Source organism: Butyrivibrio sp. AE2005 (assembly GCF_000686965.1).
Lineage (GTDB): Bacteria > Bacillota > Clostridia > Lachnospirales > Lachnospiraceae > Butyrivibrio > Butyrivibrio hungatei_A.
Genome location: NZ_JMMD01000001.1, coordinates 230,687 through 288,357, shown reverse-complemented (window position 1 = coordinate 288,357; position 57,671 = coordinate 230,687). Strand labels below are relative to the sequence as shown.

General features: G+C 41.2%; 51 protein-coding genes (2 of these 51 running past the window's edge). 5 read left to right on the top strand and 46 right to left on the bottom strand.

What is annotated here, in order from left to right; genetic code table 11:
- The 14 genes from gpmI to DL92_RS0101270 all read right to left on the bottom strand — a co-directional run.
- Nucleotides 1–931 carry the 5' portion of a 2,3-bisphosphoglycerate-independent phosphoglycerate mutase gene (gpmI, locus tag DL92_RS0101335; RefSeq protein ID WP_026655059.1) on the bottom strand. 617 nt of this gene lie to the left of the window's left edge, so 931 of the gene's 1,548 nt are visible here — the first part of the coding sequence; it begins with the start codon at nucleotides 929–931; its stop codon lies off the left edge, out of view.
- 104 nt (nucleotides 932–1,035) lie between these two features.
- Nucleotides 1,036–2,760, bottom strand: coding sequence for a DUF4153 domain-containing protein (locus DL92_RS0101330; protein ID WP_026666674.1), 1,725 nt, complete (start codon nucleotides 2,758–2,760; stop codon nucleotides 1,036–1,038).
- A gap of 19 nt (nucleotides 2,761–2,779) precedes the next feature.
- Complete coding sequence (locus DL92_RS0101325; protein WP_026666673.1) at nucleotides 2,780–3,952, bottom strand: cation diffusion facilitator family transporter; 1,173 nt, start codon at nucleotides 3,950–3,952, stop codon at nucleotides 2,780–2,782.
- 27 nt (nucleotides 3,953–3,979) lie between these two features.
- The gene (locus DL92_RS17915; protein WP_051625198.1) at nucleotides 3,980–4,669 is read right to left on the bottom strand and encodes a thiamine diphosphokinase; all 690 of its coding nucleotides are present in this window, start codon (nucleotides 4,667–4,669) and stop codon (nucleotides 3,980–3,982) included.
- A 387-nt stretch (nucleotides 4,670–5,056) separates the two neighbouring features.
- A complete protein-coding gene (locus DL92_RS0101315; protein WP_034461991.1) occupies nucleotides 5,057–5,899 on the bottom strand; it encodes an HAD-IIA family hydrolase in 843 nt (280 codons plus the stop codon).
- A gap of 18 nt (nucleotides 5,900–5,917) precedes the next feature.
- On the bottom strand, nucleotides 5,918–7,135 hold the full coding sequence (locus tag DL92_RS17910) for an ion transporter (RefSeq protein WP_242845819.1): 1,218 nt from the start codon (nucleotides 7,133–7,135) through the stop codon (nucleotides 5,918–5,920).
- A 33-nt stretch (nucleotides 7,136–7,168) separates the two neighbouring features.
- Nucleotides 7,169–9,031 (bottom strand): DEAD/DEAH box helicase, encoded by a 1,863-nt coding sequence (locus tag DL92_RS17905; protein WP_051198941.1) that lies wholly within the window; start codon nucleotides 9,029–9,031, stop codon nucleotides 7,169–7,171.
- Entirely contained in the window at nucleotides 9,018–9,560 is a 543-nt protein-coding gene (gene pgsA, locus DL92_RS0101300; protein ID WP_026655065.1) for a CDP-diacylglycerol--glycerol-3-phosphate 3-phosphatidyltransferase, read from the bottom strand. The genes DL92_RS17905 and pgsA overlap by 14 nt, the downstream gene beginning before the upstream one ends.
- Nucleotides 9,557–10,912, bottom strand: a complete 1,356-nt coding sequence (gene rimO, locus DL92_RS0101295) for a 30S ribosomal protein S12 methylthiotransferase RimO (protein ID WP_026666672.1) — start codon at nucleotides 10,910–10,912, stop codon at nucleotides 9,557–9,559. The genes pgsA and rimO overlap by 4 nt, the downstream gene beginning before the upstream one ends.
- 1 nt (nucleotide 10,913) lies before the next feature.
- Nucleotides 10,914–11,207 carry a DNA-directed RNA polymerase subunit omega gene (gene rpoZ, locus DL92_RS17900; RefSeq protein WP_026655068.1) on the bottom strand — a complete coding sequence of 98 codons (294 nt, stop codon included), beginning with the start codon at nucleotides 11,205–11,207 and terminating at the stop codon, nucleotides 10,914–10,916.
- A gap of 48 nt (nucleotides 11,208–11,255) precedes the next feature.
- A complete protein-coding gene (gmk, locus tag DL92_RS0101285) occupies nucleotides 11,256–11,876 on the bottom strand; it encodes a guanylate kinase (RefSeq protein WP_026655069.1) in 621 nt (206 codons plus the stop codon).
- Nucleotides 11,866–12,129 (bottom strand): DUF370 domain-containing protein, encoded by a 264-nt coding sequence (locus tag DL92_RS0101280; RefSeq protein WP_026655070.1) that lies wholly within the window; start codon nucleotides 12,127–12,129, stop codon nucleotides 11,866–11,868. The genes gmk and DL92_RS0101280 overlap by 11 nt, the downstream gene beginning before the upstream one ends.
- Entirely contained in the window at nucleotides 12,122–13,009 is an 888-nt protein-coding gene (locus DL92_RS0101275) for a YicC/YloC family endoribonuclease (protein ID WP_026655071.1), read from the bottom strand. The genes DL92_RS0101280 and DL92_RS0101275 overlap by 8 nt, the downstream gene beginning before the upstream one ends.
- 77 nt (nucleotides 13,010–13,086) lie before the next feature.
- A complete protein-coding gene (locus DL92_RS0101270) occupies nucleotides 13,087–14,586 on the bottom strand; it encodes a tagaturonate reductase (protein ID WP_026655072.1) in 1,500 nt (499 codons plus the stop codon).
- A 255-nt stretch (nucleotides 14,587–14,841) separates the two neighbouring features.
- Between DL92_RS0101270 and DL92_RS0101265 the strand changes: the two genes are divergently transcribed.
- Nucleotides 14,842–15,792: an SGNH/GDSL hydrolase family protein gene (locus DL92_RS0101265; RefSeq protein WP_026666671.1), complete on the top strand. Its 951-nt coding sequence runs from the start codon at nucleotides 14,842–14,844 to the stop codon at nucleotides 15,790–15,792.
- Nucleotides 15,793–15,849: 57 nt separating this feature from the next.
- On the opposite strand, the gene DL92_RS0101260 is transcribed toward DL92_RS0101265, so the two are convergent.
- Entirely contained in the window at nucleotides 15,850–16,053 is a 204-nt protein-coding gene (locus DL92_RS0101260) for a PspC domain-containing protein (RefSeq protein WP_026655074.1), read from the bottom strand.
- Between the two features lie 20 nt (nucleotides 16,054–16,073).
- Entirely contained in the window at nucleotides 16,074–16,898 is an 825-nt protein-coding gene (locus tag DL92_RS19965) for a CPBP family intramembrane glutamic endopeptidase (protein ID WP_026666670.1), read from the bottom strand.
- A 206-nt stretch (nucleotides 16,899–17,104) separates the two neighbouring features.
- Here DL92_RS19965 and DL92_RS0101250 point away from each other — a divergent pair, with 206 nt between their 5' ends.
- The gene (locus DL92_RS0101250) at nucleotides 17,105–18,880 is read left to right on the top strand and encodes an Rqc2 family fibronectin-binding protein (protein ID WP_026666669.1); all 1,776 of its coding nucleotides are present in this window, start codon (nucleotides 17,105–17,107) and stop codon (nucleotides 18,878–18,880) included.
- 80 nt (nucleotides 18,881–18,960) lie between these two features.
- On the opposite strand, the gene DL92_RS17890 is transcribed toward DL92_RS0101250, so the two are convergent.
- From DL92_RS17890 to DL92_RS19960, 10 genes are all read right to left on the bottom strand, one after another.
- Complete coding sequence (locus DL92_RS17890) at nucleotides 18,961–20,397, bottom strand: radical SAM/SPASM domain-containing protein (protein WP_081816803.1); 1,437 nt, start codon at nucleotides 20,395–20,397, stop codon at nucleotides 18,961–18,963.
- Between the two features lie 51 nt (nucleotides 20,398–20,448).
- Nucleotides 20,449–21,396, bottom strand: a complete 948-nt coding sequence (locus DL92_RS0101240; RefSeq protein ID WP_026666668.1) for a hypothetical protein — start codon at nucleotides 21,394–21,396, stop codon at nucleotides 20,449–20,451.
- Between the two features lie 184 nt (nucleotides 21,397–21,580).
- Nucleotides 21,581–22,129 carry a 3'-5' exonuclease family protein gene (locus DL92_RS17885; RefSeq protein WP_034468249.1) on the bottom strand — a complete coding sequence of 183 codons (549 nt, stop codon included), beginning with the start codon at nucleotides 22,127–22,129 and terminating at the stop codon, nucleotides 21,581–21,583.
- A 75-nt stretch (nucleotides 22,130–22,204) separates the two neighbouring features.
- Complete coding sequence (locus DL92_RS0101230) at nucleotides 22,205–23,884, bottom strand: putative polysaccharide biosynthesis protein (protein WP_026666667.1); 1,680 nt, start codon at nucleotides 23,882–23,884, stop codon at nucleotides 22,205–22,207.
- A 9-nt stretch (nucleotides 23,885–23,893) separates the two neighbouring features.
- A complete protein-coding gene (gene glgA, locus DL92_RS0101225) occupies nucleotides 23,894–25,339 on the bottom strand; it encodes a glycogen synthase GlgA (RefSeq protein WP_026655082.1) in 1,446 nt (481 codons plus the stop codon).
- A complete protein-coding gene (trpS, locus tag DL92_RS0101220; RefSeq protein ID WP_026655083.1) occupies nucleotides 25,339–26,433 on the bottom strand; it encodes a tryptophan--tRNA ligase in 1,095 nt (364 codons plus the stop codon). The genes glgA and trpS overlap by 1 nt, the downstream gene beginning before the upstream one ends.
- 52 nt (nucleotides 26,434–26,485) lie before the next feature.
- Nucleotides 26,486–27,688 (bottom strand): cobalt-precorrin-5B (C(1))-methyltransferase, encoded by a 1,203-nt coding sequence (locus DL92_RS0101215; protein ID WP_026666666.1) that lies wholly within the window; start codon nucleotides 27,686–27,688, stop codon nucleotides 26,486–26,488.
- A gap of 394 nt (nucleotides 27,689–28,082) precedes the next feature.
- Nucleotides 28,083–28,367, bottom strand: a complete 285-nt coding sequence (locus DL92_RS0101205; RefSeq protein ID WP_155833750.1) for a hypothetical protein — start codon at nucleotides 28,365–28,367, stop codon at nucleotides 28,083–28,085.
- 84 nt (nucleotides 28,368–28,451) lie between these two features.
- Nucleotides 28,452–30,290 carry a C1 family peptidase gene (locus DL92_RS0101200; RefSeq protein WP_026666664.1) on the bottom strand — a complete coding sequence of 613 codons (1,839 nt, stop codon included), beginning with the start codon at nucleotides 30,288–30,290 and terminating at the stop codon, nucleotides 28,452–28,454.
- A gap of 18 nt (nucleotides 30,291–30,308) precedes the next feature.
- Entirely contained in the window at nucleotides 30,309–30,944 is a 636-nt protein-coding gene (locus tag DL92_RS19960) for a C39 family peptidase (RefSeq protein ID WP_051594094.1), read from the bottom strand.
- Nucleotides 30,945–31,276: 332 nt separating this feature from the next.
- On the opposite strand from DL92_RS19960, the gene DL92_RS17875 reads away from it, so the two are divergent.
- The gene (locus tag DL92_RS17875; RefSeq protein WP_051198932.1) at nucleotides 31,277–32,620 is read left to right on the top strand and encodes a putative bifunctional diguanylate cyclase/phosphodiesterase; all 1,344 of its coding nucleotides are present in this window, start codon (nucleotides 31,277–31,279) and stop codon (nucleotides 32,618–32,620) included.
- A gap of 98 nt (nucleotides 32,621–32,718) precedes the next feature.
- On the opposite strand, the gene DL92_RS0101185 is transcribed toward DL92_RS17875, so the two are convergent.
- From DL92_RS0101185 to DL92_RS0101120, 11 genes are all read right to left on the bottom strand, one after another.
- Complete coding sequence (locus DL92_RS0101185; protein WP_026655087.1) at nucleotides 32,719–33,714, bottom strand: DUF4003 family protein; 996 nt, start codon at nucleotides 33,712–33,714, stop codon at nucleotides 32,719–32,721.
- 155 nt (nucleotides 33,715–33,869) lie between these two features.
- A complete protein-coding gene (locus DL92_RS0101180) occupies nucleotides 33,870–34,766 on the bottom strand; it encodes a DUF4097 family beta strand repeat-containing protein (RefSeq protein ID WP_026666663.1) in 897 nt (298 codons plus the stop codon).
- Between the two features lie 99 nt (nucleotides 34,767–34,865).
- Entirely contained in the window at nucleotides 34,866–35,417 is a 552-nt protein-coding gene (locus tag DL92_RS0101170; RefSeq protein WP_026666662.1) for a DUF1700 domain-containing protein, read from the bottom strand.
- Nucleotides 35,417–35,764 carry a PadR family transcriptional regulator gene (locus tag DL92_RS0101165; RefSeq protein WP_026666661.1) on the bottom strand — a complete coding sequence of 116 codons (348 nt, stop codon included), beginning with the start codon at nucleotides 35,762–35,764 and terminating at the stop codon, nucleotides 35,417–35,419. The genes DL92_RS0101170 and DL92_RS0101165 overlap by 1 nt, the downstream gene beginning before the upstream one ends.
- Before the next feature lie 212 nt (nucleotides 35,765–35,976).
- Nucleotides 35,977–36,735, bottom strand: coding sequence for an SDR family NAD(P)-dependent oxidoreductase (locus tag DL92_RS0101160; RefSeq protein ID WP_026666660.1), 759 nt, complete (start codon nucleotides 36,733–36,735; stop codon nucleotides 35,977–35,979).
- A gap of 57 nt (nucleotides 36,736–36,792) precedes the next feature.
- Nucleotides 36,793–37,938 carry a PP-loop family protein gene (locus tag DL92_RS0101155; protein WP_026666659.1) on the bottom strand — a complete coding sequence of 382 codons (1,146 nt, stop codon included), beginning with the start codon at nucleotides 37,936–37,938 and terminating at the stop codon, nucleotides 36,793–36,795.
- Nucleotides 37,939–38,048: 110 nt separating this feature from the next.
- On the bottom strand, nucleotides 38,049–38,336 hold the full coding sequence (locus DL92_RS0101150) for a hypothetical protein (RefSeq protein ID WP_026655094.1): 288 nt from the start codon (nucleotides 38,334–38,336) through the stop codon (nucleotides 38,049–38,051).
- Between the two features lie 87 nt (nucleotides 38,337–38,423).
- A complete protein-coding gene (locus DL92_RS0101140) occupies nucleotides 38,424–39,926 on the bottom strand; it encodes a hypothetical protein (protein WP_026666658.1) in 1,503 nt (500 codons plus the stop codon).
- A gap of 1,200 nt (nucleotides 39,927–41,126) precedes the next feature.
- Nucleotides 41,127–41,360, bottom strand: a complete 234-nt coding sequence (locus DL92_RS0101130) for a hypothetical protein (RefSeq protein ID WP_026655096.1) — start codon at nucleotides 41,358–41,360, stop codon at nucleotides 41,127–41,129.
- 85 nt (nucleotides 41,361–41,445) lie between these two features.
- Nucleotides 41,446–42,438 (bottom strand): serine hydrolase domain-containing protein, encoded by a 993-nt coding sequence (locus DL92_RS0101125; protein ID WP_026666657.1) that lies wholly within the window; start codon nucleotides 42,436–42,438, stop codon nucleotides 41,446–41,448.
- Nucleotides 42,439–42,538: 100 nt separating this feature from the next.
- Nucleotides 42,539–43,534 carry an alpha/beta hydrolase gene (locus DL92_RS0101120; protein ID WP_026655097.1) on the bottom strand — a complete coding sequence of 332 codons (996 nt, stop codon included), beginning with the start codon at nucleotides 43,532–43,534 and terminating at the stop codon, nucleotides 42,539–42,541.
- Between the two features lie 301 nt (nucleotides 43,535–43,835).
- Between DL92_RS0101120 and DL92_RS0101115 the strand changes: the two genes are divergently transcribed.
- On the top strand, nucleotides 43,836–44,708 hold the full coding sequence (locus DL92_RS0101115; protein ID WP_026666656.1) for a LysR family transcriptional regulator: 873 nt from the start codon (nucleotides 43,836–43,838) through the stop codon (nucleotides 44,706–44,708).
- A gap of 77 nt (nucleotides 44,709–44,785) precedes the next feature.
- On the opposite strand, the gene DL92_RS17870 is transcribed toward DL92_RS0101115, so the two are convergent.
- The 4 genes from DL92_RS17870 to DL92_RS19950 form a co-directional block, all read right to left on the bottom strand.
- Nucleotides 44,786–45,109, bottom strand: coding sequence for a peptide deformylase (locus DL92_RS17870; RefSeq protein ID WP_242845818.1), 324 nt, complete (start codon nucleotides 45,107–45,109; stop codon nucleotides 44,786–44,788).
- On the bottom strand, nucleotides 45,084–45,689 hold the full coding sequence (locus tag DL92_RS0101105; protein WP_026655098.1) for an L-2-amino-thiazoline-4-carboxylic acid hydrolase: 606 nt from the start codon (nucleotides 45,687–45,689) through the stop codon (nucleotides 45,084–45,086). Before DL92_RS0101105 ends, DL92_RS17870 begins: the two co-directional genes overlap by 26 nt.
- A gap of 707 nt (nucleotides 45,690–46,396) precedes the next feature.
- Nucleotides 46,397–47,428, bottom strand: a complete 1,032-nt coding sequence (locus DL92_RS19955) for a hypothetical protein (protein WP_051625196.1) — start codon at nucleotides 47,426–47,428, stop codon at nucleotides 46,397–46,399.
- 21 nt (nucleotides 47,429–47,449) lie between these two features.
- Nucleotides 47,450–47,878 (bottom strand): hypothetical protein, encoded by a 429-nt coding sequence (locus DL92_RS19950; protein WP_051625195.1) that lies wholly within the window; start codon nucleotides 47,876–47,878, stop codon nucleotides 47,450–47,452.
- Between the two features lie 88 nt (nucleotides 47,879–47,966).
- Here DL92_RS19950 and DL92_RS0101080 point away from each other — a divergent pair, with 88 nt between their 5' ends.
- Nucleotides 47,967–48,842 carry a YitT family protein gene (locus DL92_RS0101080; protein ID WP_034461998.1) on the top strand — a complete coding sequence of 292 codons (876 nt, stop codon included), beginning with the start codon at nucleotides 47,967–47,969 and terminating at the stop codon, nucleotides 48,840–48,842.
- A gap of 373 nt (nucleotides 48,843–49,215) precedes the next feature.
- Here DL92_RS0101080 and DL92_RS21715 read toward each other — a convergent pair whose 3' ends face one another.
- The 5 genes from DL92_RS21715 to DL92_RS0101055 all read right to left on the bottom strand — a co-directional run.
- The gene (locus DL92_RS21715) at nucleotides 49,216–51,249 is read right to left on the bottom strand and encodes a glycoside hydrolase family 11 protein (protein WP_026666655.1); all 2,034 of its coding nucleotides are present in this window, start codon (nucleotides 51,247–51,249) and stop codon (nucleotides 49,216–49,218) included.
- Between the two features lie 180 nt (nucleotides 51,250–51,429).
- A complete protein-coding gene (locus DL92_RS0101070) occupies nucleotides 51,430–52,170 on the bottom strand; it encodes an LppM family (lipo)protein (RefSeq protein WP_155840968.1) in 741 nt (246 codons plus the stop codon).
- A gap of 82 nt (nucleotides 52,171–52,252) precedes the next feature.
- Nucleotides 52,253–53,644, bottom strand: coding sequence for an ElyC/SanA/YdcF family protein (locus DL92_RS21710; protein WP_081811845.1), 1,392 nt, complete (start codon nucleotides 53,642–53,644; stop codon nucleotides 52,253–52,255).
- A gap of 41 nt (nucleotides 53,645–53,685) precedes the next feature.
- Complete coding sequence (locus tag DL92_RS0101060) at nucleotides 53,686–55,731, bottom strand: ABC transporter substrate-binding protein (protein ID WP_026655103.1); 2,046 nt, start codon at nucleotides 55,729–55,731, stop codon at nucleotides 53,686–53,688.
- 38 nt (nucleotides 55,732–55,769) lie between these two features.
- Nucleotides 55,770–57,671 carry the 3' portion of a methyl-accepting chemotaxis protein gene (locus DL92_RS0101055; protein WP_026666654.1) on the bottom strand. It continues 174 nt past the right edge of the window, so only the last 1,902 of its 2,076 coding nucleotides appear in the window; its start codon lies beyond the right edge, outside the window; it ends in the stop codon at nucleotides 55,770–55,772.

Genomic DNA, 57,671 nt, shown 5'->3' with positions numbered 1-57,671 from the left:
GAACCTTCTTAAATGCAACTTCCTTATTAGGAATAAGAGGATCGTAATCTGTGAAGCAAACATAAGTAACGTCGGGTCTCTTACCTCTGTTAAACTTATCAAACTCATCATCACAGAAGCAGTGTGTGATCTCTCTTGCTCTGTCAGGACGGAAGTTAAAGAAGATGATTGAATCCTTATCCTTAACTGTAGCAACAGGCTCGCCGTTCTTCATGATAACTGTAGGAATAACGAACTCATCTGTCTTGCCATCCTTATATGTCTGAACCATGCACTCGTGTGCGCTGTCTGCCTTATTACCCTCGCCCTTTGTAAGCGCATTGTATGCAAACTCAACACGGTCATAGTTATTATCTCTGTCCATAGCATAGTAACGGCCGGAAATAGAAGCAATCTGACCTACGCCAAGTTCCTTCATCTTATCTTCAAGCTGCTGAACGAAATCAATTCCGCTCTCCGGAGGAGTATCTCTTCCGTCAAGGAAGCAATGTACATATACTTTGCTGAGACCGTTCTTCTTAGCAAGCTCAAGAAGTCCGTAAATATGTGTAATATGGCTGTGTACACCACCATCTGAAACAAGTCCGTACATGTGAAGTGCAGAATCATTTGCCTTACAATTATTAATTGCAACCATAAGCCCTTCATTTGTGAAGAAATCACCATCCTCGATAGACTTTGTGATTCTTGTGAGCTCCTGATACACAATTCTGCCGGCACCCATATTCATGTGTCCAACCTCTGAATTACCCATCTGTCCGTCAGGAAGACCTACCGCAAGTCCGCTGGCATTTCCCTGTACAAAAGGATATTCCTTCATAAGTGAATCCATCACAGGAGTCTTTGCCATTGCAATAGCATTTCCCTCAGGATTAGGGTTGATTCCGTATCCGTCAAGAATCAAAAGAACTGTTGGCTTTGAACCTTTCATTTATATATTCCTCCATATCTACGCTTAATGCGATTAAAATACTAATAAATTAATTTTTTCCTTGGATAGTATATCTCAAACAGTACCAAAATGACAAGATAAGTTTATTTTAGTACATAACCGTTTGAATCTACTCTTTTGACACGGCCGTCTTCCTCATTACAATCTATACTGATATAAGAAATAATAAGTTTTCCGCCGTCGTTAAGCGCAACAGGCTCCTCAATGACAGAATTAAGTTTCTCACTGCCTGCTCCCGCTTTTTCCAGATTAACAAGTTTTTTTATCAAATCTTCAAGATTGACAACACCTACCTTCTCTTCTCCGCAGGTAACGTCATACTCATAACGGCCTGAATCCCCATCCTCAGAACCGGAATATGCAATATCGACAATATATAGCTTCTCATATCCGCCGGAAATATCAAAACAATTATCATCATTTCTGTTTGCATAGATATATGTAGTTCCACCGGCCGGATGATATTCGGTTCCCGCAAGTTCGATCATTGCATTATTCTGCTCGTCGCTTAGCTTTTTATGTATATAATTTTTTCCCGCAGCTCCGCATGAATACGCAATGGTTCTGTATGACTCCGAAACGGCATGCGTGGAAATATTTTCTTTGTTATTCGCAAGATACTTCATCACGTTCCCCTTATGAGACGCAATAACCGCAGAATAAGCATTTATTCCGGGAGCCAAAAGAGCTACGTAAGAAACCGCAATTACTATGCAAAATACAACCGGCATAGCGTTCTTCTCTTTTTTCATGTTGTATATATACAAAACAAAATATGCGATCTCAAATACAATAGCTGCAATACCCGCGTATCTTGCAAGTGTAAGACCATATATGTAAATCTGCCTTCCAAGACTCACGATTTCCATGATGATGCAAGGAATAAAAAGAAGCGGCATAAATTTAAAAATTTTTCTCATGCTCTCTTCGCATATTCCCTGAGCCATCGTCCATATAAACACGCCAAAGCCAAAGAGCGATGTAAGAATACCAAACACCATATACATCGGAAACATCCATTTTACGATCACTTTGATTATATAGGCATAGATGATCACAAATGCAATTGCCAAAAGACCTGTAAGCACGTAGCTTAGCATCACTTTGCCAAACTTAGAGATTTCATCCTCAGTCTTGGAAATCCCCATAAGCATGCAAGGATACTGAACAAATCCGAGAAGCAATATCCACACGCGCTCATAAACGCTAAAATCAACTTCAAATATAAGTGCACTAAACGCCCCTATGATCATCATAAGACCGATAAGAACGACGCAAAAAACAATCTCCGCTTTCATAAGACCGCAAAAAGCCTTTGCGGTATATTCTTCAAACGTACAACCGCTCTTTTTTAAGAACAGGTATAAAGACACGCATATCACAGCGACCGCAAAACATGCCACGATCCTGTAATCGTATTCCTCCCAGAGATCTACAGTAAACTCCGAAACACCAATTTTTTCCGCAATTGTATTGTGCCCGTATGTAAAAAATAATGCCGTCAAAACACCAAGTATCGTGCTAAAAACCATGACCGCAGCACTGATGGCCAGATATCTCTTATTCTTAAAAATATGATTCTCACCGCTTTTTATTTTATATACACGAAAAGCTTCACAGGGAATCGCTCCCAAAGCAAATATCAAAAAGAATATGGCAAGGCATCTGACAATGCGCGTTGCATCATCACTTCCGCCATCGCAAATGAAGCTGTACAGAATTGTTGCTATCAGTACGCTTATAACTGAAACCGGATGTTCTTTTACAATTTCAACAAAACCGTTTTTGATTTTTCTAAGTCCCGACATACTTCCTCCTTAACTCTCTTTATGCCTTCTCTGTCTTATCTATGGTAATATCGCATTCGATATCGGGTTCCACCCTCTTTATTCTATCTTCGAGATATGCGGTTATTTCATCGTCTTTCATACTGTATTTGTATGGAACGCTCAGATCAAACGCAACCCTATGCCCCTTATCATTTGAATGTTTAAGCCTGAAATCGTGAAATTTAAGCTCAGGATCAAGATTTTTTACAATGCAGCTCACTTTGCGCTTTAATCTGTCGGTGTCCTTATCTCCTATAACTACGGGATCCATATGTATAACAACCTCGCAGCTGTATTTGGCCCTGAGTTCATTCTCTATATCATCGATAAAATCATGAACGGTCACAAGATCGAGTCTTCCGTCAACTTCGGCATGAAGCGACATAAAAAGTCCCGTAGGTCCGTAATTGTGTATCACAAGGTCATGCACTCCGAGGATGTTTTCGTGTGAAAGAACCGTATCCTCGATTTCTTTTACAAGCTCTTTACTGGGTGGCTCTCCCAAGAGCGGATTGATCGTATCTTTTGCGGCATCAAGTCCAGTTTTTACAATGAGTATTCCAACCAGTATTCCCACATAGCCATCAAGAACAATACCTGTTTTGCTCGTAATTATCGCACATACAAGTACGACGGTTGTTGTAAAAACATCGGAAATACTGTCAAGAGCCGTATTATTAAGCGCAGGGCTCTCTATCTTCTTTGCAGCTTCCTTATTTCCCATGTACATCAAAAATTTGACAAATATGGCAAAGATCAGAATACCTGCCACAACAGGATCAAAGCTTATCTCTCCGGGATTGAGTATTTTCCCAAAAGATGTACGGATAAGCTCAACTCCCATGAGAATAATAAGAAGCGCAACTATAAGTCCCGCAATATATTCAATTCTGCCATGTCCGAAGGGATGTTCCTCGTCAGCTTCATGCCCCGAAAGCCTGAAGCCCACAAGAGTCACAACGGATGAACCAACATCCGAAAGATTATTTAAGGCATCTGCCATAATTGAAATCGATCCGGTAATAAATCCAGCGATCAATTTAGATACAAAAAGAATCAGATTCAAAAAAATTCCGACAGCCCCGGAAAGCACGCCGTATTGCTGCCTGACTTTCGCATTCTTAACCTGCGTATAGTCTTTTATGAAAAACTTTGCAAGAAAACAGATCATACATGTACAGAGTATTGCAAGCAGCCATTATCTGTTGTCTTCAAAAAAATGAATACATATCAGAAGTGTCCCTCTGCCCACAGATACCTCCGCCTCCTCATCAATGATAAACTCATTACTGACACCAAGCGGAAAATCACTTGTAAGAGTCCCCTTATCAAGCGTATACATTAGTCCTTTTAAAGTAACTTCGTAGGATTTTTCGGAAAGCGAAAAAACTGAAAGATACCCCGTATTTCCTCTGTTAAACTTAATAGTTTCGTTCTCCGCAATCATGAGCATCTTATCATGCTCCATGATATATCCCGTTCCGCCGTTATGTTTAATATACAACAAAGTCTGTACATTAGCAAAACTGTGGTCGAAACGTGCCCCGCCCAGAGCACCGTACAGGTATATCTTTTTATAGCCTTTTGAAAGAGCTATCTTAACAGCTTTGATGGTATCGGTATCATCCTTTCTAACATCAAGGCGCAGGATTCTGTCCGGATCCGACTCGGCGATCTCTTCAAGGCTTCTAAGAGCCTGTGGACCAAGCTCAGCCGTCGAATCAAAGTCACCCACAATAAGATTGGGCAAAAGTCCCAGTTGCTCCGCATATGCAAAACCTGCGTCACATGCAATAAGATAATCACCTTCATTGAGATTTATATCAACCGGAACAAAACTTCCGGCGGAAATTATTACACATTTAGGCTCAATTCTATTATTATTCACTACATTTCCCTCAGTTGTATGATATTTCGTAACTAAAACAATACTTTCATAACAGGTATTTTTAACTATATCATAAAGCTAATTTATTTTAAATAATATTGCGTGTTACGGAAAAGTACACACATTTCGCTTGCTTACTTTGATAGGCTAATTTTAGCCTACTAATTAATTTGTACACTAATATGAACGAAATCTTGCAAAAATTACACTTTGTGCTTATAGGCATAGACATAATCAAAAAAATTAAATAAAATCAGATTGTGGTTAAAAGTAATCACAACCACTGTTTAAGCTATCCTCAAAGTAAACCCCCACTTTTCTCTCTTTTCTAAACAGGGCAGAAATCGCAAGATTTCCGCCCTGTTTAACTTTTTATACAAATATTTATTACTCTGAAAGCAATTCTCCCATCTCTTTAATCGAAGCAAATACCACATCAGGTTGCACTTTAGATGTAGGAATATCCTCTTTTTTGGTCTCGCCCGTAAGAACCAGAACTCCCATTGCGCCGTTATTTACACCGGTCGCAACGTCCGTATATATTCTGTCCCCTACAAATGCAATTCTTTCAGCAGAAATTCCCGTAGATGCAACTATCATATCAACCGTTTCTTTAAAAGGCTTTCCGACAAATCTTGGCTTAACTCCAGTAGAAAGTTCAATCGCTGCACATATTGCGCCGCAATCGGGGATAAATCCGTTTTTCACAGGACAATTGATATCCAGATGTGTCGCAAGAAAAGTTGCTCCCTCTCGTATATATATGCACGCATTTGTAAGAGTCTCATAAGTAAGAGTCTTGTCAAATCCGACAACAACGATATCGGGACGCTCTGCTTTCCTTCCATCCGCAGATACTCCCGTCTTTGCATCATACAGATTTATTCCCGCATCGACAAAGCTCTTTCTGAGCGGCTCTGTACCGAGAAGATACACTGATTTTCCCTGATACTTTGTCTGCAAAAATTTTATCATCACATCTCCCGATGTCATGATCATATCACTCGTGATATGGCAGTTCATTCGCGCAAGTTTCTTGATGTACTCCTCAGAAGAAGTAGATGAATTATTGGTAAAGAAGATATACCTTTTGCCGGCTCTTTTCACCGCTTCCAGAAAGTCAAGCGAGCCATCCAATATGTCATTTTCAAGATAGAAGGTTCCGTCCATATCAAGTACAAACAGATCCGTGTTATTAAGTATTTTTTTCTTATTCTCCAAGCTAAACATTTTTACCTCGTCAGTCTTCTATATATTTTCATTATGCAGGTGCTTGTCATAAAGCAAAACAATATCACCTGTTTTTATAACAAGTTTACCGTTAGGAACCAGGGCTTTATTATCTCTTCTCACCATGAAGATATAACTTTGTCTAGAAATGTCTATATCCCTGATCGCAGTGTTATTCCATGAATGGCCTTCATTTATGACAATCTCTTTTATCGCAACAGGCTGAAGTTCCTTGGTCTTTTCGGCGCACAAAACAATAAGATCGTTTGCACGAAGAACAGTGCCGCCCCTTGGAATTATCGTTTCATTGTTTCTCTGAACAGCCACCACCATGATATCCTTCGGAAGGCCTATATCGGCAACCTTCTTCCCCGTCCATGAATCATTACTCCCAAGCACGACCCTGATAAAGTGAATATTCTCTTCTTCCGCAAACTCTCCTATATCCTTAAGCCTCTGGAACTGTTCGACGAATCCCGCGGAAATGATACCTGTAGGGATTGCGACCATTCCGACGCCCAGAAATGCAATTATTATCGCAAGTATCTTACCCATAATCGTAACAGGGTATATATCGCCGTATCCTATGGTTAGAAGCGTCGATGCCGACCACCATATACCGGAAAAGGCATTTTTAAACACTTTCGGTTGCCTGTCATGCTCAACGCTGTACATACAAAGGCTTGCTGCCATCATAAGTATAAGTATTATAAACACAGAAGCCATGAGCTGCTGCTTCTTTCTGTTTATTACTTCCGTTATGACATTAAGTTGATCGTAATAGGAATTGATTCTGAACAGCCTGAGAATCCTTGCAACTCTGAAGAGTTTGAATACAGCTGTTCCTGCCGGAAAGAATACCGGGAAAAATACTGAAAGATAGTAGGGTAAAAACGATAAAAGATCAACAATACCCGTAAAAGACAAAATATATTTTCTGAGTGATGTAAGCTCACTATCCTTTGGATAAAGCTCATTAGCGGAAAGAAGCCGTAAGATATAGTCAATTGCAAAGAAAAATGTTGTCACAGCCTCAATCCCAAGAAGGAGCCCTTTATAATGCTCCTCCATGTAATTGTAGGTTATCGCAAATGCTGAAAAGAGATTTAGAACAAGTGCAACAATACTCAAAAAGTCATAGAATCTGTTGATAGGCTCATCTATCACGCCGACACTGACCATATTAAATATCTTTGCTCTTAAGGTCTTGCCGATCAGAGTTTTTCTGTCTTTCACTGTTCCGCCTCCCTTACGCTCAGCCATAAATCTTTACTTTTTGCGTTTTCCAAAGCTTTCCATTACAAGATCGTCGACATCCTGAAGATAATCAATACTTCTCTTTTTATTCTCTGCTTTTATATTTTTGCGATCTGACTTTGATACATTCATTGTATCTCTATCTTCGCCCATATACCATGCTTTTGTAGATTTCTCATCCTTGATGTTGAGTCTTCCTACATTCTCAAACACAGATGCTCCGTCCTGATATGACTTGGATGAAGAACGTTCTCTTCTCGGCTTGGGAGAAGTGTTCTCTCTTTCAGGGAGCTCCGCATTCTTATAAGAGGATCTGCGCTTATCGCTTCCCCTTCTGTCTTCAAACTTTCTTCTGCCCGAAGATGAACCTCTCTTACCGTCTGTAGCGCGTCTGCCTTCAAACGCGCCTTTTTTCATATCGGAAGCTCTTCTTCCACCGTTAGGACCTCTTCTTCTGTCTCTCTTTCCGGTTCTCTCGTCATAACGGTAATCTCTTCCACCTCTGCGTCTGCGATCGCCGTAATCACGGTCTTTCTCAAAGAGAACAAGATCCTCGATATCGGCACCCATCTTGAGCTTCATGAATCCGGCAGCAAGCTGCTCCGCAGTATACTCGCCCTCTTCAATTTTCTGATTTACAAATTCAAGAGTAGAAGTAATATCGCCGTTCTCGATTATATCTATAACTTCACCGAATACCTTCTGTGACTTAACTCTTGTGATCTCTTTTGCAGAAGGAACTCTTCTTTCCTCAATCTTGGTATGACAAACTCTCTCAATCTCACGGAGCTTGTACATCTCTCTTCCGCCGACAAGCGTAAATGACTTACCGCTTCTGCCCGCACGACCTGTTCTTCCGATTCTGTGAACATAATACTCGATATCCTCGGGAATATCGAAGTTAAATACAGCCTCAACACCGCTTACGTCAATTCCTCTTGCCGCAACATCCGTAGCGATAAGGATATTGATCTTATCGGTTCTAAAGAGCTTCATAACGGTGTCTCTCTGATTCTGTGAAAGATCGCCGTGAAGTCCGTCTGCAAGGAATCCCTTGCCCTTGAGCTTCTCTGAAAGCTCATCAACCATTCTCTTTGTATTACAGAAAATAAGTGTTCTTCCGGGATTGAAATAATCAAGAAGTCTTACAAGAACTTCTTCCTTCATTCTCTGTGGAACCCTGTAGTAAGTCTGCTCGATCGCTGCTACAGTGATCTCCTTGGGAGTCATCTTTATATATTCAGCATCTTTCTGATACTTTCTTGTTATCTGCAAAATAGGCTCGGGCATTGTTGCTGAAAAAAGAGCTGTCTGTCTCTCCTCGGGCATTCCTTCAAGGATAGTCTCAATATCCTCTCTAAAGCCCATATCAAGCATCTCATCCGCCTCATCAAGTACGAGAACCCTGACATCCTTCATCTTCATGGTATGTCTTCTCATGTGGTCCATAACACGTCCGGGTGTGCCGACAACAATCTGTACTCCGGCCGAAAGTGCTCTTATCTGTCTTGAAATATCCTGGCCTCCGTATACCGCAAGAACCTTGATTCCATGCATATACTTGGCAAAATCTCTTATATCGTCGGCAGCCTGCATTGCAAGCTCTCTTGTAGGGCAAAGCACAACTGCCTGTAAGTGTTTATTCTCGGGATCAACTTTCTCCAAAAGAGGAATACCAAACGCAGCGGTCTTACCTGTACCCGTCTGCGCCTGACCTATGATATCTTTACCTTCCATCATTACAGGAATTGCCGCTTTCTGGATGGGGGACATATACTCAAATCCCATCTCTGAAACAGCACGGATTATCTTCTCATTAAGACCTGATTCGTCATATCTGATCTTTATTTCTTCGTTGTTATTATTTACTTCCATTCATTACATCCTTATTTTTTACAAGGTAATCCACAAGAGAAATGATGGTGAGCGCAAGCGCTATCCACATAATTACCTGTGTAAGCATATAAAAAGCGTCGTTCTGTATATTTGCGATCATCAGGATTACCATAATCATTTGAAACGTTGTCTTAAATTTGCCCCAGTAGCTTGCGGCAATTACTCTTCCGTTGTCGGAAGCAATAAGTCTGAATCCACTGATAACGAATTCTCTGGCGATGATAACTATAACTATCCATGAAGGAATTCTTCCAAGTTCTATAAGTCCTATCATCGCACTGCAAACAAGAAGTTTGTCTGCCAAAGGATCCATAAACTTACCAAAATCAGTGATAAGGTTATATTTTCTCGCAATCTTTCCATCAAGCATATCGGTAAGACTTGCTATTACAAATATTCCAAGCGCGATCCATTTAAATGAAACGCTGTTAGGATCAAATAAAAGAAAAAATACAAAAAAAGGAATCAATATTACTCTGCATACTGTTAATTTGTTCGGTAAATTCATATTTTTTCCTCCCCAATCAAGTCGTATTCGTTAGAGCCTGTTATATGTACCTTTATATAATCGCCTGTCATAAGCTCTCTCTGCACTCCGGTCACAAAAAGATAACCGTCTATATCAGGAGCATCCTTATATGTACGCGCAACATAGGACAGGCCGTCATCATCATCTGAATCTGTGATTCTGCCTTCGATAACCGCATCGACATCTCTTCCGACCATCTCACCGGCAGCTTCAAACGCAATTTCCTGCTGAAGCTTCATAAGTTTATTCCTTCTGGTCGTCTTAACCCTCTCAGATACCTGATCCGGCATAGTCGCAGCAGGTGTATCTTCTTCCTGTGAATATGTAAATACACCCAATCTGTCAAATCGAAGATCTCTCACAAGCGCCATCGTCTCATTGTGATCTTCCGCAGTTTCTCCGGGGAACCCGCTTATAAGCGTTGTTCTTATGCAAATATCCGGAATCTCTTTTCGAAGCTTGCCTACAAGCTCCCTAATCTCGGCATTGCTGGTTCTGCGCCCCATCTTCTTAAGGATCTTATCCGATCCGGACTGAATGGGTATATCAAGATAATTACATATCTTAGGCTCATTTTTTATAGTTTGAATAAGTTCATCGGTGATCTCTTCCGGATAACAATACAAAACCCTTATCCACTTAAAGCCCTCAATCTCGCAAAGCTTATGCAAGAGTTCAGGGAGTTTCTTCTCTCCGTAGAGATCCATTCCGTACAAGGTTGTTTCCTGTGCAACTATCAAAAGTTCAGAAACACCTTTTTCCGCAAGCTTATTGGCATCTTCCAAAAGCTGCTCCATCGGAACACTTCTGTAATTTCCTCTAACTTTGGGTATTATGCAATAAGTGCAATGTTTATCGCACCCTTCTGCAATCTTAAGATAATTAAAAAGACCGCCTGTAGTAATAATTCTGTCCATGCCTCCCACAGGCTTTTTATTGATATCATCAAAATAGTTCTTGTGAGAAAAAATCGTGTTTCTGGCTAAAGTCTCATCAATAGCTTCTATGATCTTATCAGAGGATGTTACACCAAGGATTTCATCGACTTCCGGAATCTCATCCTGAATCTCTTCCTTGTATCTCTGTGCAAGACAGCCCGTAACGATAAGCGCCTTCAGCTGTCCTGCCTTTCGAAGCTCCGCAAGTTCAAGTATTGCATCAATGCTTTCCTGCTTAGCATCATTTATAAAGCAGCAGGTGTTTACAACTGCTGCTTCTGCTTCCGATTCATCATCTGTAAAGTCATACCCACGGCTATGCAACATACCAAGCATAACCTCGGTATCAACTCTATTTTTGTCGCATCCAAGCGATACAAACAATATCTTCATATCAGTTTTCTTCTGTACTCTCAACTTCCTCAATTGCGTCTGCGCTATCAAGCTTTTCTTTTTCCTCTTCAGTAAGAATGCGAAGAGTATCCTGATTCATTTCCTCAACCGCAATTGAAAGAGGCTTCTGCTTATCCTTAACCTTAACCATAGGCTCGTCACCTGCAATAATCTGTCTTGCTCTCTTTGCAGTAGCCATAACTACTGAATATCTTGAGCTGATTACAGGCTCCTCACCCTCTTCAACTCCCTTGTTTACTACTTTCATCAGATCTACATATGAAGGATGTATCATGTTGTTCCTTTCCTGCGGATATCCGCAAATAACATTTATTTGATTAAATTAGTATTTTTCAAGCTGATGCCTTATGTCATCTATAAATTCAAGATTTCTGTCCGGACTGCAATGAGCTGCACTTATGATCCTGTGCACATTCTCAACGCACTCCTCGAGCTTATCATTGACAACAATATAGTCGTACTTCTCAATTCCAACCGATTCCTCTTTTGCCCTGCTAAGGCGTTTCTTTATGACTTCATCGGTCTCAGTTCCTCTTCCGCGAAGTCTCTTCTCGAGTTCCCCGGCTGAAGGAGGTGTTATGAATAAAAGAACTGCGTCCTTATACTGTTCTTTGATCTGAAGCGCTCCCTGAATCTCAATCTCAAGGATAACATCGATTCCGTTGGCAAGCTTATCCTCTACGTACTTTCTGGGAGTTCCGTAGTAGTGATTGACATATTTGGCGTGTTCGATAAGCCCGTCTTCATCGATCATCTTCTCAAATTCTTCGGTAGTTACAAAAAAGTACTCTCTTCCGTTGACCTCGCCCGTTCTGGGAGTTCTGGTCGTAGCCGATACAGACAGAGCATACTGATCGTACTTTGCTGTAAGTGCCTTCATTACTGTGCCTTTGCCCGCGCCTGAAAAGCCCGAGACAACAATTATAATACCTTTACGATTCATCTGTAATATTCTCACTCTCTGATTGTGCTCTTGCACTGATTGTTTCAGGCAAAAGAGCTGATAACACAAGCATACCGTTCTCCATGACTAAAACAGCCTTGGTCTTACGTCCTTGCGTTGCATCAACACCCGTCCCCTGTTCCTTGGCCTTCTGAACCATTCTCTTTATCGGAGCTGCGTCAGGACTGACTATACTGATAATCTTGTCGGCGTTGACAATGTTGCCAAATCCAATATGAATGAGTTTACTCAATGTTCTGAATCTGCTCCCTTACTTTTTCTATATTGGTCTTAAGTGAGATTCCCCTGTCGGAGATCTTAAGATCAGTTGATTTAGAAAGGATAGTATTGGCTTCCCTGTTCATTTCCTGCGCAAGGAAATCAAGTTTTCTTCCGATTCCATCCTTGTCATCACCGTTTCTGAGTGCATCTGATGTCGCTTCTATATGGCTTCTGAGTCTTGTAAGTTCCTCATCCACGCATACCTTATCGGCAAATATGGTAACTTCCATGGCGAGACGATTCTCATCGATCTGCTTATCTTCCATCAGATCCTGAATCTTCTCTCTGAGTTTAGCCTTATACTCTTTGATGATTTCAGGCGAACGCTCGGTAATATACTCGACATTCTCAAGCATCTCCTCAAGTTTTGCCGTGAGATCGGCGCAAAGGAATTCACCTTCCTTAGCTCTTGACTCCATGAACTGTTTGCCGGCTTCATTCAGAGCTCTCTTAAGCCCCGTCCAAACTTCTTCCTCATCAAGCTCCTCTTCTTCCATTGTGAAGACTTCGGGAAACTTGGATAAAAGAGGAAGTCTTATCTCATCATCAAGGTTAAAGTCCTTGATCATTTCCTGCAAAGCATCGTAGTATTCCTGCGCGATAGCCTTGTTATATTTAACCTTGGACTCGGACTCCGAAAAATCCTCGTAGCTGACAAACACATCAACTTTGCCACGTTTCATATAGCCTTTTAGTTCTGAACGAATTGCAGACTCAAATGCGTTGAATTTCTTAGGCATCTTGACATTTATATCAAGATAACGATTGTTAACAGATTTAAGCTCAACAATGTACTTGCGTTGACCTTCTGTGACTTCACTTCTGCCAAAACCAGTCATACTGCAGACCATCTGTAAATCCCCCTTATTTTTGGGCATAATAATACACAAGTTATTATAATATAACCCAAAATTAAGGTCAATGCAAATCAGAGACAGCTTGCATATGCTGCCTCGGCACCTTCTTTACGTATTTTCTCAAGATTTTTTATAACTGCGTCTGTAAGACCTTCTATTTCATTAAGGTCAGTATCCCACATATTCTTGTTTCCGAGAACTGCTTTAACAAGCGCTTCTTCGGAATCGGCTCTGTGCTCATAGTAGAACTCAAGAACCCATCTGTCATCGCTTACAGTGTAGGTATTGCCTGCAGGTCTTTTGCATAAAAGCCCTGCGTCCGTAAGCTCGGATATATCATTTGAATAAAAAGCAATATATGCCGCAAGTGACATTGTAAGACATACGGGAAGTTTGCCGTTCTTCTCAATATACTGAAGGAATGACGGCATATTTCTTGCCTTCCACTTACTTGTTGAGTTAAGCGATATCGACATAAGCTCATGATTTACGAAAGGATTGTTGAATCTGTCCTTAACCGCACTCGCGAACTCATCAAGATCGTCCTTATCAAGGTGATCCACAAGCGTCGGAATAACCTCGTCATTAAGCATCTTGTTCATGAAACCTGCGATTGTATCATTCTGCATACAGTCTCTTACAATATCCTGTCCCGCAAGATACGCGCCAAGCACAAATCCCGTGTGTGCCCCGTTAAGAATGCGGACTTTGCGGTGTTTATACGGCATAACATCAGGAACAACATGAACATTTACTCCTGCCTTCTTAAAAGGAAGCCTGTCCTCAAGTTCCTTGGGGCCTTCGATTATCCAGACACCGAATATCTCACCGACATCAATGAGCTCATCGTGATAGCCGTTTTCAGCTTCGAGCTTCTCAACTTCTTTTGCATCGCGGATACGTCCCGGAACAATCCTGTCTACGAGAGTTGAACAAAAAATGTTGTCAGCATTCACCCAGTTCTTGAACTCCTCGCCGAGATTCCACTGATCGATATAACTGTTTACGCACTTAAGGAGCTCTTTTCCGTTATTATCGATAAGCTCGCAGGAAAGAATAACCACGCCCTTCTTGCCTGCCTTGAATCGTGTATAAAGAACCTGTGTGAGCTTTCCGGGGAAGCTGCTTGCAGGAACATCCTCAAACTTGCAGGAAGGATCGTAAGCAATTCCCGCCTCCGTTGTATTTGAAACGATGATATCGAGAGAATCGCTCGCGGCAATCTCCATCATCTTATCGAAATCGCTCTTTTCATAAGGATTAAGACAGCATTTGACCGCAGAAATAACTCTCTTAAGATCTACCTTCTCTCCGTTCTCGCTTCCTCTGAGATACAGAGTGTAAAGCCCCTCCTGATCGTTAATGAGCTTCGTAAGTCCCTGCGCGATTGGCTGAACCAGCGCAACCTTGCCGTCAAAACCTGCTTTTTCATTACTTATATCAAAAAAATAATCAACAAACGCGCGAAGAAAGTTGCCTTCTCCAAACTGAAGAACCTTAATCTGCGCATCTTTTTGTACAAATCCCTTGTAACCTGTATTTGCCAAAACATCGTAATTTAATAGCTGCATAACCCATACCCTCCGAATGTAACTTCTTACATTAATTTTTGAATAAAAATCTTTACTTTTACTGTTATAACAGATTATGTAAGCGTTTACAATAAAATAATTATAAATATCAAAAAATGCCATATTTTGGAAAGAGATTCGTAAGATTCATCCAAGTAATGACAACATGTAAGCTGTTCATTATAATTAAAAATGTACTGCTTTGGCATAAAACAAAGAAACATTAGGCGCCAGGCAGTTTGGGAGGTTATAGCAATGATTTTTACAAATGAAGAATTAAAAAAGATTTATTTTGGGGCCTATGAATTTGAAGAGACCGAAGACGGATATCTTCAGGCTTTTCAGTATTCCAAAAAGCAAGTTGAATACTTTAAAGGCGCGTTTGAGATGTGGTATGACCGCTGCACCGCAACAACCGCCAAAACGCTTGAGTTTACTACATCCGCAAGTAAACTCTCATTTGATTACAAGATAATATGGAAGGGCTCTCCCGATTCTTTTGAGCTCTTGGTCGACGGATTTGTAACCGAAATCAAATATGTAAAAGACATCATGGATGTCGGCACAATTGAATGGGAACTTCCCGAAGGTAAAAAGAATGTAATCATCTATCTTCCGGCAGATGCCACGGTCTGGATCAAGAACTTCACGATAGATGCCGATGTAATTCCCGCTGTTAAAGGTGAAAAAGTATTGTGGCTCGGAGATTCCATCACTCAAGGCTACGGCCCCTTACGATCGTCCTGTACATATGTAAGCGTCGCCAACAGGATTCTTAATTATGACATCCTTAACCAGGGCATCGGCGGATATATATATGATAAGAAGTCGCTCATGAAAATGGACGGCTATATGCCGGACAAGATTATTGTTGCGCTCGGGACCAATCAGTACGGCGACGGCGACATGAGCAAAGTCGAGGAATATTACGAGACTTTAACCGGTATATACGGTAATGAGATACCTATTCTTTGCATATCGCCTCTGTGGAGAGGAGATCATATAGACGAATTGCCGACGCTATATTCTTTCTGCGAAAAAGTCAGAGATATTGCCGGACAATACAAAAACGTAAAGATCATCGACGGAATGAAAATGGTACCTCACTTCCCCGAATACTTCCTGGACAATCTTCATCCCAATTGCTTCGGATGCGAGACATACGGAAGAAATCTCGCTGCGGAAATTGAGAGAATCGGATTCTGATTTTAAAAAGAAAGGCTATGCATAGATCACATGCATAGCCTTTAACATTATAATCAATCATCCTCTGCTTACATAATCCGGCTTATCATCCATGATGATTGCTGCAATGATGTAAATCAATAATCCGCTTCCGTATGTAAGTGCAAGTATCGCATAAACGAGGCGAACTATTGTGGGATCAATTCCGAAAAACTCCGCAAGTCCTCCGCATACACCACAGATCTTTCTGTCATTACTTTTATAAATTCTTCTTTTTTCCATCTTACGCTTTCTCCTTACCCTTATGATATAACTAATTCTTTTTTAAAAAAACACTTCTTAACAGTTACAGAAACAGCTAAAAATGCTAAGCACAATACTGCGCAAGTGATATATCCCATATCTCCATGATATATTTTTGGAAGAAACACAGCAATAGAATTGTTTATAATGTGTGCCAATATTGTCGGAATTATTGAGTTATACCTATATGCAAAATAAGCAAATATCATTCCCATAGGGATCGCATAAATACCCTGTATCGGATTAAGATGCATAATACCAAATGCAATACCACTTAACACCATGCATCCTATAAGCCCAAATTCCTTCTTTGCATTCTTCACAAGCAGCCCTCTAAAAACAAGTTCCTCCGCTATAGGCCCCAACAGGGCAGTTGCGATAACACCAAATATATTGCCATCAACAAGAACTGAATCCATAACTGATTTAAACTTTTGGCCCGCTTCCGGAATAGCAGCCGATATAAATTGAGATATTATATTCGCCAAAAAGAATCCGGCAACAGTAAGTGTGATGATAAAAACAAGATCTTTGAAGTTTAAAATCTTCTTTAATCCCGATTCGTACACACCTTCATTTTTATCTTTTTTTACATACTTATTGAAATACCAGATTCCAAATACAATAATACACACTATCTCAGATACCAGCAAAGATATCGGGATAAGACTCTGTACATCTAAGCTTTTCCCCATAAATACTGTTACAAATGAAACAGCAGCACTTCCAAAAAAAGCTGCAACAAACTGAGTTACAAGCATAAGCACAATTAAAACAGCCGCAAATAAGATTGTTTTAATCTTGGGTTTAAGTGATTTATCCATAGCTTCCTCCGTCTTTAATTTTTTGTTAGATATCACTCTTTGTTATGAAGTAATTATATACAGCAAATGCTTAAAAATATACATCCTATGCAGCATATAAAAACCTTCTATTTCTCTTTTTTGACAAAATAAAACATTTTTGACAGACATTCCCGCGGCTAGTAGACTATACAATATATTATCAACTTTAATATACGGAGTAAAAAATGGCATTTGACGGTATAACCATAGCAAATATAACTAAAGATATGAGCGATCTTCTGACCGGAGGAAGGGTCTACAAGATTGCTCAAACAGAGAGTGACGAACTTCTCATCACGGTCAAGCTTTCCTACGAAAACACTGACAAATACGGAATAAAGCAGGCTAAGATGATCATGTCGGCCGACGCTTCTCTTCCGCTCATCTATATGACAGACGAAACGAAGCCATCACCCATGACTGCGCCGAATTTCTGCATGCTTTTAAGAAAACACATCCAGAACGGCCGCATCATTTCTGTAACTCAGCCCGGGCTTGAGCGAATTATCCGCTTTGAGATTGAGCACCTGGATGAAATGGGTGATCTTAGGCACAAAGTCCTCCTCATCGAGATCATGGGCAAATACAGCAATATCATCTTTACCGACGAGGACAATGTGATAATCGACAGTATCAAGCACATTCCCGCATCGGTCAGCTCAGTAAGAGAAGTTCTTCCGGGCCGCGAGTATTTCGTTCCTTCGCAGGATAAGATGAACCCTCTTTCGACAAGTGCAGACGAATTCTCAGCAGTTGTTCTGAGTAAGGGTGCACCTGTATTCAAGGCGATTTATCAAGGCTACACAGGTCTTTCGCCCGTTATTTCTCAGGAGATTTGTAAAAGAGCAAACATCGATTCCGACAAGTCCGCGATAGCGCTCGACACATCCGAATCCATAGCGCTTTACAGAGCTTTTTCCGAGATCGTTGATATGGTAAAAAACGGCGAATTTACGCCCGAGATCATCTATGAAGGAAACTCGCCCAAAGAGTACTCTTCCATCCCGCTTACCATGTACAAGGACGCACCGGGATTTTCCGCAGTTACCCAGAACAGTATCTCTGAGCTTATCAGCAAGTACTATGCAGAAAAGAACGTCGTCACAAGAATCAGACAAAAGTCTGTCGACCTCAGAAAAATCGTTCAGACTGCACTTGAAAGAAACGTCCGTAAGTACGACCTTCAGACCAAGCAAATGCTCGACTGCGACAAAAAGGACAAGTACAGAATTTACGGCGAACTCCTTACAGTTTACGGCTACAGCGCGGAGCCGGGCGCCGATAAGATTACTGTCAATGATTACAACACGGGAAAAGACATAACGATCACACTTGACCCGACTCTGACTCCAAGCCAGAATGCCAAGAAGTATTTTGATAAATATACGAAACTTAAGAGAACCGCTGAAGCTCTTGAAGAGCAGCTAAAAGAATCAAAAGAAGCGATTGAGCAGCTTGAATCAATAGAGAGTGCTCTTGAAATTGCAGAAAAAGAAGCAGATCTTGCCCAGATAAGGCAAGAACTCCACGAGAGCGGCTACATAAAATCAGGCTTTGGAAAGAGCGGCCGCAAAGAAAAGATAACAAGCAAGCCCTTCCACTATCAGTCTAGCGACGGCTTTGATATCTATGTCGGAAAAAATAATATCCAGAACGATGAACTTACCTTCAAGACCGCCAACGGCGGAGACTGGTGGTTTCACGCAAAGAAGATACCGGGATCTCACGTTGTCCTCATAACAAAAGGCAAAGAAGTTCCCGACAGAACATTCGAGGAAGCTGCTGCCCTTGCAGCCTACTACTCAAAAGGAAAAGTTCAGGAGAAGGTCGAGATTGACTATTTAAAGCGCAAAGACGTAAAGAAACCAAACGGCTCAAAACCCGGCTTCGTAGTTTATTACACCAACTATTCGCTTTCGATCTCACCGGATATATCCGCTCTTAAACTTATAAGTGATTAAAGAAATAAGCACCTAAAGGCAGCCTTTTTTCAGTTCTATTCCTCGAAAAAGGCTGCCTTTCTATTATTCTTTACATATCATCACATCTTACCGTCTGTCATGTATCTCAGATCCTGAATCAGGTTAATATCACGACCGCCTGTCAAAGCGACTGCTTCGCGCATGATGCGAATGCCTTCATCCTTCTGTCCGAGTCTGAACAAAGCAAGTGCACGACCGCCCATGGCGTAAGTATTATTGCTGTCCATCTCGAGCGCCTTATTATTTGCTTCAAGGCAGGATTCATAGTTTCCGCACATGAATTCGCTGTAGCCTATTGCGCTATATACATCTGCATTCTCGGGATCCAGCTCTTTTGTCCGTTTAAGAGCAAAAGATGCTTCCTGATAATCCCCCTGCTGTATAAGCGAATCTGCCAGTCTGCGTAATGCAGCGGCATTGTCGCACTTGGAATACTTTGTTTCTTTTTTCTTGAGAGAAAGATTGTATGCGCAATACTCGTTCTCCTCGTATATACTGCCCTTCATTGTAAGCCTTGTATTCGGACAGCCTCCGAGGCACTTTGAGCCATAGACACAGGTCTTGCATGAGCCGGAAAGTTTTTCTTTTGTCAGCTGGCGCCTCCATAAGAATGCATTTTCATCTTCCCATATCTCACGCAGTTTTCTCATACGGATATTCCCTTCAATAAACTCTTTTGAGCGAATTGAAGTACATCCCAAAATATCTCCGTTATGCAATATTCCAAAGCCGCGAACCCCCGCATTGCAGCCATCCCACAAAGAATGTCTGTCAAAGCCGAAAGATATACGCCTTGTTTCAAGATCTTTTTTCGAATAATAACCGATACAATCGGCGGGGTATATTCGAATTCTTCCCTCTTTTGCCGTGTTGTAGCAAAAATCGATGACATCATTGACCTGTTTCGGCTCAAGCACCCAGTCAGGGCGTTCCTTAAGATTTCCCATGGGCAGACCAAGCTGTACCTGCCATGTCTTAACTCCCATGCCGATTAATTCTTCTTTAAGATCCGAAAGGATATCTATATTTTTCTTAGTTATGGTTGTGACAGCGCCGGTCTCTATCCCAAGTTCCGTCATTGCATGAAATGCATTACGGGCGTGTTCAAAAGCTCCTTCTTTTCTTACACTGTCATGTATCTCCGGTGTACCATCAATACTTATTGCAACTGTAGATATCCCACTGTCTTTGAGTCTTTTTGCCATATCTGTATCAAGAAGCCAGCCGTTGGTAATGATATTTACCTTAACTCCGTTACCGGAAAGTCTTTTCACCAGATCCGGTGTATCCTTTCTTGTAAGCGGCTCTCCTCCTGACAAGGTTATCCATCTCAGCCCAAGCTCCGCGATCTGATCGCATAGGTCAAGAGCTTCCATTGTGCTAAGTTCTCCCGGGAGCGCGCCCGCGCAAGACGAGCCGCAATGGCCGCAACGCATGTTGCATCCCATCGTAACCTCCCAGACTGCTGTAACCGGTTTATATTCAATATGTGCCATTTCTTTTTTCTTAACCTCCAAACCGCCGATGGGCATTATGTATTCAATTTGTTAGCAGAAATAACCATATTTCATCATTGCATTCTGCGCATTGCAGTTATATCCGTAAGCAACCGCTGAATTCTGAATATTGCACGGATAACCATATTTAAGCGTTGCATCCTGTGCGCCGCAAGGATATCCATATTTAAGTACCGGTGTATCTCCGCATGGATAACCATACTTGAGTACCGGAGCGTCTCCGCAAGGGTATCCATATTTAAGTGCAGGTGTGTCTCCGCATGGATAGCCATACTTAAGAACCGGTTCTCCGCATGGATAGCCGTATTTAACGCCGGTTGCCACATCTTCCGCTCCACACGGATATCCATACTTAAGCGTTGCATCTTCTACTCCGCAAGGATATCCGTACTTCATAAGTGTTGCATCCTGTGTACCGCAAGGGTATCCGTATTTTACAGCAGTCGCATCATTTGCACCGCATGTATAGCCATACTTCACATTGGTGTTAGTTGCATCCTGTATCCCACACGGATATCCATATTTAAGTGTAGGAGTATCGGCTGCATCGCACGCATATCCGTACTTAAGAAGCGGATCCTGTGCTCCGAGCACATATCCGTAAGGAATTGCAGCATTGCTGATACTTCTTAGCATTGCATCATTATTCTCGCTATATTTAGCGAATTCATCTGAATCACTGGGAACAACTGAGATTGAAACATTATGTTTCTGATCTGTTGCAGACAAGTTAGTGAAATTCATCATTGTAAATTCAATTTCAGCTTTCTTATCTGTTTCAGAAACAGCAACGAACCAGAACTTCTGAATAATAGGCGCAACCGTGTTAGGTGACTGAACCTTTTCCGTTTCGATATTTAACAATACTACGCCTTTCGGTAGACCTGTCAGGCACCATCCGTATGCTGTAGAACCAAGCATTGACTGAAGCCCAACCGAGAATGATTTTCCCTGAAATACTACCATTTCGTTTGCCATAAGAACCCCCTTCCATCTAGTTGGAATTTTTAGTTGACGTTGCCGGCGTCTTGCCTTGACGCTTTAAAAAGGCAACGTATTACACCAGTAAATACCTATACTTAAAATTATGGGGGATGCTCTTTTTTATGTCAATAAAAAGTCGGGATATAGACAACTTTATTGGTCTACATCCCGACAACACTCACAGCACCGGATACTTCTCTATACCGTATTTTAGATAGCGCATGATTCTAAGCTCATCTACCGCATCTGTCAACGCATTGTGAAACTCCTCATATCCTTCTTCTCCAAACATATGAAGAATATTCTCGACTCTGTAGCCACTCTTTAAACGTCCGGTCGAGCAACATGGTGCTTCAGGCGGAATCTTAGGATTATGCTGCTTATAAGCTGCGAGCTTTAATATATCATGCCAGCTATACTCTCTTAGCTCCGGTAACACTCTGGCATCGAACGATGCATTATATGCGAATATCGATTTTATGCCAAAAGAATTCAGATAATCCTTTATGACTTTAACAGCGCTTATGCGATCCAGCATCTGCGGAGTCTTTCCCTTGATATTAAGCGCGTATGAGTACATTCCGCCAACTTTGGCAGCTTCCTCAATGATAATGTATGTATTGTCCAAAGCCACAAAATGCTCATCTTCCGCAATTACTATCCCCACTGACATTACAACATTCTTCCAGTTTGTTTCCGTGTCTATTACCGCAAATCTTTCAGCCATTATAATTTGTCCAATCCTTATATGAAAAATCCTCATGGCATCTTAACAACGTCATAAGGATTTTTATTATCTTAGTTATAATAATTTGATTTTCTCAAGCGCCTTAACCAGGCTTCTTCCCTTGGGGAACTTGAGGATATCCTCTCTTGCTGCGCCTCCGATCTTTATTAGTACGGCAAAGTAAACAAATATTGCAACTAATATTGATACTCCCGCACACAAAAGATTAAGCCAGTACTCTCCTGCAATAATTCCGCCCAAAAGTGCTGACAGTACTGCATATAAGAAATACGCCACAATTCCCATAACAGAAGCCGCAATGGCCGGTAATACATAAGTCTTCTTAATATCTATCGGTACAACGATATGTTTTTTCATAGAAATATTATTAAGAATACACATAAGGAGTGAATAAACAATAGTTACAATACAAAGCGCTTCACCTATCAAATCAGTAAAAGAAAGCAACAGAACAAGCATAACACCTTGAATCACAAGAGCTATAGCCGCATTGACAACAGGTGCCTTTAACTTACCTGTTCCTTGAAGTACAGCATTTGTAACAGTTGAAACAGAATAAAAAATAACAGTTATAGCCAAAAACGCTAAGTAAAATGATGCTATACCAAGCGAATCCTTCTGTGGAAATAATATCATCATTACAGGTCTGGCAAGAGCAAAAAGTCCAACACCACAAGGGATAGAAATCATCATCATTACTCTCATAACTCCCGCAACAGTCTCTGCTGCATCTTTTTTGTCGCCTTTTGCGAACGCTGTAGATATTTCAGGTATCATTGCAGAGGCAGCGGCTGCTGAAAATGCAATAGGAATATTGGTTATAACCATAGCCTTTCTTGTAAATATGCCATAATACCATTTTATGCCATATGCACCGGTAATTTTCATTTCCCTTACATATCTAAGCACACGACTGAAGATTGAAAAATTAAGAAATCCGGAAAGATTATAAATGCATGTACTTAAAATGAATGGTGTAACTATTGAAACGATAAGCTTAATAGCATCGCTGTTGGAAATTTCTCTTCCTTTATCACTATCAATTTTGCTTTTTATCTTATCTCTTTTAACAAAATAGACAACGCACATAAAAATAAGCGCAGTTATTACTCCCGAACCTGTGCCGAGCGAACTTCCTATAGCTCCGTAAACAGCCTTCTTTGAAGCTTTTTCTCCTGCAATGATCATTGTTTCATCACCAGCAAGTTTAGTAAGCCAAAGCGCACCAAATACACTTATTACAGCATTCAATATCTGTTCAAGAAGCTGAGAAATTGATGTAGGCGTCATCGTTCTGTGTGCCTGAAAATATCCTCTAAGCACACCCAAGAAGCCAAAAAGAAATACCGTTGGTGCAAAGAAACGAAGAACCAATGCCGTTCCCGCATCATCAGCAAATAAATCCGCTCCCATGAACAAAGCAAGACTTCCAATTCCACCAACAATAGCAACATAAATAAGCGCACACTTAAAAATTCTGTGTGCACTTCTATATTCTTCCAGTGCCAACTTTCCAGCTATTATCTTAGATATAGCAGATGGAATGCTAAACGCAGAAATCATAAGAACTATAGTATATGCCTGAAAAGCACCACTATAATAGCCATTACCTTCGTCACCGATAATTGCAGCAAGAGGACTGTTATATAAAAGACCTATTATTCTCGATATTATGCCGGCAATTGCCAATATGCCCGCCTGCTTAAATAAATTTTTCTTTGAATCTTCACTCATAACTATAAATCATGGCCTGAGCCAATCGTACATCTCCTGATATTTTTCCGCTGAAACCTTCCAAGAGAAATCAACAGCCATTGCACGGTCGATCATCTTGTTCCACTCGCGCTTTCCGTCGTAGAACACGCTCTCCGCTTCACGAATCGTGGCAAGCATCTCATGGGCGTTGTAATTAAGGAAACCAAAACCTGTACCCGTTCCCTCGAATTTATTGTAAGGCTCGACCGTATCAATAAGTCCGCCTGTCTGTCTTACAATGGGAATGGTTCCGTATCTGAGAGCCATGAGCTGTGAAAGTCCGCAGGGCTCAAAAAGTGACGGCATAAGGAATGCATCACAGGCCGCATAGATTTTGTGAGACATCGGCTCTGAATAGTAAATATTCGCAGAAACCTTGTCATCATACTTCCAGTCAAAATGACGGAACGAATTCTCATACTGCTCATCTCCCGTTCCCAGAACAACGAGCTCAACCGCATCCTGGCAGAGTTCGTCAAGAACGCAGTTAATAAGATCAAAGCCCTTCTGGTCGGTAAGTCTTGAAACGATACCGATCATCATGCACTTTTCATCCGCTTTAAGTCCGAGCTCTTTTTGAAGCTCTTTCTTGTTCTTATACTTCTCTTTGCGGAAATTGATCGAATTATATCTGTATGGAATAAATTCATCCGTCTCGGGATTGAATTCATCATAGTCTATTCCGTTTACAATGCCGCGAAGATCTCCTGCGCGTGCCCTTAAAAGCCCGTCAAGATTCTCGCCGTAGAACTCCGTCTTGATTTCTTCGGCATACGCATTACTAACCGTAGTGATGGCATCGGAATAAACAATACCGCCTTTAAGAAGATCGGCGTCCTTAAAGAGTCCGAGCTTATCGGGAGTGAAATAATAATCGGGAAGGCCTGTAATATCACGAACCGTCTTAATGTCCCATTTCCCCTGGAACTTAAGATTATGGATCGTCATAACAGCCTTGATTCCCCTATAGAACTCACTTCCCTGAAATCTCTCTTTGAGATAAACGGGAACAAGCCCCGTCTGCCAGTCATGGCAATGAATAATATCCGGTCTGAAATCGATGACCGGAAGGATTGAGAGCGCAGCCTTCGAAAAGAATGCGTACTTCTCAATCTCAAAAACAGTGTCGTCACTGTAAGGTTTCATTCCGTTGAAATAAAACTCATTGTCGACAAAATAATATTTTATCCCGTCAACCTCTGACCTGAATATGCCCACATACTCATTCTTCCAATGGAAATCCATATAGAAGTTGGAGACATATTCCATCCTATCCTTCATCTGCTGGCTTATACACTTATAGAGCGGCAAAATAACGCGAACATCAAAGTATCGCCTGTCGATATTTTTGGGCAAAGAGCCAACAACATCGGCAAGTCCACCGGTCTTGATAAAAGGTACTCCTTCAGATGCAATAAACAGGATATTTTTCATCAGTCACCAATCTCCTCATACTTTGCAGATTGCATAGCAATAAGTTCTTTATCATCAAAATAATTGATTCTCATTGCACTCTTTACGTCCTCAAGAGTCTTGGCAGCGGTCTCTTTTGCAATCTCACTGCCCTTTCTGAGAACATCATAAACATATGGGATATCCTTCTGGAATTCTTTTCTCCTGTTGCGAATAGGCTCAAGCTCTGCCTGAAGTACATTGTTGAGGAACTTCTTAACCTTAACGTCGCCAAGTCCGCCTCTTGAATAGTGATCCTTGAGCTCCTGAAGATTGTTGTACTCAGGAAGGAACTCTGCAAAGTGCTCATCCTTGGCAAATGCATCAAGATAGATAAATACAGGATTTCCTTCAACCTGTCCGGGATCTTCCACTCTCAAATGATTGGGATCCGTAAACATGCTCATAACCTTCTTCTTAATAGAATCGGGCTCCTCGGAAAGATAAATGCAGTTTCCGAGCGACTTACTCATCTTTGCCTTTCCGTCTATACCGGGAAGACGCAGACATGCTGCATTATCGGGCAAAAGAATCTCAGGCTCAACCAAAGCTTCTCCGTATGTTGAATTAAACTTTCTTACAATCTCTTTGCACTGCTCGATCATAGGCTCCTGGTCTTCTCCAACAGGAACAACCGTTGCCTTGAACGCAGTAATATCAGCAGCCTGGCTGATAGGATATGTAAAGAATCCAACAGGAATACTTGTTCCGAAATTCCTCATCTGAAGTTCGGTCTTAACCGTAGGATTTCTCTGAAGTCTTGATACGGTAACGAGGTTCATGTAATAAAATGAAAGCTCTGTAAGCTCCGGTATCTGTGACTGGATGAAAAGATTTGACTTTGCGGGATCAAGTCCCACAGAAAGGTAATCCAGCGCAACCTCTATAATATTCTGACGTACTTTTTCCGGATTGTCGGCGTTATCTGTAAGTGCCTGAGCATCCGCTATCATAATAAAAATCTTGTCGAATTCGCCGGAGTTCTGAAGTTCAACTCTTCTTCTAAGTGATCCCACATAGTGTCCTACGTGAAGCTTACCTGTCGGGCGATCTCCGGTCAAAATAATCTTGCTCATCAGTGTATTTCTCCTAAACCTCTAATTATTTTTGGATAAAAAATATGATACTCTATTTTAACTTAAGTGACAATGCATATTGCTCCTGCGAAACCTTTACAAGAACATTCCTTGTGTCGGCCGTCGCGCCTAAAAGCCCGAATTCCTCAGAAAAAAGAGCTACTCCGAACCTTATCCTACCGTTGCAACGTCTTGCAACAGCTTCGTTTATCTTGGCCATTATGCTTGCCATTACTCTGTCTCGAAGGCCCCAGGTATTAAGAAGCGCCAAAATCTCATCACATGTGGTGCATCCCATAACCGTCCTAACCTGGCTTGATGTGCCTCCGACAATCGCCGTGTGTGCGGCAAAGATTTCTCTTCTTCCGTCAGATGCATATGAATTGGTATTCATGATACCGGCAGCCATTTTCACAAGCTTTCCCACATTTCCTACCAGAAGAAGATTTTCAACTCCCGCTTCGCATGCCGCATCTATGGCACTTCCTGGGAAATTGAAACAATTTATCGCAGTCTTAAGCGATACGTGTATTCCTTCATATATCTTGTCCGCACAGTAATCTCCGGGAGAAACAAGAATACTCTTAACTCCCATCTCGATCTGTTCACGGATCTGATTCTCAATAGAACCTGCAATATCCCTCTGATGAACGCTTGATATGGTTCCATAATTTCCCATGATACCGATACCGCCCATAAACGCGTTAAGCGCATTGTTCTGCTTTGCAGCTATCATCATTCCTTCGGGACAACTTACTGTTATTAAAAGAGGCTGTGCTCCATCCGAAATTTCGCACACACCCGCAACCGCATCAAAAATAAGCTTTCTTGCATCTTTTTCGATATTAGCCTGACCTTTTCTTGCAGGAAGGGCGTCGACAGACGCTATTCCGATACCATCGCCCGCATAAAGGAAAAGATTGCCGTATCTGACATCCATAAATGCCCTGCTGTCAACTTTTCTAAAATCGGTCACCTTCGAAACACTTACGTGTATATCAGCTTTTTCCCTGATATCAGGTGCCATGCCGCCTTCCATTACCGCATAGAAATGGGTCTCATTACGTGTGCATTTGTCAGCATCTTTATAAACCTCGATAGTTCTGGTATTCCCTTCATGCTGTATCGTCACATATTCATAGTCAAATTTAAACAAAAGACTCGCCGCTGCCGCTCTTGCCGCCGCTGCTGCGCAATCCCCCGTTGTCAACGGACTAATTATAAGTCCCGAATCTCTTGCATCAAACCTGTCCATATACACCTTCCTCACAAAAACTCTTAATCATCATTAATTATACATTATTTCGCTATATCATAAAGCAAATAATAATTTACAATATTCCGTATATTAATTATTTATTATTTCGACTTTCTTTATTTTAAATTTATAATTTGTCCATAATTTGTCCAAATTTTGAATTTACTATATATACTATCAGAAGAATAACTTCTGACTCCCCCAACAAAACTTTTTTCATACCGGGTCGATTGGCTCCCCACCGGTCGACCCCTCCTCCCAAAAATAAACCACCTTCTAACGAGGTGGTTTTCTTGTGTAGAGCACTTAACGAGGTATTGTCGAGTTTAGTGCGAACCACGCGAATTCACTTGGCAAGGTTCTTTCGCGCCTAGTGAATTTGCGTATCATTTTAAGCCGTCAGTTCTTTCTTCTCCTCAGCCTCTGAAGTTTCCTGTGCAAGCTGATCGCTCTTTCTGGGGCCTCTTAACCCGAAACTTCCGTTATATCTGAGTTCTTTCAACAACTTCTTGATATCCTTAAGTTCCTTGCTGATATCCTCAGCGCTTTTGCAGATAACTGTGGGAACACCGCTGGCACTGAATTCTGTCCTATATCCCGCATCCTTAAGCGCCTTAAATGCCTTGAGCTTATCTGTTGTACCTATCTGTTCAGGTTGCTTATCTTTAATAGCCATATATTGTGCCTTTCTAATTCTTTTAACACAATATACCATATTCCTTCGCCATTTTCAAAAGTATGTTCTCATAAACATACACAGTTACTTATTTTTTGTATATGCCTTGATAAAAAAGTCTTTATCTTTCTGGCAGTTCAATGATTTTCCGTCATCCGAAATATAATAACTCTTACCGCTCGCAGAATTACTGTTGTGGATATTTCCCGTAAGATTGTTCCACTCATCGTAGTTCTTTTCATAAGTAATATCGCCCGCAGTCTCGAACACAAGCTTGCCCGGAGTATGAGGCTTTATGAGGATAAAGAACTTGTCCCCTGCTTTAAGATTTATTTTTTCATCAAGATCGTATGTATGAAAACCTCCACTTACAGAAGAAATCTTCTGAGTAAAAACAGGCTTTCCGAGATCTTTTAAGCTAAGCTCATCATCACCCTCTGTAGGATTAAGATAAATGCTGACCTCGTACTGTCTGTATGAATCAATGCTCATAAGTCCGATCGCATCAAGCTCCTCATCGCCGATCGCAGTGTACAGTACACCGTAAGGATTGGAAGATTCAGTGTAGGCAGTTACCGTATTCTTGGTATCTTCAAGCGCACTGACCTCGTTTGTGATGAATCCGCCGACCTGATAATTGTTATCAAAATATCGTTCATCACCTTTAGCCTTTGCACTGTACGCAGCTGCGTTACTTACGGCAGCGGTCTCATCATAATATGACAGATAAAAGAATCCGTCGGAACCCGCTTTGTCTCCCCAGCTGTTCTTGCAAAGCCATGCACCGTTTTCCTTCGGACTTGAAGAAAAATTAGATGCGCTGTAATCATCGTCCCATCCTATTATAAGAACCTCGTGATTGGCTGTAGGAGGAAGTTCTCCGTTAAAGTGAGAATAAAGATTTCCGTGATTCTTGTTCCAGAACTTCTCGTCGGAATTAACTCCGATAGTTGCTCCGCCGTGTTCCATCACCATCTGCTTAATAAGCATGTTGTTGTCATAGTTTCCGCAAACCTGGCTTACATCCTGAACGTGAAACTCAGACGCATACGCTTCAGACGGCTTATCCTTATTATCATTAAAGATATATTTGCTTCCGTAAATACTCTTAAAAGAATCCGTTCCCTTATCAAAAACAGGTCCCTTCCACGCTGTAAGAAGGCTTATGCAATAGTTCGTAACTCCGCCCATGGCAATATAGCCCGTGTCGTTATCTACAACCCAAGCGCCCTCTTCATTCTCGTTATTCACAAGTTCCCTGTAATCATCATCAATATTTCCGCCATGAGAACCTGCAGCCTTGTGAACATTGTAATAAGCAAGATGTTTCTCGGACAGATCAAGATCCAAAGATTTATATTCAGGATAATGCTTTAAAATATCGCACTCAACAGCACCTGCAGAAGCAAAAGCCCAGCACAGATACGAATATCCCTGGTCTCTGACTCCCGTAACGTACGATTTCCCATCAACATTTCTGGAATCATACTTTGCAGGTATCTCTGCAAGTTTCGTTTCATCGGCATCACCGGCAAAAGAATCTGCATCGGTAGGCACAACATCTTTGTACTCAGCATCATTATAGAAAGCATCACGGTCGCCCGCATCTATAACAACAGCCTCGGAAATGGTCATTGTTCTGACCTCATCAACATTATCGGAAACAGGACTGTTTGACACATCACCAACAAGTGTCTCCGCAGGCTTCTGTGTAGCATCCGGACCTTTGGTTGCTCCAAACTGCGCATCCGGATCGCCGCCTACAAGCAAAAGATCTTCATCACCTCCGCCTGAAACTGCCGCGCCGTCTCTTCTTGACGCATTCTCTGTCTTGGGTGCGCCTTTTTTAACGAAGACAACAGCCAAAACCGAAACAAGTACTACTGCTATGATTACCGCAAATGCGATTTTTTTCTTTTTCACTACTTTAAACCTCAACTTCTATTGTATTACCTTTATTGTATTAAACGATCCGAATATTGATTGACGTATATCTTTTGCGAACGCTTCATAATCAATATAGTGATAACCGCTCTTCCATCCGTCTATCACGCGGACCATGGGATATGTTTTTTCCCCAACCTGCCAGATGTTGTAACCTGAGACAACTACCGTATGATCTTTGTAAAAACCTCTGGCTATATTCAATATTACAGGTCTCCCCGCGCATATTTCTCTGACTACCTGTTTCTCAAAGCTCCATATATAAATGCCTCTGCACTTGACCTTCACGCCGTATCTTGCGAAAGCCTCCTTAGCAATTCCTGAGATAAAAAAAGGAAACGTTCCTATCTTATCGGTATATCCGTAGCTCTCAGCTATCTCTTCAACATCCTTATATATGTGCTTTATATCTTCGGGAATAGATGTGATCTTATTTCGTCGTCTGTAATAATCTATGATCCTTGCAACGGCAACCACGGAACAGTTCCTCGTCCGCCTGCCGCTTATGGCTTCCATTGATTTCGTATCCATCGGAACAGGCGGCCCCTGACGTATCATCCTGCCTCTGTCCCCATATTGTTCCAGAAGATATTTTGGAATATCGTTTATTCCTCCATATGGTTTCTTCTTCATGTATATCGTATTTCACCTTCAAAAAACAAAAAACTATTTGATTGTATCTATTAAATATACATAATTTTATAAACTAAAACAACGATAAAAAACAAGTTTATATCATATTAAAAAAAATATTTTTTTAATTGTGGCAGATAGCATCAAATACAGCTCAACCCCAGATAAAACCTGGAATTAGAGTTTTTAGCTTAACGACGGGCAAAAAAGAAATTGTGATAAAATTGTGTTTTTTTTGCGAACTTTGTGTTTTTTTTGTAATTTGTATGTATAATTAATTAAACTAACTAGTATTACATAATAACGCAAAAGGGAGCGAGGAAAATAACTTTATGGACATATCGCCAAGATCTTCTGTAGAGTCGGTTAGCATCGGTATGACATCATATGGCGATCTAATCAATATTCCAACTGTCGATCCGTTGACAGGTCTTTGTTCCAAAGAGCAGTTTTTTATTCAGGCATATGATTACGACAGAAAGCACCCGTCCGAAGGTGTTGATGCAATTGTACTGAACTATAACAAGTTCCACCTTATAAATGAGCTTTATGGCAGAAGCTTCGGAGATAAGGTTTTGTGTGCAATCGGTGATTGTGTATCTCAAACTGCAAAGGAACATGGCGGAATCGCATGCAGATATGATGCGGATAAATTCTATATATATATAAAGCATCAAGATAATTACGATTTTCTTGTACATCAAATTTCCGATAAGCTTGCGCTTATGCTAAAAACTCCGGACATTCGCGTTAGAATCGGAATATATCCGGACATAACAAGAGAGGCTACTCTTGAACAGCGTTTTGATCGTGCTATTCAGGCCTGCAACTCCATTTCTAAAGTCAGGCACTCTACTTCTTATGAAGTATATGATGCCAAGATGCATGAAAAAGAAATGTTTGAAGCAAGGCTTCTTGATGGTATAAGCAAAGCGTTTTCCGAGCACCAGTTCAAATTGGTTTTCCAGCCCAAGTACAATGTACACGGTAAAACTCCCAAGCTTGCCAGTGCTGAAGTTCTTATCAGATGGAAACATCCTGAATTCGGCCTTGTTAAACCTGATTTCTTCATTCCTTTGCTTGAAGAGAACGGTCTTATCAGACAGCTCGACAGATATGTTTGGAGAGAGGCTGCCGCTCAGGTTCGTAAATGGAAAAAAGAATTCGGCTACTCCATTCCTGTTTCTGTAAACGTATCAAGAGTTGACATATTCGATCCCGACATTATCGATTTCCTTCAAAAGACAATCGAAGAAAACGAGATCAGCCCTTCAGACATCCACCTGGAGATCACAGAGACAGCTTATACGGATAATGTGGATCATATTGTATCTGTTGTAAAAAAGCTCCAGAAAGCCGGATTTATGGTTGAAATGGACGACTTCGGAAAAGGTTATTCATCAATAAATATGCTTACTACGCTTCCACTCGATGCACTTAAGCTCGATATAGAGTTTATAAAAGATATTGCTGAGAACAACAGAGGTAAAAATCTTCTCGGATGTATTCTTGAGATGGCAAAGCTCCTGGATCTTACAGTTATCGCTGAGGGTGTTGAGAACGCAAAGCAGTATTTCCTTTTAAAGAACGCAGGCTGCGACATGATTCAGGGCTATTACTTCTCTAAGCCCCTTGAAACAAAAGAATTTGAGAAATTGCTTGCTGTTGCAAATTGATTTTTACGAATAATAATATCGGGAAAGATGTGATAAACATCCTTCCCGATTTTCTTTTATCTTTCTATTCTGTTTCTTTCGTATGTTTAATCCGATTTTTAATTCGATGATGAAGAGGCAATCGATGCCGCTGAAGATGTGGCAATGATCACAAACATCGCTGCCTGCTGGGCAATAACTCTTGCAACGGTACTGCTTATCACTGATGCATCAGCTGTAGCAGAATTGTCCAGATAGCTCTCGGATACGAGCATTGCCGCAAACATAAGTCTTGTCTGCTTTGTCATATACCAGAATGTGAATCCTTTTTTCGTTCTGAGATATTCAGCAGTTCCGATAACTTCTGCAACAATATCTTTTGCATCCATAGGAATATCTATCAAAAGTGCAAGTGACGCAAGCTCATATTCCTTGCCGTACTTAGTTCCGGCTTCCTTAAATGCATCAAAAAGCGCGATCGTCTTCTCGCATTTCTTCTTATACGCACCGTCAAGAGTTGTAAGCACCTGGCAAAGAGAATATGCCGAATTGTTGTAAAGCATGAAATCATTCTTTATCTCAAGATATGTCGATTCAAGTTCGCTCAAAATATTTTCCGTGCTCTTCTCTGTCATTGCAAGCAAAACCGCAAGACATGTATCTTCATCATTTGTAAGAAAAGGATGTGCCGCTTTCATTCCGTCCAAAAGCGCTTCCGTCTTCTCTATTACCTTATCCGAATCATCTGCCTTGCCGGAATCGCAGATGATAACCGCAGATAAAACTCTGTATGTCGATCCAAGAAATTTACCTTTTTGAAGTTTCTCATATATTTCTGTAACATCATCAAGATACTTCTCAGGATCTTCGGAAAGAGCCATCTTTGTTGAAATAAAAAGTTCGTTGTTTCCGCGAAGATATGAAAACGCGCTGTGTTTCTTGCGTAAAATTTTTCTGCATCTCTTTATAGCCTTAACATCTGCCGTCTCTCCACGATCAATAAACGACAATGCCGCCAATATCTGCATAAGGCTGTCTTCCAACATAAAACCCTTGTAAATAATGTTTCTGTTCTCTACAAGTCTGTCACATTTTTCCATTACTTCGGTCTGCATCGTATCTCTCCTTCTATGATTATCCAAAATATCATATACAATATGATACAGCGCTGTCAATGAAGATAACATAGTATTTCTCGAACAAATTATTACTTTTTTCTTTATTATGCATAAACAAAGCGGTACATATTGTACCGCTCAAATAACGATGATTACTTATTTGCAAAAGAAACCTTGATTTCTCCTGTACTTGACTTAGCAGTTATACTTTTTCCGCTTCCATTATCTGACTTAAAAGAGCCTTCCGCCGTATTTCCTTCAACAATGATATCTTCTCCTGTAGATGATGTCAGATCCAATGAATAATCATTTTGTCCCACTATATCAATAACAATGTCATCAAGTGCTTTAAGATCTGCAGTATTTAACTTGACATTATTAAGTGTGATCTTATCGCTTGATGAATCTGCAGCGAGATCATTAATAGTACAATTCTCAACGATTATGTCATCAGTGGACGATTCAAGCTCAAGCTTGTCAAACTCAGAATAATCAAGCTTTATCTTTCCCGTGGAGCTCTTTACATAAAGATCGCTTGAGGACACATTACTTAATGTAATGCTATCCGTATCCGAAACAACCTTTCCATTCACATCAACACCGTCAATTACAACGTCGTCCGTGGAAGCTTTAACATCAACATTTATAGGTGCAGTATCTTTAGGTACCGTAATGGTATAACTTGATTCTTCCTTACACGCTGTTAAATCCATATCAAAAAATGTTATTTCCGCTTTAAGAGAAGGTTGTTTTACAGTCAAATTCTTACCGTCCTGACTGACCTCCGGAACATATTTTTCTTTTACATTATACTCAAGTTTGTACGCGTCTCCTTCCAAAATACGCACATCTACCGTACTCGCATCAATCGTAAGAGTATCAAATTCACTTATGTCTATATTACCACGTACCATATTTTGGCTTTCTTCTACGCTTTCTCCTCCAATCTTCACAACCGGAATCGCTCCCATCCCGATTGAAATTTTCACAGCCACTGCCCCGACAACAATAAGCGCACACGTTACGATAAGTAATACTTTCTTTTTCATCTATATATCCTTCCATTATCTTTAAGTTTTTCGAATAGTATTATTTCAAGCAAAAATCCCGTTCCCATCATCGCAGCGGCAATGATAAGAATTGTTTTTCTATTCATATATGCTCCTCACTCTCTTTTTCTTAGTCATCGCACTAAACATCTTTTTCAAAACAGCCAACAAGGCATACGCCATTAAGATACCACCGCCAAGGGACACAAGACCGTATCCCAATGTAAATAGTTTTTGCGCCACCCCGTGAACAAATAACGCATACGGGATTGCAATTGCTCCTGCAAATGCAACAACAATCATTACTAAAAAAAGAACTATAAATACAAAAATAAATGTAAGTGCCAAAATCGCAAGCGGTAGAGATAACGGAAGTGACAGTATTCCAAGAATAACAAGCCAGATTGTTGTGGCACCGCCTTTAACAGTCTTCTGTTCTGTCTCATTATCAATATGTCTCTGAGTACACTGACTTATGATATCTGACGCAACTTCTTTTGGTGTTCCGAGCTTAGTCGTAACATCCTCCTCATCGGAGAGTTCCATCTCCGAAATATATTCGTCATAAAAACGAATCGCATCATTCCTGTCAGCTTCGGGAAGATATTTAAGTTTTCCATTAAGCTCCCTCAAAAATTGTTCCTTATTCATCAGTCTTTTTCCTCCATTGCTCCCTCCGACGGCTCTAATCCTGTCCCCTTGATAAGGCCATCGATTTTCTCCTTATATTCATTCCATTCGCTCTCATAAAATTCGAGCATATTTCTGCCCTCATCTGTTATCGCGTAATACCGCCGATTTCTCCCCTGAAAAGGTGCATCATATGTTCTCAGGTAGTCTGACTTCTGCAAACGCCTAAGCACCGGATACAGCGTTGATTCAGATATATCAACAACCTGCCTGACTTTTTGTGTCAGAGTATATCCGTACGAATCTTCACTTCGGACTATTCCCAGAACGCAAGCATCAAGTAAGGGGGCTGTTAATTGATATGTCATGCACTCACCTCTCTTGCTTTGTTTTGATACAATATTATATAGCGTATAATATTACGACTGTCAAGTGTGATTTAAAAGATATCAAAGAATCATTCGCGAAATGCTTGCGCATCGGTCGCATCCATAGCAGAGCTTTTTTGATAGGAATTTTCCTATCAAAAAAGCACACTGTCCAAGCCATATATCCTGCTTAAACAGTGTACTTTTTCATATCATCTCGTCTTTTTCTTCTGCTGCCCTGCGGTCATCTTGATTACAAAACTCTGAGGAACAAACCTGCTTCCGTAGAGTGCGACCTTCATCCTGAGTGTCGGTATGATAACCGTTTTCTTTTTTCTCATGCCCTTTAAGCACTCATCGACACATTTCTCCGCTGTAATACCTTTTAGAGAAAAAGAAACGTCCGCATTCATGTTAAACTCGGTATCTACAGGCCCCGGACAAAGGCATGCGACATATACGCTACTGCCGATCTCTTTTAGCTCACACGCAACAGCTTTGGTTAAAGATGTGACATAGGCCTTTGATGCGTAATAGGTTGCCATATAAGGCCCCGCAGGCAAAAGACCTGCCGACGATGCGACATTTAAAATTGTTCCATGCCCCTGTTTTTGCATCTTTACAAGCACGCCTTTGAACAAAATGTGCATTGCAATGTCATTCACCTTTACAATTGAAATTTCTTTTTCAAGATCAGTCTCAAGGAAACTTCCCGCTGTGCCAAAACCCGCGTTGTTGATGAATACATCTATCTCTTCATCCGCTATTTCTTCAAGAAGCTTCTTGCAATTAGCCTCATCCGAAACATCCGCGGTTATGATAAAACATTCTGTTCCAAGTTCATCTTTCAGGGCATTTAAACGCTGCGTTCTTCTTCCCGTGAGAATAAGCCTATATCCTTCTTTTGCATATCTACGAGCAAACTCGGCGCCAAGTCCTGAGGTTGCTCCGGTTATAAAAGCTGTTTTCATATATCATTACCTTATCGCATTAGTTAGTTTTTCCGATATTGTTTATATTGCAAAATATCAATATTCATCGAGAAAGTTATGCCTTACGCCGTCCTTTTTGTACTCGATGATAGTATTAAGCTGCACGTTCTCGACACTTCTGAAGATATTTGACTCAACGAAAGGATTGTCTTTCTTGAGCCTTTCGATAAGTTTCTTGGTCTCAAGCCTCTTTGACGATGTAGTTCCGTCCGTATGGCAGGTCGAGCATGTCTCCGTAAAGTGGCATGCACACTGAAGGAAATGAAGCTCGTTGTAATCTCTCCATGCGCAGATATCACTCTCACGGATAAAATACATAGGCCTTATAAGTTCCATACCTTCAAAGTTAGTGCTGTGGAGCTTTGGCATCATCGTCTGGATCTGGCCGCCCTGGAGCATTCCCATAAGAATGGTCTCGATAACATCATCGTAGTGGTGGCCGAGCGCGATCTTGTTGCATCCAAGCTCTTTTGCCTTGCTGTACAAAAAACCTCTGCGCATTCTCGCACAGATATAGCAAGGACTCTTTTCTATATTGTCGACGGAGTCAAATATGTTACTCTCGAAAATCGTGATCGGTATGCCAAGCGCCTTGGCGTTACTTTCGATAAGCTGCCTGTTCTCTTTGTTGTAACCGGGATCCATGACAAGAAAAGTCACGTCGAACTTCACCTGTCTGTGCGTCTGAATCTCCTGAAAGAGCTTCGCCATCAGCATAGAATCTTTGCCGCCAGAGATGCATACCGCAATATGATCTCCTTCATTTATGAGTTTATAAGTCTTGCACGCCTTCGCAAATCTGGAAAAGAGCTGTTTATGGTATTTCTTTCTGATACTCATCTCAGCTTTCTTCTGCTTCTCGCCACCTTCTTCCATGTGGGCAAGCTCATCCTGAAGATAGCCCATATATCCGCCTTCAAGACCGTAATACTCGCGTCCGTTAAGAGCAGGAAGCTCCACTGCTTCTTTAGTCTTTTTACCTATCTGGCAGTAAAGAATAATAGTCTTATCCTGCGGAATATCGCCGATTGCCGCGTTGTCTTCTTTTCCCAGCTCTTCCATATCAATATGAATCGCGCCCGGAAGCATACCATACGAAGCAAGCGCCTCATCGCGCACATCTATAAGCCTGTATGAACCCTCCGGAAGTTTACGAAGATCGTTAAGTGATATTTCTTTCATTGCGTTTTTTCTTTCCTAACACATTTTTATCTCAATTTTTTCTCTATCTGATATAGCATTATAACAAAAATGGGAGCAGCAACAATAGCTACTCCCAAAAAAACTCCATATCACAGATCAGAAAGTCTCATCATAAATATAGAATACTCATCATTCTGAAAATCAAGATCCGGAGAATTCTCTCCGCCACCGTTGGTACTGCGCTTGATCTCCGCATAAAACTCCTCGCCCTGATTGACTATATCCATAACGGTAAGCTCCACACCTGCGCCTGCTGCCACCTTACAAAAAGCCGCAAGCGGATCTGCCTCATTTCTCGTATCAAGAAGATTCCGCTTAAGAGCCGAATCACTCTTTGCTTTTTCCAAAAGTATCTCAAGTTTATCTGCCGTATTCATAAGCTCTCCTCCTGTTCATTAAAACTTATAAGAATTATAACAAAAATAGGAGCAGCTACAATAGCCGCCCCTAAAATATACGCCACTTTAAAATCCCACCTTAAATTCTTCATCCTTCTGTCTATCGTAAATTACCGTGCACTTGATGAATTTACTTATAACTCCGTGCCTTGATAAAGAATCTGAGATTGCATCTCCGACATAGAATGTATACGGCCAGGTATTGTCTCTTTCTTCATTGGCCAAAACATGCAACTCCATAGTCTCTGTTCCGCTCTTATCCGCCGCAAAATACTGACTTAAGATATCTTGTCCGATCGAATAAACCTGTTCTTTTGACAAAGCAAAATCATTGTAATCCCTGTAAGATTTACAACTGTTGATTGTCTGGGCAACCGTTATAAAAGTAAGGAGCGGCAGAACAACACCAAGTCCCGACTCTTTTCCATCGGCGTTCTTAAGTGCCATACCAAATACGATCGTAAAGAACAAGAACATATAAAAATAATAGCCAAGCGAAACATCACTTCTTTGAGCATAATTGATTCCGCTAACCCCTGACAAAAGAATCAGATATAAAACAGTAAAAAATCCCGAAACTATGATCTTAACGAGTATCGCAGCTTCTGAAGTCTTTACGACATTCTCACCTTTTTTGAAAACACCGATCACAAACAAAACCGTCATTACAGCAAAAATAAGTAAGCACATCTTATTTATCGAGGTAAAATTAGAAATAACCGACTTTGTTATTTCCATAATACCAATCTTATCTGTTATCTGCTTCTTGGCATCAGCGTTTCTAGGATCCATAAGCTGAATCACCAACGCAAATGCCCACATAATAAGCGTAGCCGGATAATACCATCTGCACATGATGAATTTTTTGATCGCATTCTTGTCTTTTCTGTTTTTGAAAAAGCCGCTGAGCATCTCAACTGCCACAAAAGAGACAAGAACAATGTTTGTAAACATGTTTGAAAAAACTGCAAAATAAATTGCAAGTAATATAACCCCGTCTTTTAGTCCGACAGGCTTTACTTCATAGGCATCGCCTTCTTTGTACGCCTTGTTCATAAACCACATGACCATAGTGATATTAAATACACCGGTCAGCACATAGTGGATGAAGCACGTCACATCTCCCGACCAGAACAAGTGCGTATTTGAAAACCAATCATTTTTATAAATAAGAAAATGAAATGACAAAAAGCAAACAGCCAAAAGGTCAGGTATGATGCTTTCTTTATCATCCATGATTGTTCTTATCAGTGAAACAAATACCGTGCAATAAACTGAAATAAACAATGCACCCGTCACTGCAAAAGCCAAAGCAAGTGACATAAGATAATCTTTCATTATAGGATAGACAAAATTCGCTGCTATCTCTGTTATGATCGGGAATAATGTTTCCGGAAAAACTTTAATTCCGTTATACCCACCAGGCATCGGAAGAGGTCTCCTGAAATAACTGCACATCTCCCAGTCATCCGAATCAAACAGAATCAAAGGATGAGCAACATAAAAGAATACAAACAGCACCAAAAAAATCCCCGAGAAAAGCAAAATATCTTTATGCTTAGACTTCATTTTTTCTATCCCACTCTTTCTTCACATATTCATTCACCCAATGATTATACCCATCTCCAAGGCCTTTGTATATAAAATTAAATTGCTATTCACATTTGAAGTTCGCTCCAGAACCGGCTTTTTCCGGGATTAAGAATAATCTTGCTCGAAGCATCGAACTTTTCAGCCAGACGCATATCGAATCCACTCTTATCCTTCGCAAGCTACATAAGCTTTCTTATGTCTCTCAAAGCCTTTTGTACATGTAATATGCATGAGGATTCTTACTTGTTTTAAAACATCACTTTTCTTCATGTTTTACTCACCTTCCAAATCCTACCGTTTCTTTTCCTATAAACAGAGTTACTCCTCAATGAATCTCTTTAATCTCTCATTAACATTTTGTCATGCAAAAAATTCTTTTTCAATGTTTTTTAACACCTATTTTTTCTTTTTATTTTCGCACATAGCACTGGTAGATACTGCATCTTGCAACTTTTATGTAGTTCTTCTCACCTGGCACCATCCAAAAAAAATAATATTTTTAATAACATTTATATTGATTTTCTTTTAAGAATATGTTAACGTTATTTTGTTGTACGAATACCCAATTTTAGACTTATATATTTTTTCTTTCCATGAAATATATAAGCCCCCATAAGTTCTTGTACTGGTTTATATGCCATATAGAACTCAAGGACCTATTAGCTCCCCCTCATTTGCTAATAGGTCCATATTATTTAATCAGATTGGCGGAGAAATATTATGATTTTTTTCCATAAAAAGTCGGAGAAAGTTGCTTCCAAATATAGAATCGTAAAAAACTATAGAAAAGACTCATATTGGCCCTGAAAGCCTTTCTTTTGAGTATTCCGATACAGACATAAGTATCCTTAAAGACGATATTGGACAAAAATATCTAAGAGTTTATAAGAAAAATTGTACGTCTGAAGCGAACGGCCGACCCATAACAACAATCAGCGACACATGTTAAAGCTATTGCGGAGTATAACACAGCGAAACTCTAAAATTCTCATTTCTCGCTGCAATAATCAAGACAAAAAACCGCTTTTCAACAGCGGATCATAATAAAAAAGATTTTCCGATGTAAGAATTAACGCACAAGCCCTATTTCAGGCGGCAAAATTCATATTTTTACCTATTTCCGCTGTTTTCACCCGAATCCTTCCTTAGCCCGACGCCCATAAAGCCCGCTTCCAATCACATCTTATATCCGCATTCCTTCTTCACCGGTCCATCAATTCCCGACTCATAGTGCGCCCTAAACTCCATATTGATCTCACGGATTTCCTTAACGCCATCTATATATGGCTGATACATCTCGATCAGCCCCGCGCTGCAGCCGTCACAACTGCCATCGATATTACCGATCGATTCAGCAACAATGCGCTCTCTTTCTTCTCTTGTAGTGTCTTTAATCAAAATAGAATCCATATTTATCTCCGTATTTCCCGTAACGTAAATGCGTTTCCCGTTAACCCTCAGGATATAGCCGCCCCACTTTACATCAGGGCGAAGCTCACCCACTAATCGCCCGCAACACTTTCTGCTCAATAAATTCCACACGGTCAAAGATTCTCGGCTTAAATGTCCCCGTCATTCCCACAGATACATTTTCCTCTTTGTTTACATAAATGATATTTCCGCTGTCACCAATCGCAGCATATACACCCTTGTCATCGTATGGCTTGTACCATAAATAGCCATAGTTCATGAAACCAAACCGCTCGCCAAGCTTAAGGTGCGGCGCCAGCATATCCTTTAAATATTCTTCAGAGATGATCCTCTTGCCGCCACTAAGTCCACCATCCAAAACAAGCTCACCGACAGTAGCCATATCTTTTGCCGACATACATAATCCCCAGCCTGCTGTAACGCAGCCCTTAGGGTCAGAGTACCACTCGTATTTCCTGGGATTTTTGTTCATAAAAAAATCAAACTGATCCTCTTTAGAACTGTCTCCGTGAGGTATACGCTCGGGAAGTCCCAGTGGTTCAAAAAGATTCTTGTTAGCGAAATCAATACATTTTTCACCTGTTGCTCTCTCGATTATCCCCGCAAGGATCTGAATGCCAAGTGTTGCGTACCTGAATTCTCCGGTGATTCCGCTTCGGCCACCAAGATAATCAAGAATCGCAAGCGTAAAGTCTGCGGATGTACATACCTTCTTCCACGGCTCTGACTTGCCTTTATACGGGGCTGTCATCGTGAGCATATGCCTGATCGTAACGTCATAGATAGTTTTCTCCCCACGTTTTACATTGTAATCAGAAAAAAAATCCATCACCTTTTGATCCAAGTTTTGGATAAATCCCTTATCCAACGCGATTCCTGCCAGTAATGCCATAATGCCTTTAGTCACAGAATTGACATTCATCGCATCCAAAGTCTTGAATCCATGCCAACAATCATCAAGCACCACCTCACCATCTTTGATGGAATAAATCTGGCATATATTACTCTCATTCCCGGTGCTCTCAGAAATGTACCTGTGTAGTTGTTCTTTATTCATAGTAAAAAAGCCTCCTCTTAGGAAAGATTCGGACGTCCTAAGAAAAGGCTAATTGAATTTAAAATCTTTTTCAAGAAAAATCTTACGTTTGATATTGAACCTATTTGAGATTCTTTACAAAGAAATCCTGCATTTTATCAAAAGGAATTACTTCCACGTTGTCATAAAGATCTGTATGAACCGCCCCAGGTATGATCATCAGCTCCTTGTTGTCTGTGTATTTACTGTTTCTTGTCATATCTGCGTAGGCATCCTTACTAAAGTAGCAAGAATGGGCTTTTTCCCCATGAATCATGAGAACCGCACTTCTTATCTCATTTGTGTATCTCAGTATCGGCTGATTGATAAAAGACATGCAGCCTACAGTATTCCATCCTTCATTGGAATTTAAGGACCTCTCATGATAGGCTCTTCCCTTGTAATATTCGCTATAGTCTTTTACATAAAAAGGGACATCTTCCGGCACGGGAAGCGGAAGGCATCCGCCCGCTCTTGTATATTCTCCGCTTCTGTAATTTTCTGTTCTTGCCTTGTTGAGCGCCACTTTATTATTGTATCTGGCTTCCTCGTTATTATCTGCGTCAAAATATCCGTTGGCATTAACTCTGGACATGTCGTACATTGTCGATGTTACCGTAGCTTTTACCCTGGTATCAAGAGCCGCGGTGTTAAGAGCCATTCCGCCCCATCCGCAGATTCCTATAATTCCTATTTTCTCAGGATCCACATTGTCCTGAACCGATAAAAAATCCACAGCAGCCATGAAATCTTCTGTATTTATATCAGGAGATGCCATATACCTAGGCTGACCTCCGCTCTCTCCTGTAAATGACGGATCAAAGGCAATTGTCAAAAAACCTCTCTCTGCCATTTCCTGTGCATACAATCCCGAACACTGTTCCTTAACCGCACCAAAAGGCCCCGCAACCGCAATTGCCGGAAGCTTTCCTTCCGCGTTCTTTGGAACATACATGTCAGCAGCAAGTGTTATCCCATATCTGTTTGCAAATGTTACTTTGCTGTGATCAACTTTATCGCTCTTTTCAAAAGTCTTATCCCACTCTGTTGTCAGATTTAATTTCTCAGTTTTCATCATCGCTTTATTCTCCTTAGCCTTTACATTTTCCGGATTCCGACTCCCACATACTCCAATTGAAAGAGCAAGTGTTGATATTAATGATACTGCCAAAAGCTTTCCAATTCTTTTCATGATCATGTACTCCATTCTTACAGTCTTCTTTTCTACGACTCAACAGTTTCCAAGTTCATTTTTAGTACCATATTTATATTTTTCCCTGACAATCTCACTATAATCCGTATACATCGCTTTCGCTAATGGTTATAATGAATATCATGATATTCATTTTGGTTATATCACTGCCTGAAAGGAATCCATTATGGAAATAAGAAATTTAAGATATTTTCTAGCTGTTGCCAGAGAAGAGAACATGTCCAGAGCCGCTGAATTACTCCATGTAACGCAGCCCACCCTCTCCAAGTCATTAAAGAGTCTTGAAGAAGAGCTTGGAAAAAAACTATTCACGCGCCACAGCTTCTCCATTAAGCTCACTGATGAAGGAATGCTCCTTCGCGACCGTGCCGAGGATCTGGTCCTTATGGCAGATAAAATCGAGCAGGAGTTTATCTCCTTAAATGACATCACCGGCGGTGATATATACTTTGGTCTGGCTGAATCCTATCAAATCTGCCACCTTGCTAAAGAAATAAAAAAACTCAAAGACAGCTATCCTTCCTTTACCTACCACATCACCAGCGGTGACACAGAACAGATAACAGAAAAGCTTGATAAGGGATTGCTTGATTTCGGCGTAATCTGCGAGCTTCCAAACAAAGAAAAATACGATTCTATCACATTCCCTGATACCGACCGTTGGGGAGCTGTAATGTTAAAGAGCCACCCTCTTGCAAAGAAAAAGAGCATAAAGGCAACCGACCTTATCGGCCATCCACTCTTCTGCTCTGAACAAAGCTGGAATATTGAGATCCCACAGTGGGCAGGCAATCAATTCTCCAAACTCCACCTGGAAGGATCTTTTCGCCTTGCTTATAATGCTTCTATGTTTGCCAAAGAAGGTCTCGGAATACTTCTTACCTTTGAGCACCTCATTAACTGCTCCGAAGAAAGTGATCTTGTATTCCGCCCCCTCACACCCAAGCAGGAAACAAAGCTATATCTGATTTGGAACAAATACCAGACTTTCACACCTATTGCAGAGAAATTTCTGGCACAGATAAGGGAGTCATTTTAAGTTATAATTCCTTCAAGAGCGTCCACGAGCTAATCGCATACTTCTCAGACACTATGTGAATTGCATTAATACTTATTTCAAATCAAAATCCCCTCAAAATGATCAATCTCATGCTGAATGATCTGCGCAATAAAATCCTTATACTTCCCATGCTGCAGCTTAAAGTGGCGGTCCAGATAATCAACCTCGATCTCCCTGTACCGCGTGCAGCGCCTTACACCTTCCAGCGACAGACAGCTTTCTTCCGTCCGGTACTCCCCGCTCTTCTTAGTAATAACAGGATTTATCATGGGGAAAAGAAAAGGTCCCCTAGCCACCACTATAATTCTCTTCCTAACTCCTCGTATATAATCTATATCTCCTGCCGCGTAACTTTCACTTAAGTCTGAGCCTGAAATCACACAGCTCATCCCCATTGCCGATTGTCTTGGTTCTTATAAACTCAAGCCCCGGAATATTACCGTAACTGTAGATATCGTTATCACAAAACAGCTTATTTATCTCAGGACACCCAAGTTCAGTGAGATAAGTGTGATATGGACACTGTGTAATATCCATGCAGAACTCACCTTTCTTTTTTGGGTAAAAGACATTTTTAAATCCCGAAGCTTCTCCAAAGCTCTTACGAGCTACGGGTCCCCACATGGCGAGAAAGAATCTTGTAAATCCCGGAAACTTTGCAGTTCTTGCCAAAGACGCTCCCGACTGCTCGCTTCTGTTTTTCATTGCTACTCTCATTACTTCAAATGCTTTATCCGCATCTTTTTCCTTCATAGAAAGATAAATTGCAGCTGAAGGAAATATTGCTCTGTCAGTGTGCGCCGCCACTCCCTTAGGAAGATTCGCATGATCTGCCATTATCTTCTCAAGTTTATCTGTAGCATTTTTCCAGATCTCATCTGCATCGCTTTGTGCAAATTCTTTGTAAACCTCGCCTTTTATGAAATCCATCCCCTTCATAGCCTTCTCTACTGTCTTCATACTTCTAGTCAATCTCCTTAATGTTATCATTCATTTCTAAATTAACAGTCACCTTTTTATTGGGTCATTTATTGGGTCATTTATCGGGTCAGCGTGACCCAATAAAAATTCAACTCCATAGTAGAATAAAAGAACAGCTTCTCCCGTAAATACAGAAAAAGCTGCTATTCAAGATTTGATATTATTTCTTTCACGTTGTAGCTATAGTCTTTTAAATCTCATCCTCTTTCTCAAGAAGTTTAACAGCTTCGTTATATTCAATTTTCTCTCTATCTCTCATCAGAAGTGTAATATACTCCACCTCCCATCCTCATTGCGTTTAACAACATTAACTTCGTTTTGTAGACTATCCATAAATTCAATAACCTTATATGAATCATCTCCCTTTCAAAACGTACTTTCTGTTCTCATAAAATTCTAGAAGATAACCCATTTAAGGAAATACTCAGCTGATTTAAAACAAATTATACTCACTTACATTATTGTCCGCAACTTTCTAAAGTAATCATAAACTCGCCCAAACACAGCGAAACACCAAAAACTTCATTTCCCGCTGTCATAATCAAGACAAAAACTTGCTTTTCAACAGCGGCTTTTATAAAACCGTACTTCCCGCTGTCATAATTAAAACATAAGCTTCATTTTCAACAGCAAAAATCATAGATTCACCAGTTTTCGCTGTTTCATCTTCCGGTCCTATTAATTCTTTATTCATACTTCACCTCTTCAAACACCGCACTCAGCTTCCCCGGCTCATCACTTCCCCACGCCGAAAAATCAAACTGCGGATCTGAAACATGTTCCAGTTTCAGTACATATTTCAGCTTATTAGGTTCTGATGTCTCATCCTTTTTCACCGTGACTTTAACCTTGGTATCATCTCCATCGTCGTGCCAATAACTCTCGCATACCATCGGCTCTTCATTCTTTCCGTCCCACGGAACTTTTACAGAGAATGAAGCGGGAGTATCTTCTTCGGCAAAAAACACCAGATAACTTCCCGAGCACCTCGGGCTAAAATTTGCATATGCATCGCCATTCTCATATTTAAAATCACGTGTCCATATGCAGCCGTCAGTCATTCCGTTAAAAGCTTCTCCGTCATGGACATTATAAATTATGTAATATCCGTCAGGTACCACATCTGAAACCGAAGAACTAAGAGTTGTCCATGACATGCATTCTTCAGGTATTTCGGAAAGAGGCGCTCCCGGCGTATAGATAAGGAGCTCATCGGCATTTTCAAGTCCATAGGGCTCAGAATAAACATACTTAACTTCGTCTATGATTTCTTCTGTATTAAGCTTGTCCTTATCATCTATATTTAATTCCTGGAGCTTCATTGAATAGATATTCTGATATTCCGTAGGCTCGGGATCCGAGAATTTGCCCGAAAATCCGCATACGTAAATTGTTCCGTTTGGATAACCGTCGCCGCTGTCCCCCATATCCGAGTCGTGATAACCTCCGACAAATGAACCGTCCTCAGACAATTTAAGAGATGTAGCCCATGCACCCGCACCGCTTGCAAACGTGAAGTTCTTAGGCATTTGAGCAAAAATGTTTCCATCTTCAGGCGCTTTGGTCGCCTCACCGGCGCTTTCCGTCACCTCACTTGTACTCTCAATCGCCGCTTCCGAGCTTTCAACTGCTGCCTGTTCTACATTCTTTTCACCACATGCTACAAGCAAAGCAGATGAAACCAAAAGTCCCATGAATTTCAATTTATTTCGTGTCATGAACATACTCTCCCACTTCTATTATTTGTCCTCTTCTTCAACCGCAATTCCCAGCAGCTTTTTCTTAAATCCACTCATTAAGCTATCGTAATCCGTATAGTTTATGTCACACTTAAAGCGGCTGTTCCAGGTATCCCTAAGAGTGTCGCATATAGCCGAAGCTCTTTCTCCCTCATTCTTAAGAATAGCGGGAAAAATGTAGTAAATGAGGAAGCAGTTTAAGTCCATTAACGGTCCCGTGCGAACCTTGCCAAACTTCTTAAACGTCTCATGTACTCCGTCGCAAAAAGCATTTGAAGCTACAGCTATATCCGTGGCCTCTGTAAGTTCACTAAGATAAGAGTATCTTTCAGCTTGAAAGGTACTCATTCGGTTCTCGTACTCTTTTTTAGTAGTTATCCTGCTAAAAGGCTCATAGCTTTCAAAAATCTTATCAATGTTAAACGCCATAGCGTATACGCCTCCTGTTTCTTTTTATTAAATTATACTCTAATGATATAATTATAGGGAAGAAACGAATATGTAAGGATGGTCTGAGATGAACGAAAAGATTAAAGGAAATAATTACAGATGGATGTCGCTTCGTTTTGTTGTGGTGACTATTGCTTCTGTGGTATTTGCGCTTAATATCAAATCTTTTGTCAGAACAGGAGGTATCTTACCCGGAGGAGCGACCGGATTGACACTTCTGATACAGGAGATTGCTGATAGATTTATAGGAATCAAGATTCCCTATACTCCTATTAACGTCGCCATAAACGTTGTTCCCGTTTTTATAGGTTTTAAGTATATAGGAAAAAAGTTCACTTCGCTTTCATGCATTGTTATCTTGCTCACAGGTATTCTGGCCGATCTTATTCCCGGCTATGTGATAACCAACGACCTTATACTGATAAGTATATTCGGAGGCATCATAAACGGAGTGGCTATAAGCCTTTGCCTTTTGATGGATGCAACTAGCGGAGGAATAGACTTTATAGCTATTTATCTGTACAAAAAGGGTTTTGACGGCTTCAATGTTGCATTATATGTTAATGCCTGTATCCTCATTACCGCCGGCGCTTTGTTCGGCTGGGAAAGAGCTCTTTATTCCATTGTATTCCAATACGTATCTACGACAGTGATCCACGTACTGTACCGTAAATACCAGCAAACTACGCTGTTCATTGTAACGCGGTTCCCTGACGAGATAAGTGCCCTGATTTACAAAATGTCAAATCACGGCTCTACAATAATCTACGGCAGAGGCTCCCACGAGGGCGACGAAGATAAATCCGTTGTATACTCAGTTATCACCGCCACTCAGGTAACCCAGATAATCAATGCAATTAAGGAATTTGATCCCGCCTCATTTGTAAACGTATTCAAATCCGAGAGAGTCTCGGGACGCTTCTATCGTATTCCGGAAGACTAAAGCTTTAAAACTCCCCACACCTTAGGAAATCGTAAGTGCAGTCTTTTTGCTGTATTTCATCGAAATTATATTGACTGTGGGTTTAGATACATGCTGCGCGAAGTTGTCTGAGCATATGCACCTTAGAAATTTCATCTGCACAAACAGATGAAATTTCTAAGGTGCAGATGTGAGTTTATGAAGCGCAGCATGTGTTCATCCAATCCCACAGTCAATATAATGTTTTGAGATGTCGCAGCAAAAAGACTGCACTTACGACCTACCATGGTGCGGGAAGTTTTAGTAAATCAAAGAGAAGACAGCCATATTTAGCTGCCTTCTCTTTTAATATATATTTGTAACCTACCTGTTTATTTTTTCCCCATTTAATATATCAATATGTTGCTGACCAAATCTTGTACTCAACGTTAGGATTAACGCCCTTCTTCTGGAAAAGCTCACTTACTGTTACAAAAGTATAGCCCTGCTTCTGGAGTCCCTCGATGATCTGAGGAAGAGCCTGGACTGTCTTCGAATTTCCCTGGAAATCGTGAAGAAGAACGATCTGTCCGTCTCTTGCGCCGTTAAGTACCGACTGCGCTCTCTGCTGAGCTGATGTGTTATCAAGCCAGTCATTGTGCATTGTTCCCTGAATGAAAGGAACGTCAATGTTCTGATACATTGTGTTGCTGATTGCAATGTAAGGTGGTCTGAAGAACTTTACATCTGCGCCTACAGCATTCTTAATTGCAGTTGCTGTGCGCTGCTGCTCATCCTTTATCTGCTGAGCACTCATTCTTGACATATCCTGATGAGTGAAAGAATGGCTTGCAAGTTCACATCCCATGTTAACCTGTCTCTTCATTGTGTTTACAGTATTCTGGTTAATATTCTGTCCGATAAGGAAGAATGTAGCCTTAACATTGTACTTCTGAAGAATATCAAGCACTTCGTTTGTTGTGCTTGTAGGGCCATCGTCAAATGTAAGAGCGATAAGCTTCTGGTTCTTGTTATTATTCTGGTTTGCGTTGTTGTTATTTGCTGCGTTGTTATTGTTGTTATTCTTTGCAGCATTATTATTATTATTGTTCTTATTCTGTCCGTTGTTGTTTGAGCCTGAATTTGAGCCCGCACCGCTGAACTTAAGGTAATCAACGTAAGCATCCCACTGATTGTTATCAGCTGTTACAACAAGCTCTACAGTCTGGTTTCCTGTGCCATGCTTAACGTTCTTGATCGTATATTCAGCGGGATAAGGTCCGCCATAATAGAATGTGCCCTTGTTCTGGCCGCCGATCCTAAGATCTACTCTTGCCATGTTGTTGTTATTTGAACATCCGCGGAGTGTGAAATCACTTGTATCGCTTGCAAAATTCTGATTGAAGCTGAGCTTATCATTATTTGCATAAAGAGCCATTCCGTTAAAAGGTGATCCGATGGTATCAGCGTACTGTCCGCTCTTAGTCATGGACTCACACTGAACTGTTGCGGAACTCTGAGCACTGCCGCCGTTATTGCCGCCGTTGTTGCTGTTGTTGTTATTGTTTCCGCTGTTGTTTCCCCAGTTCCACCAGTTGCCCCAATTCCAGCCGTTGTTTCCGCCGTTATTGTTGCCACCATTGTTATTGTTGTTATTATTCTTGTTATTGTTATTATTATTGTTATTATTATTGTTGTTATTATTGTTATTATTATTGTTCTTGTTACTGTTGTTATTGTTATTATTACTTGAAGATGAACCGCCAACCTTCATGTCATTCTTATAAACATTGGCAGATCCGCTACTCTGATATCCCTCAATATTAAGAGCTGCTTCATAAATCTTTCCAAGCCCCATTCCCATCTTTTCCCAAGCCTTGAAGTGCTCAGAAACGCTGATAGTTCCACTTGTTCTCTTTTGAGTACGAACACTGAAGTACTGCTTGAAAGTCTTGTTACCTTCGATTGAAGGCTGATTTACACGAGTTGTCTCGTAAACATCATATGTTCCACCGTCAACCTGGATCTGACCCTTTGGTGATCCTCCGGGTGGACGCCATGAGCCCCAACTGTCTACGATGTAATACTCGATCATAGGGTCTTTTGTCCAACCATATACACAAAGATAAGAGTTTCCGTTCGGTTTGTAGTCACATCCATAATCAAAAGAAATATTGCCTAACTGCTGATATGTCTTTGTGCTGTCGAACTTCTTACCCTTTCTGAAAAGTGCATTTCCTATGTTACTCCACTGACAGCTGAATGTTCCACCTGAATTCAGCGTCATGCTAGTGTTTCCGCCATCTTTCCAAAGTTCGTAATCATATCCGTCTTGATTACCAGTTTTATTCTCAGTTATTGTCGTAGCCGCCTGAACTTTAAGCGCAGGGACGAATAACTGGGCACATAACGCAATGGAAAGCAGCGCTACTTTTAAACCGTTTTTCATCTACGATATCCTCCTCCATCTAAACCTCTTCTAAAACATTAATCGTATTGTAACATATCGTTCACATACGCGAAAGCTATATATCCGCACTGCTGTCGCATCAGATGCGATATGTGCGTTATAAAGTTAGAAAAAAAGCGCGGTTGCAAGAGTCTGTATATCTCAAGCAACCGCACTTTCTCATTTTTTCTTACCTTTGCCTTTTGGAGCCAGTGACTTAAGCGAGCTTAGGAGTTTACTACCTGCGCTTGTACCGCTCTTTTCTGACTTTTTCCTGTTCTTAAGCCATTTGAATATTGCGACCTCAACTATGATAAGAGCAAGCAATAAGCCCGCAGCTGCTGCCACCAGCTTAAAATCGATAAGCATGAAATCGAGGTATATTCCGTCGGGATCGTCAAAGTTAAGAAGATCCCACTCATAGGTCTTTCCATCCCTCGAAACATGCGTGGCATTGTGTGCCCGGGCCTTTGCCGGAAGATTGACGGTAAGCTTCATATGCGCACCGCTCATCTTAACATAGCTTCTGTAATCGCCGGAGAAATCCCTGTCTCTCGCATCGCGGAATATATCCCACTCAAGCGAGTATTTAATGCCTTTTCTCGTAAGCTTAAGCGACTTGAATTCATCGGAAATATCGCTGAGTTCGTTCGCAGAGACGTTTTCTTTCCTGATAATATATCCGGAATATCCTCCGTCCTTGTAGCCTTCAACGTCCCAGCCGTCCTCTTTGTAATCCTCCATCTGCTCTTCCGAGAGGATTTCTTCAAGGTCCCTGTCGCCCATATCTACCATTGCATAGCATATGGCCACGTCCATCTTGCCGTTTAGCTTAACATCCATTGTCGTCTCAAATCTGACACAACCGGAAAGCGCTAAAACGCTAAGCAAAGATAATAATATAACTTTTAATTTTTTCATACACATCCTATATATATTTTAAAACTAAATGTTACATAAAAATTATTATATAGCATTTTTATCATTTTAGCCATTTTATAAATCAATAAATATTTTTTATATAGAACTCCGTCATGCCAAAGAACTCCCTGACAACATAGTGAATTCCGCATGGAAAAAGAGTTTTCGCAGGGACTGAATAAACGTTCTTATACCCTTCTCTTTTGGCAATCGACATAGCTCTGAGCTCGTGAAAGCCGTTGGTCACTATACCTGTAGATATAGTAGGGTCACCTATTATCTCAAGGCTGTATCTAAGGTTCTCCTCCGTGTCGGTAGACTTTTCTTCCGGAATGATCCTGCTCTCATCGATTCCGTATTGGCTTACGAGCTTTCTCTTTGCGCACTCAGCCTCGCTTATCTCCTCATCGTTTCCCTGACCGCCCGATGCTATGATCTTTGTATTCTCATTTTCATCAAGGTACTCTGCTGCCTTTCTTATTCTTGCCTTGTACTGGTTGCTCGGCTCGGTCCCCTTAAGTCCGGCGCCGAGAACTATGATGTAATCAAGGTTTTCCTTTGGTCTTGCGCTCATTGCGCGGATTATCTTAACTTCGGTTACGGCGAAGTATGTCAGGAATACTGTGAAAACAACACGGTATATCCATTTAACCGCCGCAGGAAGCTTTTTCTTTTCCCTTCCGTCTATGCGGCGCTTTAGCATAAAAACTCTAAGTGCGGAAAATGCCGCTATTATAAGCCACAGCCATACCCACGAGAGCGTCAGCCCTCCGCCGTACGCAAGGCATGTGAAATAATACAGAACTGACCAGATAGTAAGTACAAAGTAGATATACATGAGGATCTTTGACGGCGTAGGTCGTCCCATTCCGGCATATCTGCTTGTTCTGCCTTTGTACTGCGTATATTCGCTTCCGTAGGTTTTTTCAAGGAATTTCTCTTCACGTAAGATCTGCAGATGGAGCATCACCATCGCAAATACAGAGATAACAAGAAGTACAGGATTAAAGAACATCAGAAGGATTCCGGTGTACACGAGGTTGAATCCGAGAAATGCAGGGTTTCTTGAGTAGTTATATATCCCTGTCGTCACAAGATTTCTTTTCTCTTTATCATCTTCCGCAACGCCCGCTCTCCAGCTGTCGCGCATCGTATATACAGAAGTAAAAAAGACAATGTCTCCTACAAACGCAAAGTACATTCCAATGATTCTAAACATCAGCGGAAAACTCACCGTTCCGAGGACGATCGATATAACCTCGGCAAGCGGAGCGAGGTAAGTTGCGATCTTCATTGTAAGCTCAATATAGTAGCCTTTGTCGCGGCTTTTCCCCTTTGCAATCTGATCGGTGACAATGCCCTTCTTTTTCTGAAGCATCATCTTAGTAAAATATATGCCGTAGAACACAAACATAAAAAATAAAGCAATAATCCTGTATGTCATCTTTACCATCCCATTAATCTTAAGTGCCATTAAGCTATTACACTTAATGGCACATATAATGGTAAATTCTATCACTTTTTGAATAAAGTCTCAAAGTGGTAAATATTCATGTACTGATACAGATCATTGCTTACAAGCTTATTTGCGAAGTTGTGGAACTTCGGATTTATGAGGCAGTAGGAATTGGCGCCTTCTACATAAGCTATGGACCAGAGGTTATTCTTGTGAAGTTCATAGATGCTAGATGCTATCTCATCTCTCTTGGCGCTGTCCGCCGTGTTGATCCACTGTTCATAGTATTCGACGAGCTTTTCCATATCTCCCGTAGGCGCAACTCCCAGGCTGTGATCTGTATAATACGTTCCGTACTCTCCATACCACTCGGCAGCCTGTGCTATCGGTACAAAAGCAGCCGCTCTCTCACTTAACGAAAGTCCGCCGGCGTCCATATGAGGACACATCGATGCAATCCAGTCATTATCGTCAATAAGCTGATCATAGGTTTCCGCATCATAATCCGTAAGAGTTGTCTTAAGGTGTGCGGAATCAAAATATCTCTTTAATGCGCTGTATATGGTATCTGCATTTCCTTCAAGAGATACAAAATCGATTGAAAGGTCCGAACCGTCCGCGAAGTGATAATATCCGTCGCCTCCAAGCTTAAGTCCGCAGCCCTCAAGGAGTTTCTGCGCTGAAGCAAAATCATAATCCGTCCACTTCTTGGACCACTCTTCGTCATATCCCATGCTTCCCGTTGACGGCGCGCACTGTCCCGGTCTCATGAATCCTTCCGAGATACGAAGTGATATTTCCTGACGGTCAACGCACATAGAAACCGCCTGACGGAAATCGGGATTTGCAAAAAGATCTGCATAGTTCTTGTCTTTACATGTATAGTTAAATGTCAGCTGATCCGCTCCCCAGCTCGAGCCAAGCACCGTCTTAAGTACAGCTGCATCTCCAAGCTCCGAAAGCATTGAACCTATCTGCTCCATTCCTACATCCATATAATCAAGCTCGCCGTTCGCAAAAGCCGCCGTTTTATCTTCGAGTTCATTGAACATATAGATATTGTCAAAATACGGAAGCTGTTTGCCCTCCGCATCAACTTTCCAGTAATACGGATTTCTTTCAAGTATGCATATTTCCGAGCTTTTTGAGTTGTGCCCTTCCTCTGTACTCAAAACAAAGGAGTTTACTGTAGGAATTCCCGAAACGTTCCAGAAATAATAGCAGGCATTTTTTCCAAGATCGGCTACAGACTCAAAGGACATTCCCTTAGCTGCGGCGTTAGCCAATACCTGCCCGTCGGAAAGCCCCGTATTTTCCCAATATTCATTCTCTACGTATAGCGACGCAGGGATAAGATCTATCAGGTAATGTGAAGGCGCCCAGCACCACTTAAGATCACCGTTCTCGATAAAAGCACCGGGATACTTGGGCGTATCAAATTTCCAGGTCACGGTATAATCGTCAACTTTTTTAAGCACGGCGAATTCGCCCGTCTCATTGTCCTTGAGTGCTTCCCAGCTTGCCTTTGTATCATAATTGTTGATATGAACCATGTAGTACCAGAATGTAATGTCGTCCGCGTTGAAATCATCGCCGTCGGACCACTTCATTCCTTGTCTTAATTTGAACGTCCATTCTGTATAATCTTCATTTGCTTCATAGCTCTTAATTACGTTCGGAACGTAGCTACCGTCGCAGTTGTACCTGATAATACTCTCAAGCACAGGTCTTGCTATACCCCATGAACCGGAAAGTCCCTGCATATTACAATTTCCGCAGTACTCGCCAATCTCAAGGGCATTTCCTGTTGCATCCGTCTGTGCGATGAAGACATCTTCTTTAATAGGGAGCCTGCTATCAACAGCAGGAAGACTTCCGTCACCTACCTTTGCTGACAGTTCAGGTGCTTCCGAATAATTGAGGCTTCCTCTGTTTACTTCAGAGACTGCCTGCGACGTTGCAGCTTCCTCAGAAGCCGGTTGCTCATACGATGTATCGGTAAAAGACTCTGTTCTTTGATTTAATTTTACACTTCTGCTGCCGCATCCTGATACCGTCAAGACTATAACCACCGTAAGAGACAGCGCAATATGTTTTCTATTCATGCGTGTAATCCTCCTTATTGATCATTGTCCGCCGGTCATCATAACTTGAATCCCGTGAGCTCTGTTGTCAGTGAATCAGCTGCGCCTCTAAGATCCTTGATGACATCATTCAGATTCTTTGCCGCATTCTGTGCATCAAGAGCCGTATTTCCAACTTCCGAAGACGAAGCAGCCGCTTCTTCCGAAACTGCCGAGATACCGTCAATAGCAGAAAGTGTATTGACTTTCGCCTTTTCCATATCGGCCACCTGAAGTCCGATCTCTTTAAGATGATCCGCAATCGTCTTGAAGTTTTCATTTATTACATTGAATTCCGAAAGCGTTGCTTCTACCGCTTCTTCCTGCTGTTTTACGATTTCTTCCGCATGCTTGGCTGCGGTCGCCGTCTGCTCGGTCTTTGCCGTAACCGTTGTGATGATATTTCCAATCTCACCCGCAGAAACAGCACTCTGCTCGGCAAGCATTCTGATTTCCTCCGCAACTACGGAGAAACCTTTTCCCGCAGCTCCCGCTCTTGCAGCCTCAATTGATGCGTTAAGAGAAAGGAGATTTGTTCTTCTTGCAATCTCATCGATCGTAGCAATGATATTTCCGATAGATGATGTTTCTTTTGCGAGAGCTTCAATATCCTCTATAACGCCATTGGTAACTTCGCTGGTCTCATTCGCCTTTGTCTTAAGGTTTTCTACCGCTTCGATACCGTTCTTAACAGATTCGTCCGCATCTGATGCCATGTCTCCGATCGCTTGTACATTCTTTCTTACGACTTCGATCTTATCTGTCAGTACGTCGGCTTCATCAAGACATCCTTGCGCATCATGTGCCTGCTGATCAAGACCAAGCCTAATCTCATCGACAGATGACGTAATATTTTCGGACGCAGTAACAAGCGACTCTGATGCTCCTCCGATATCATCCGAGGACTTCTTAAGAGAATCGGCGGTCGCTGATATCTTAAGAAGAAGTCGCTTGGTATTTTCTATCATTTTGCTTGCTGAACCTGAAAGTGCGCCGAACTCATCACGGCGCTTTGAAGTAATTGAAACTGTAAGATCTCCCTGTGCTGCCTGTTCGAATCCATCCGATATTCCCTTAACCGTGCTTCCGATGCTATTAGAAACGATAATTCCGACTATCGAAGAAACAACAGTTGCAAGAATCACTGCGATAACAGATGCAACTCTTATGTTATTTACGCTTCCGCTTATCACAGTCTCTGGAATACGGCCGCAAATAACCGCTCCGGACTCTCCTACTTTTGCATAGACATATAGATATACTTTTTTGTCCGTGGCATCTTTCATCCACTCAACTCCCGATGACTCGGAAGATGCTTTAATATCTTCAAAGAATGTTGTATTGGCAAAGATTGTTTCGTTTGCGTTACTCTTGCCGTTCATGTTGGTCTCAACGCCGTCGGAAGTTATAAAAGCAAATGTGCTTCCTTCGCCGAGGTTGATCCTTTCAAGCGCAACAAGAGATGTATCAAGTCTTATATCTGTGGAAATATAACCGAGTTTTTCACCGAGTGAATCATAAAATGGCTCTACATAGACCGCACAATAAGGAGTGCCCTCAATGGAATTGGCGCCCTGATAGGAATCGATGAATACTCTCGTTCCCATCCATGCACCTGCATTGGGACTTGCAGATAATAAAGAAGAATCACCTGTCTTATCAAATTCAGCTGCTGCCGATGATCCGCCATAATTAAACATCAGATAGTTTCCGTTTGCCACGGAAAACGATGTCTGTTTATAGGCCAAGATAGACATATCTCCGACTATATTGTCCGACTGTGCAAGGTTCCTTGCACTTCGGTATATCTCGGAAAGAGCATTCCTCGACTCCTCGGTATCCGTATATGCCCCGCCGTAATAGTTTTTGATCTCAGAAAGACCGGAAAGCTGCTCTGTCTTACCCTCAACAACCGAAAAGGT

What these genes read in the sequence shown, in the direction of transcription:
- DL92_RS0101330 (WP_026666674.1), bottom strand. Translation starts at nt 2,760, where the DNA reads ATGTCGGGACTTAGAAAAATCAAAAACGGTTTTGTTGAAATTGTAAAA.
- DL92_RS0101325 (WP_026666673.1), bottom strand. Translation starts at nt 3,952, where the DNA reads ATGATCTGTTTTCTTGCAAAGTTTTTCATAAAAGACTATACGCAGGTT.
- DL92_RS0101315 (WP_034461991.1), bottom strand. Translation starts at nt 5,899, where the DNA reads ATGTTTAGCTTGGAGAATAAGAAAAAAATACTTAATAACACGGATCTG.
- DL92_RS17905 (WP_051198941.1), bottom strand. Translation starts at nt 9,031, where the DNA reads ATGGAAGTAAATAATAACAACGAAGAAATAAAGATCAGATATGACGAA.
- pgsA (WP_026655065.1), bottom strand. Translation starts at nt 9,560, where the DNA reads ATGAATTTACCGAACAAATTAACAGTATGCAGAGTAATATTGATTCCT.
- rimO (WP_026666672.1), bottom strand. Translation starts at nt 10,912, where the DNA reads ATGAAGATATTGTTTGTATCGCTTGGATGCGACAAAAATAGAGTTGAT.
- rpoZ (WP_026655068.1), bottom strand. Translation starts at nt 11,207, where the DNA reads ATGATACATCCTTCATATGTAGATCTGATGAAAGTAGTAAACAAGGGA.
- gmk (WP_026655069.1), bottom strand. Translation starts at nt 11,876, where the DNA reads ATGAATCGTAAAGGTATTATAATTGTTGTCTCGGGCTTTTCAGGCGCG.
- DL92_RS0101275 (WP_026655071.1), bottom strand. Translation starts at nt 13,009, where the DNA reads ATGGTCTGCAGTATGACTGGTTTTGGCAGAAGTGAAGTCACAGAAGGT.
- DL92_RS0101270 (WP_026655072.1), bottom strand. Translation starts at nt 14,586, where the DNA reads ATGCAGCTATTAAATTACGATGTTTTGGCAAATACAGGTTACAAGGGA.
- DL92_RS0101265 (WP_026666671.1), top strand. Translation starts at nt 14,842, where the DNA reads ATGATTTTTACAAATGAAGAATTAAAAAAGATTTATTTTGGGGCCTAT.
- DL92_RS0101260 (WP_026655074.1), bottom strand. Translation starts at nt 16,053, where the DNA reads ATGGAAAAAAGAAGAATTTATAAAAGTAATGACAGAAAGATCTGTGGT.
- DL92_RS19965 (WP_026666670.1), bottom strand. Translation starts at nt 16,898, where the DNA reads ATGGATAAATCACTTAAACCCAAGATTAAAACAATCTTATTTGCGGCT.
- DL92_RS0101250 (WP_026666669.1), top strand. Translation starts at nt 17,105, where the DNA reads ATGGCATTTGACGGTATAACCATAGCAAATATAACTAAAGATATGAGC.
- DL92_RS17890 (WP_081816803.1), bottom strand. Translation starts at nt 20,397, where the DNA reads ATGGCACATATTGAATATAAACCGGTTACAGCAGTCTGGGAGGTTACG.
- DL92_RS0101240 (WP_026666668.1), bottom strand. Translation starts at nt 21,396, where the DNA reads ATGGCAAACGAAATGGTAGTATTTCAGGGAAAATCATTCTCGGTTGGG.
- DL92_RS17885 (WP_034468249.1), bottom strand. Translation starts at nt 22,129, where the DNA reads ATGGCTGAAAGATTTGCGGTAATAGACACGGAAACAAACTGGAAGAAT.
- DL92_RS0101230 (WP_026666667.1), bottom strand. Translation starts at nt 23,884, where the DNA reads ATGAGTGAAGATTCAAAGAAAAATTTATTTAAGCAGGCGGGCATATTG.
- glgA (WP_026655082.1), bottom strand. Translation starts at nt 25,339, where the DNA reads ATGAAAAATATCCTGTTTATTGCATCTGAAGGAGTACCTTTTATCAAG.
- trpS (WP_026655083.1), bottom strand. Translation starts at nt 26,433, where the DNA reads ATGAGCAAGATTATTTTGACCGGAGATCGCCCGACAGGTAAGCTTCAC.
- DL92_RS0101215 (WP_026666666.1), bottom strand. Translation starts at nt 27,688, where the DNA reads ATGGACAGGTTTGATGCAAGAGATTCGGGACTTATAATTAGTCCGTTG.
- DL92_RS0101205 (WP_155833750.1), bottom strand. Translation starts at nt 28,367, where the DNA reads ATGGCTATTAAAGATAAGCAACCTGAACAGATAGGTACAACAGATAAG.
- DL92_RS19960 (WP_051594094.1), bottom strand. Translation starts at nt 30,944, where the DNA reads ATGAAGAAGAAACCATATGGAGGAATAAACGATATTCCAAAATATCTT.
- DL92_RS17875 (WP_051198932.1), top strand. Translation starts at nt 31,277, where the DNA reads ATGGACATATCGCCAAGATCTTCTGTAGAGTCGGTTAGCATCGGTATG.
- DL92_RS0101185 (WP_026655087.1), bottom strand. Translation starts at nt 33,714, where the DNA reads ATGCAGACCGAAGTAATGGAAAAATGTGACAGACTTGTAGAGAACAGA.
- DL92_RS0101180 (WP_026666663.1), bottom strand. Translation starts at nt 34,766, where the DNA reads ATGAAAAAGAAAGTATTACTTATCGTAACGTGTGCGCTTATTGTTGTC.
- DL92_RS0101170 (WP_026666662.1), bottom strand. Translation starts at nt 35,417, where the DNA reads ATGAATAAGGAACAATTTTTGAGGGAGCTTAATGGAAAACTTAAATAT.
- DL92_RS0101165 (WP_026666661.1), bottom strand. Translation starts at nt 35,764, where the DNA reads ATGACATATCAATTAACAGCCCCCTTACTTGATGCTTGCGTTCTGGGA.
- DL92_RS0101160 (WP_026666660.1), bottom strand. Translation starts at nt 36,735, where the DNA reads ATGAAAACAGCTTTTATAACCGGAGCAACCTCAGGACTTGGCGCCGAG.
- DL92_RS0101155 (WP_026666659.1), bottom strand. Translation starts at nt 37,938, where the DNA reads ATGAAAGAAATATCACTTAACGATCTTCGTAAACTTCCGGAGGGTTCA.
- DL92_RS0101150 (WP_026655094.1), bottom strand. Translation starts at nt 38,336, where the DNA reads ATGAATACGGCAGATAAACTTGAGATACTTTTGGAAAAAGCAAAGAGT.
- DL92_RS0101140 (WP_026666658.1), bottom strand. Translation starts at nt 39,926, where the DNA reads ATGAAGTCTAAGCATAAAGATATTTTGCTTTTCTCGGGGATTTTTTTG.
- DL92_RS0101130 (WP_026655096.1), bottom strand. Translation starts at nt 41,360, where the DNA reads ATGGATTCTATTTTGATTAAAGACACTACAAGAGAAGAAAGAGAGCGC.
- DL92_RS0101125 (WP_026666657.1), bottom strand. Translation starts at nt 42,438, where the DNA reads ATGAATAAAGAACAACTACACAGGTACATTTCTGAGAGCACCGGGAAT.
- DL92_RS0101120 (WP_026655097.1), bottom strand. Translation starts at nt 43,534, where the DNA reads ATGATGAAAACTGAGAAATTAAATCTGACAACAGAGTGGGATAAGACT.
- DL92_RS0101115 (WP_026666656.1), top strand. Translation starts at nt 43,836, where the DNA reads ATGGAAATAAGAAATTTAAGATATTTTCTAGCTGTTGCCAGAGAAGAG.
- DL92_RS0101105 (WP_026655098.1), bottom strand. Translation starts at nt 45,689, where the DNA reads ATGAAGACAGTAGAGAAGGCTATGAAGGGGATGGATTTCATAAAAGGC.
- DL92_RS19955 (WP_051625196.1), bottom strand. Translation starts at nt 47,428, where the DNA reads ATGACACGAAATAAATTGAAATTCATGGGACTTTTGGTTTCATCTGCT.
- DL92_RS19950 (WP_051625195.1), bottom strand. Translation starts at nt 47,878, where the DNA reads ATGGCGTTTAACATTGATAAGATTTTTGAAAGCTATGAGCCTTTTAGC.
- DL92_RS0101080 (WP_034461998.1), top strand. Translation starts at nt 47,967, where the DNA reads ATGAACGAAAAGATTAAAGGAAATAATTACAGATGGATGTCGCTTCGT.
- DL92_RS21715 (WP_026666655.1), bottom strand. Translation starts at nt 51,249, where the DNA reads ATGAAAAACGGTTTAAAAGTAGCGCTGCTTTCCATTGCGTTATGTGCC.
- DL92_RS0101070 (WP_155840968.1), bottom strand. Translation starts at nt 52,170, where the DNA reads ATGAAAAAATTAAAAGTTATATTATTATCTTTGCTTAGCGTTTTAGCG.
- DL92_RS21710 (WP_081811845.1), bottom strand. Translation starts at nt 53,644, where the DNA reads ATGGCACTTAAGATTAATGGGATGGTAAAGATGACATACAGGATTATT.
- DL92_RS0101060 (WP_026655103.1), bottom strand. Translation starts at nt 55,731, where the DNA reads ATGAATAGAAAACATATTGCGCTGTCTCTTACGGTGGTTATAGTCTTG.